This is a genomic window from Flagellimonas oceani (assembly GCF_011068285.1).
In the GTDB taxonomy this organism is placed as follows: domain Bacteria; phylum Bacteroidota; class Bacteroidia; order Flavobacteriales; family Flavobacteriaceae; genus Flagellimonas; species Flagellimonas oceani.
Genome location: NZ_CP049616.1, coordinates 662,501 through 720,171, shown reverse-complemented (window position 1 = coordinate 720,171; position 57,671 = coordinate 662,501). Strand labels below are relative to the sequence as shown.

The 57,671-nt window shown below is 42.9% G+C and carries 56 protein-coding genes (2 of these 56 running past the window's edge); 29 read left to right on the top strand and 27 right to left on the bottom strand.

What is annotated here, in order from left to right; genetic code table 11:
* Together lpdA and GVT53_RS03380 are read left to right on the top strand one after the other, a co-directional pair.
* Positions 1–323 carry the 3' end of a dihydrolipoyl dehydrogenase gene (gene lpdA / locus GVT53_RS03385; RefSeq protein WP_166247423.1) on the top strand. The gene continues 1,069 nt to the left of window position 1, outside the view, so 323 of the gene's 1,392 nt are visible here — the last part of the coding sequence; the start codon falls outside the window, past its left edge; its stop codon occupies positions 321–323.
* A 176-nt stretch (positions 324–499) separates the two neighbouring features.
* The gene (locus GVT53_RS03380; protein WP_108245000.1) at positions 500–781 is read left to right on the top strand and encodes a DUF3817 domain-containing protein; all 282 of its coding nucleotides are present in this window, start codon (positions 500–502) and stop codon (positions 779–781) included.
* On the opposite strand, the gene aroQ is transcribed toward GVT53_RS03380, so the two are convergent.
* From aroQ to GVT53_RS03360, 4 genes are all read right to left on the bottom strand, one after another.
* On the bottom strand, positions 773–1,189 hold the full coding sequence (gene aroQ, locus GVT53_RS03375) for a type II 3-dehydroquinate dehydratase (protein WP_166247422.1): 417 nt from the start codon (positions 1,187–1,189) through the stop codon (positions 773–775). The two genes, GVT53_RS03380 and aroQ, sit on opposite strands and share 9 nt — an antisense overlap.
* Positions 1,190–1,270: 81 nt before the next feature.
* On the bottom strand, positions 1,271–1,783 hold the full coding sequence (locus GVT53_RS03370; RefSeq protein ID WP_166247421.1) for an outer membrane beta-barrel protein: 513 nt from the start codon (positions 1,781–1,783) through the stop codon (positions 1,271–1,273).
* Between the two features lie 150 nt (positions 1,784–1,933).
* Complete coding sequence (locus GVT53_RS03365; protein ID WP_166247420.1) at positions 1,934–2,395, bottom strand: hypothetical protein; 462 nt, start codon at positions 2,393–2,395, stop codon at positions 1,934–1,936.
* Positions 2,396–2,469: 74 nt separating this feature from the next.
* On the bottom strand, positions 2,470–2,994 hold the full coding sequence (locus GVT53_RS03360) for a hypothetical protein (protein ID WP_166247419.1): 525 nt from the start codon (positions 2,992–2,994) through the stop codon (positions 2,470–2,472).
* 226 nt (positions 2,995–3,220) lie between these two features.
* Between GVT53_RS03360 and xerD the strand changes: the two genes are divergently transcribed.
* Positions 3,221–4,126 carry a site-specific tyrosine recombinase XerD gene (gene xerD, locus GVT53_RS03355; RefSeq protein ID WP_166247418.1) on the top strand — a complete coding sequence of 302 codons (906 nt, stop codon included), beginning with the start codon at positions 3,221–3,223 and terminating at the stop codon, positions 4,124–4,126.
* Here the strand turns inward: xerD and GVT53_RS03350 are convergent.
* Positions 4,123–5,430: an NAD(P)/FAD-dependent oxidoreductase gene (locus GVT53_RS03350; protein ID WP_166247417.1), complete on the bottom strand. Its 1,308-nt coding sequence runs from the start codon at positions 5,428–5,430 to the stop codon at positions 4,123–4,125. The two genes, xerD and GVT53_RS03350, sit on opposite strands and share 4 nt — an antisense overlap.
* 101 nt (positions 5,431–5,531) lie before the next feature.
* Between GVT53_RS03350 and GVT53_RS03345 the strand changes: the two genes are divergently transcribed.
* The 3 genes from GVT53_RS03345 to GVT53_RS03335 all read left to right on the top strand — a co-directional run bounded on the left by GVT53_RS03345 (position 5,532) and on the right by GVT53_RS03335 (position 8,173).
* Complete coding sequence (locus GVT53_RS03345; RefSeq protein ID WP_166247416.1) at positions 5,532–6,959, top strand: amidohydrolase; 1,428 nt, start codon at positions 5,532–5,534, stop codon at positions 6,957–6,959.
* Positions 6,960–7,031: 72 nt separating this feature from the next.
* Positions 7,032–7,526 carry an RNA polymerase sigma factor gene (locus tag GVT53_RS03340; protein WP_166247415.1) on the top strand — a complete coding sequence of 165 codons (495 nt, stop codon included), beginning with the start codon at positions 7,032–7,034 and terminating at the stop codon, positions 7,524–7,526.
* Between the two features lie 2 nt (positions 7,527–7,528).
* Complete coding sequence (locus GVT53_RS03335; protein WP_166247414.1) at positions 7,529–8,173, top strand: hypothetical protein; 645 nt, start codon at positions 7,529–7,531, stop codon at positions 8,171–8,173.
* On the opposite strand, the gene GVT53_RS03330 is transcribed toward GVT53_RS03335, so the two are convergent.
* Positions 8,170–8,991, bottom strand: coding sequence for a lysophospholipid acyltransferase family protein (locus GVT53_RS03330; RefSeq protein ID WP_166247413.1), 822 nt, complete (start codon positions 8,989–8,991; stop codon positions 8,170–8,172). The two genes, GVT53_RS03335 and GVT53_RS03330, sit on opposite strands and share 4 nt — an antisense overlap.
* A 41-nt stretch (positions 8,992–9,032) precedes the next feature.
* A complete protein-coding gene (locus GVT53_RS03325) occupies positions 9,033–9,674 on the bottom strand; it encodes an NUDIX hydrolase (protein ID WP_166247412.1) in 642 nt (213 codons plus the stop codon).
* A gap of 4 nt (positions 9,675–9,678) precedes the next feature.
* On the opposite strand from GVT53_RS03325, the gene GVT53_RS03320 reads away from it, so the two are divergent.
* Both GVT53_RS03320 and GVT53_RS03315 read left to right on the top strand, forming a co-directional pair.
* Positions 9,679–10,395, top strand: coding sequence for a peptidylprolyl isomerase (locus GVT53_RS03320; protein ID WP_417941813.1), 717 nt, complete (start codon positions 9,679–9,681; stop codon positions 10,393–10,395).
* Between the two features lie 54 nt (positions 10,396–10,449).
* Positions 10,450–11,169 carry a dienelactone hydrolase family protein gene (locus GVT53_RS03315; RefSeq protein WP_166247410.1) on the top strand — a complete coding sequence of 240 codons (720 nt, stop codon included), beginning with the start codon at positions 10,450–10,452 and terminating at the stop codon, positions 11,167–11,169.
* An 88-nt stretch (positions 11,170–11,257) separates the two neighbouring features.
* Here GVT53_RS03315 and GVT53_RS03310 read toward each other — a convergent pair whose 3' ends face one another.
* The 4 genes from GVT53_RS03310 to GVT53_RS03295 form a co-directional block, all read right to left on the bottom strand.
* Positions 11,258–13,909: a TonB-dependent receptor gene (locus tag GVT53_RS03310; protein ID WP_166247409.1), complete on the bottom strand. Its 2,652-nt coding sequence runs from the start codon at positions 13,907–13,909 to the stop codon at positions 11,258–11,260.
* A gap of 13 nt (positions 13,910–13,922) precedes the next feature.
* Positions 13,923–15,068, bottom strand: coding sequence for a hypothetical protein (locus GVT53_RS03305; RefSeq protein ID WP_166247408.1), 1,146 nt, complete (start codon positions 15,066–15,068; stop codon positions 13,923–13,925).
* A gap of 191 nt (positions 15,069–15,259) precedes the next feature.
* Positions 15,260–15,874 carry a trimeric intracellular cation channel family protein gene (locus tag GVT53_RS03300; RefSeq protein WP_166247407.1) on the bottom strand — a complete coding sequence of 205 codons (615 nt, stop codon included), beginning with the start codon at positions 15,872–15,874 and terminating at the stop codon, positions 15,260–15,262.
* Between the two features lie 2 nt (positions 15,875–15,876).
* On the bottom strand, positions 15,877–16,593 hold the full coding sequence (locus GVT53_RS03295; protein ID WP_166247406.1) for an RDD family protein: 717 nt from the start codon (positions 16,591–16,593) through the stop codon (positions 15,877–15,879).
* Between the two features lie 33 nt (positions 16,594–16,626).
* Between GVT53_RS03295 and GVT53_RS03290 the strand changes: the two genes are divergently transcribed.
* From GVT53_RS03290 to GVT53_RS03265, 6 genes are read left to right on the top strand one after another with little or no spacing between them, the layout of a single operon-like run.
* Entirely contained in the window at positions 16,627–17,598 is a 972-nt protein-coding gene (locus tag GVT53_RS03290) for a stage II sporulation protein M (protein ID WP_166247405.1), read from the top strand.
* Positions 17,582–18,472, top strand: coding sequence for a hypothetical protein (locus GVT53_RS03285; RefSeq protein ID WP_166247404.1), 891 nt, complete (start codon positions 17,582–17,584; stop codon positions 18,470–18,472). The genes GVT53_RS03290 and GVT53_RS03285 overlap by 17 nt, the downstream gene beginning before the upstream one ends.
* Entirely contained in the window at positions 18,473–19,204 is a 732-nt protein-coding gene (locus tag GVT53_RS03280) for a DUF4129 domain-containing protein (RefSeq protein WP_166247403.1), read from the top strand. It abuts the gene before it with no gap.
* A complete protein-coding gene (locus tag GVT53_RS03275) occupies positions 19,197–20,414 on the top strand; it encodes a DUF4350 domain-containing protein (RefSeq protein WP_166247402.1) in 1,218 nt (405 codons plus the stop codon). The genes GVT53_RS03280 and GVT53_RS03275 overlap by 8 nt, the downstream gene beginning before the upstream one ends.
* Complete coding sequence (locus GVT53_RS03270) at positions 20,404–21,387, top strand: AAA family ATPase (protein WP_166247401.1); 984 nt, start codon at positions 20,404–20,406, stop codon at positions 21,385–21,387. The genes GVT53_RS03275 and GVT53_RS03270 overlap by 11 nt, the downstream gene beginning before the upstream one ends.
* A 2-nt stretch (positions 21,388–21,389) precedes the next feature.
* Positions 21,390–22,721, top strand: a complete 1,332-nt coding sequence (locus GVT53_RS03265; protein WP_166247400.1) for a DUF58 domain-containing protein — start codon at positions 21,390–21,392, stop codon at positions 22,719–22,721.
* Here GVT53_RS03265 and GVT53_RS03260 read toward each other — a convergent pair.
* Genes GVT53_RS03260 through mnmA form a run of 3 tightly spaced genes read right to left on the bottom strand, consistent with a single transcriptional unit; the run spans position 22,714 to position 25,422 of the window.
* On the bottom strand, positions 22,714–23,187 hold the full coding sequence (locus GVT53_RS03260) for a YfiM family lipoprotein (RefSeq protein ID WP_166247399.1): 474 nt from the start codon (positions 23,185–23,187) through the stop codon (positions 22,714–22,716). The genes GVT53_RS03265 and GVT53_RS03260 overlap by 8 nt on opposite strands.
* A gap of 49 nt (positions 23,188–23,236) precedes the next feature.
* Complete coding sequence (locus GVT53_RS03255) at positions 23,237–24,178, bottom strand: NAD(P)H-dependent flavin oxidoreductase (protein WP_166247398.1); 942 nt, start codon at positions 24,176–24,178, stop codon at positions 23,237–23,239.
* A gap of 53 nt (positions 24,179–24,231) precedes the next feature.
* Positions 24,232–25,422 (bottom strand): tRNA 2-thiouridine(34) synthase MnmA, encoded by a 1,191-nt coding sequence (gene mnmA / locus GVT53_RS03250; RefSeq protein ID WP_166247397.1) that lies wholly within the window; start codon positions 25,420–25,422, stop codon positions 24,232–24,234.
* 203 nt (positions 25,423–25,625) lie between these two features.
* Between mnmA and GVT53_RS03245 the strand changes: the two genes are divergently transcribed.
* Positions 25,626–27,494: a fasciclin domain-containing protein gene (locus GVT53_RS03245; RefSeq protein ID WP_166250405.1), complete on the top strand. Its 1,869-nt coding sequence runs from the start codon at positions 25,626–25,628 to the stop codon at positions 27,492–27,494.
* Positions 27,495–27,767: 273 nt separating this feature from the next.
* On the opposite strand, the gene yidC is transcribed toward GVT53_RS03245, so the two are convergent.
* The 3 genes from yidC to GVT53_RS03230 form a co-directional block, all read right to left on the bottom strand.
* The gene (gene yidC / locus GVT53_RS03240) at positions 27,768–29,636 is read right to left on the bottom strand and encodes a membrane protein insertase YidC (RefSeq protein ID WP_166247396.1); all 1,869 of its coding nucleotides are present in this window, start codon (positions 29,634–29,636) and stop codon (positions 27,768–27,770) included.
* A 64-nt stretch (positions 29,637–29,700) separates the two neighbouring features.
* The gene (locus GVT53_RS03235) at positions 29,701–31,335 is read right to left on the bottom strand and encodes a CTP synthase (RefSeq protein ID WP_166247395.1); all 1,635 of its coding nucleotides are present in this window, start codon (positions 31,333–31,335) and stop codon (positions 29,701–29,703) included.
* A gap of 49 nt (positions 31,336–31,384) precedes the next feature.
* Positions 31,385–31,627 carry a DUF3820 family protein gene (locus tag GVT53_RS03230; RefSeq protein ID WP_166247394.1) on the bottom strand — a complete coding sequence of 81 codons (243 nt, stop codon included), beginning with the start codon at positions 31,625–31,627 and terminating at the stop codon, positions 31,385–31,387.
* A 43-nt stretch (positions 31,628–31,670) separates the two neighbouring features.
* Here GVT53_RS03230 and GVT53_RS03225 point away from each other — a divergent pair, with 43 nt between their 5' ends.
* Positions 31,671–32,534, top strand: coding sequence for a hydroxypyruvate isomerase family protein (locus GVT53_RS03225; RefSeq protein ID WP_166247393.1), 864 nt, complete (start codon positions 31,671–31,673; stop codon positions 32,532–32,534).
* A 149-nt stretch (positions 32,535–32,683) separates the two neighbouring features.
* On the top strand, positions 32,684–34,021 hold the full coding sequence (locus tag GVT53_RS03220) for a TrkH family potassium uptake protein (RefSeq protein ID WP_166247392.1): 1,338 nt from the start codon (positions 32,684–32,686) through the stop codon (positions 34,019–34,021).
* Between the two features lie 56 nt (positions 34,022–34,077).
* Here the strand turns inward: GVT53_RS03220 and GVT53_RS03215 are convergent, their stop codons facing one another.
* Positions 34,078–34,275, bottom strand: a complete 198-nt coding sequence (locus GVT53_RS03215; protein WP_166247391.1) for a hypothetical protein — start codon at positions 34,273–34,275, stop codon at positions 34,078–34,080.
* A gap of 56 nt (positions 34,276–34,331) precedes the next feature.
* On the opposite strand from GVT53_RS03215, the gene GVT53_RS03210 reads away from it, so the two are divergent.
* On the top strand, positions 34,332–34,556 hold the full coding sequence (locus GVT53_RS03210; RefSeq protein ID WP_166247390.1) for a helix-turn-helix domain-containing protein: 225 nt from the start codon (positions 34,332–34,334) through the stop codon (positions 34,554–34,556).
* Here the strand turns inward: GVT53_RS03210 and GVT53_RS03205 are convergent.
* From GVT53_RS03205 to guaA, 4 genes are read right to left on the bottom strand one after another with little or no spacing between them, the layout of a single operon-like run.
* Positions 34,534–35,073 (bottom strand): DUF922 domain-containing protein, encoded by a 540-nt coding sequence (locus tag GVT53_RS03205; RefSeq protein WP_166247389.1) that lies wholly within the window; start codon positions 35,071–35,073, stop codon positions 34,534–34,536. The genes GVT53_RS03210 and GVT53_RS03205 overlap by 23 nt on opposite strands.
* Entirely contained in the window at positions 35,061–35,465 is a 405-nt protein-coding gene (locus tag GVT53_RS03200) for an OsmC family protein (protein WP_166247388.1), read from the bottom strand. The genes GVT53_RS03205 and GVT53_RS03200 overlap by 13 nt, the downstream gene beginning before the upstream one ends.
* The gene (locus tag GVT53_RS03195; RefSeq protein ID WP_166247387.1) at positions 35,443–37,635 is read right to left on the bottom strand and encodes a LysM peptidoglycan-binding domain-containing protein; all 2,193 of its coding nucleotides are present in this window, start codon (positions 37,633–37,635) and stop codon (positions 35,443–35,445) included. Before GVT53_RS03195 ends, GVT53_RS03200 begins: the two co-directional genes overlap by 23 nt.
* Positions 37,632–39,164, bottom strand: coding sequence for a glutamine-hydrolyzing GMP synthase (gene guaA / locus GVT53_RS03190; RefSeq protein ID WP_166247386.1), 1,533 nt, complete (start codon positions 39,162–39,164; stop codon positions 37,632–37,634). The genes GVT53_RS03195 and guaA overlap by 4 nt, the downstream gene beginning before the upstream one ends.
* Before the next feature lie 206 nt (positions 39,165–39,370).
* On the opposite strand from guaA, the gene pgmB reads away from it, so the two are divergent.
* On the top strand, positions 39,371–40,030 hold the full coding sequence (gene pgmB / locus GVT53_RS03185; RefSeq protein WP_166247385.1) for a beta-phosphoglucomutase: 660 nt from the start codon (positions 39,371–39,373) through the stop codon (positions 40,028–40,030).
* Between the two features lie 206 nt (positions 40,031–40,236).
* On the opposite strand, the gene bshC is transcribed toward pgmB, so the two are convergent.
* Complete coding sequence (bshC, locus tag GVT53_RS03180; protein ID WP_166247384.1) at positions 40,237–41,841, bottom strand: bacillithiol biosynthesis cysteine-adding enzyme BshC; 1,605 nt, start codon at positions 41,839–41,841, stop codon at positions 40,237–40,239.
* Between the two features lie 159 nt (positions 41,842–42,000).
* On the opposite strand from bshC, the gene GVT53_RS03175 reads away from it, so the two are divergent.
* From GVT53_RS03175 to GVT53_RS03155, 5 genes are all read left to right on the top strand, one after another.
* Positions 42,001–44,451 carry a M14 family metallopeptidase gene (locus GVT53_RS03175; RefSeq protein WP_166247383.1) on the top strand — a complete coding sequence of 817 codons (2,451 nt, stop codon included), beginning with the start codon at positions 42,001–42,003 and terminating at the stop codon, positions 44,449–44,451.
* 112 nt (positions 44,452–44,563) lie between these two features.
* On the top strand, positions 44,564–45,883 hold the full coding sequence (locus GVT53_RS03170) for a carboxypeptidase-like regulatory domain-containing protein (RefSeq protein WP_166247382.1): 1,320 nt from the start codon (positions 44,564–44,566) through the stop codon (positions 45,881–45,883).
* A 61-nt stretch (positions 45,884–45,944) separates the two neighbouring features.
* Positions 45,945–46,994, top strand: a complete 1,050-nt coding sequence (locus tag GVT53_RS03165; RefSeq protein ID WP_166247381.1) for a S66 peptidase family protein — start codon at positions 45,945–45,947, stop codon at positions 46,992–46,994.
* Positions 46,995–47,162: 168 nt separating this feature from the next.
* The gene (locus GVT53_RS03160) at positions 47,163–48,338 is read left to right on the top strand and encodes a YbjN domain-containing protein (protein WP_166247380.1); all 1,176 of its coding nucleotides are present in this window, start codon (positions 47,163–47,165) and stop codon (positions 48,336–48,338) included.
* A gap of 15 nt (positions 48,339–48,353) precedes the next feature.
* On the top strand, positions 48,354–49,433 hold the full coding sequence (locus GVT53_RS03155) for a trypsin-like peptidase domain-containing protein (RefSeq protein WP_166247379.1): 1,080 nt from the start codon (positions 48,354–48,356) through the stop codon (positions 49,431–49,433).
* Between the two features lie 44 nt (positions 49,434–49,477).
* Here GVT53_RS03155 and rocD read toward each other — a convergent pair whose 3' ends face one another.
* On the bottom strand, positions 49,478–50,722 hold the full coding sequence (rocD, locus tag GVT53_RS03150; protein ID WP_166247378.1) for an ornithine--oxo-acid transaminase: 1,245 nt from the start codon (positions 50,720–50,722) through the stop codon (positions 49,478–49,480).
* A gap of 235 nt (positions 50,723–50,957) precedes the next feature.
* Here rocD and rlmD point away from each other — a divergent pair, with 235 nt between their 5' ends.
* Genes rlmD through GVT53_RS03130 form a run of 4 tightly spaced genes read left to right on the top strand, consistent with a single transcriptional unit; the run spans position 50,958 to position 53,997 of the window.
* Positions 50,958–52,370, top strand: coding sequence for a 23S rRNA (uracil(1939)-C(5))-methyltransferase RlmD (gene rlmD / locus GVT53_RS03145; protein ID WP_166247377.1), 1,413 nt, complete (start codon positions 50,958–50,960; stop codon positions 52,368–52,370).
* Positions 52,371–52,399: 29 nt separating this feature from the next.
* Positions 52,400–52,918, top strand: coding sequence for a DUF6452 family protein (locus GVT53_RS03140; protein ID WP_166247376.1), 519 nt, complete (start codon positions 52,400–52,402; stop codon positions 52,916–52,918).
* Positions 52,899–53,654 carry a DUF6048 family protein gene (locus GVT53_RS03135; protein ID WP_166247375.1) on the top strand — a complete coding sequence of 252 codons (756 nt, stop codon included), beginning with the start codon at positions 52,899–52,901 and terminating at the stop codon, positions 53,652–53,654. Before GVT53_RS03140 ends, GVT53_RS03135 begins: the two co-directional genes overlap by 20 nt.
* Position 53,655: 1 nt before the next feature.
* Positions 53,656–53,997, top strand: coding sequence for a VOC family protein (locus GVT53_RS03130; RefSeq protein ID WP_166247374.1), 342 nt, complete (start codon positions 53,656–53,658; stop codon positions 53,995–53,997).
* Positions 53,998–54,139: 142 nt separating this feature from the next.
* Here the strand turns inward: GVT53_RS03130 and GVT53_RS03125 are convergent, their stop codons facing one another.
* Positions 54,140–55,303 carry a THUMP domain-containing class I SAM-dependent RNA methyltransferase gene (locus GVT53_RS03125; RefSeq protein WP_166247373.1) on the bottom strand — a complete coding sequence of 388 codons (1,164 nt, stop codon included), beginning with the start codon at positions 55,301–55,303 and terminating at the stop codon, positions 54,140–54,142.
* A 56-nt stretch (positions 55,304–55,359) separates the two neighbouring features.
* On the opposite strand from GVT53_RS03125, the gene GVT53_RS03120 reads away from it, so the two are divergent.
* A complete protein-coding gene (locus GVT53_RS03120; RefSeq protein ID WP_166247372.1) occupies positions 55,360–56,046 on the top strand; it encodes a ZIP family metal transporter in 687 nt (228 codons plus the stop codon).
* Here the strand turns inward: GVT53_RS03120 and GVT53_RS03115 are convergent.
* Positions 56,034–57,608: an ArnT family glycosyltransferase gene (locus tag GVT53_RS03115; RefSeq protein WP_166247371.1), complete on the bottom strand. Its 1,575-nt coding sequence runs from the start codon at positions 57,606–57,608 to the stop codon at positions 56,034–56,036. The genes GVT53_RS03120 and GVT53_RS03115 overlap by 13 nt on opposite strands.
* 21 nt (positions 57,609–57,629) lie before the next feature.
* Positions 57,630–57,671 carry the final stretch of a phosphatase PAP2 family protein gene (locus GVT53_RS03110; protein ID WP_166247370.1) on the bottom strand. The gene runs 645 nt beyond the window's last position, so the window shows 42 of its 687 coding nt (coding positions 646–687); its start codon lies off the right edge, out of view — the gene reads right to left on this strand; its stop codon occupies positions 57,630–57,632.

The window sequence follows — 57,671 nt, the reverse complement described above, 5'->3', positions numbered from 1 at the left end:
TAGGATTGACCGAAAAAGCAGCCAAGGAAAAAGGATACGACCTTAAGATTGGTAAGTTTCCATTCTCCGCCAGTGGCAAGGCCAAAGCAGCCGGAACCCCAGATGGCTTTGTAAAAGTAATTTTTGATGCCAAATACGGTGAGTGGTTGGGTTGCCACATGATCGGTGTTGGTGTGACCGATATGATCGCCGAGGCCGTTGTTGCCAGAAAATTGGAAACCACAGGCCACGAAGTATTAAAATCTGTTCACCCGCACCCAACCATGAGCGAAGCCGTGATGGAAGCCGTTGCCGATGCATATGATGAAGTAATCCACCTATAATAATTGAGTCAACATTTTTGTCGGTTCGAGTGATTTTTCGAAAGAAAAATTGTATCGAGAACCAAAATGTCATGCCAAAAACAATTCTCGATATAAAATTCCCTAGGAATTTCACTCGAATTGACTGTTTTTAGCTGCATTCTTAAAAAACAAAACAGGTTAACACAAGTAAATTGATGCTTAAAATTTTTAGGGCCACTGCTATTTTAGAAGGTATTTCCTATCTACTCCTTTTCGGAATGACCATGCCGTTGAAGCATTGGGCAGATATTCCTGAACCGAACCAAGTTGTTGGTATGGCACATGGAATATTGTTTATTCTATATGTAGTAGTGGCCATAGTTTTTTGTTGGGAACGAAAATGGAAGCTCAAAAGGTTTATCATCCTTTTCATAGCATCCCTTCTCCCCTTTGGCACTTTTTATGCCGATAAAAAATACTTGAAAGATTTAGCCTAAAAAGCTCTGGATGGCCAAATCGTAGCTTTGGAGTCCAAATCCAAGAATAACTCCTTTTGCTGCAGGTGAAATAAAGGAAACGTGACGGTACTCTTCCCGTTGATGCGTATTGGAAATATGCACCTCGATTACCGGGGTTTCCACTGCTTTCACGGCATCACCTATTCCAACCGAAGTATGTGTGTAGGCCGCCGCATTTAGGATGATACCATCATAATCAAACCCAACTTCTTGTATTTTACCAATAAGCTCCCCTTCTATGTTGGATTGATAATATTCCAGTTCCACATCGGGAAACTTTTGTTGTAGCTTTTTAAAGTAGTCTTCAAAAGTGGTGCTCCCATACACTTCGGGCTCACGTTTTCCCAAGAGGTTAAGATTGGGTCCGTTGATGATGATAAGTTTCATACTGGTAAAAGTAGGATATTTTTCAAGCACAAAAAAAGCGGAAGATTACTTCCGCTTTTTATTTCATGTAATGGTATCGGTTTAATTGAACCTATACCCAGCACCAATGGTAAGGGTATTGATGTCCACAAAATCGCCAAAATCTCCACCTCTGGATACTTGGAAGCCATATCTTGCCTCCACAAACCAGTTGGAATCGATTTGGTAACCACCACCAATGGCGAGGTCAAGACCAAACTCACCATCAGGAAGATCTTCCAACAAGTAGTTGATCTGTGGTCCTCCTTGGATGTTGAACTTATCGGCAACCTTGTATTTGAACATCACAGGAATGTACAACGAGGTTAGGTCATCCACAAAGCTGAAGAGCAAAGAAGGTTCAATGTCAAAATCCTCCGAAAGCTCAAAGTTGTAGCCACCGCCCAGATAAAAGCCCAGTTCGCTATCGCTTGCTTCCCCAAAAAAATCATCGCCAGTGTCAACGCTGACAGATACATTGTTGAAACCTGCCTTGGCAGCAAATCCTTCCTGACCATATGTGCTTATGGTCAAAACAAATACAAAAAATACCGATAGAACAAATTGTTTTTTCACGATAAAATAGTTTTAGTTAATACGCAAATATAACAATGTACTTCTTTAACCTTTCGTAGGAAAATTAAAATGTTTTGCTATTGATCATTTCCCTAGACATAAAAAAAGCAGGTTTTCACCTGCTTGATATTGTTTTTGGAATGCCGTTCATCAATTAATGGCAAATTGGAGTCCAAAGCCAAAAGCTGCGACCTCGTTCTCGCCAACATCGCTCAATACAACCGATGGGCGCCAATCAAAATTAAGCACAAAAGGCACTCCATCAATCTTAAAGTCGAGCCCCAAATGCGGACGCAGTGCAAAAATATTGTCCGAGTTCTTAATAAAAATAATACTCGGCCCAACCCCGGCATACCAGCGCAAGCCCGGAGCCCTAAAAAATCCTTTGTGATAGGAATACAAAAACGTAGCGATGGTCGCATTGTCCTCAAAACCTAAATCCGCTTGGCCCACATGGTTGTCGGAGAAAAAGTATTTTCCCGTAGCTCCAAAAAAGGTGGCCTCATCATAAAGGTCAATGCCCAAGCCAAGGGCTGCCTTGTAACTGGTCTGCGCCTTTACGGCCAAATTGCCCAACATAACAAATGCAATAACTAAAAGTAATTTTTTCATTTTAAGTGTAATTAGTGGTTAATATTCATGTTTAAACTGTAAGGATTTGGGGTTATTTACTGTCGTTCTTTATTTTAAAATAAAAATAGAAGTCCCAATGCTGCCATTGAGAAATCGTAATCATCACTTATTTTCACGTAGGAAATATTCAGTTCGGTAGTACTGCTTATGTTTACTCCGACCATTGGTCTGATGTAAAGTCCTCCCGTATTTCCATCATTTATTCCAATTGCATAACCGACATCGGCGCCCAATTTAAAATCGTAGGTCGGGTAAATGCGAAATGCCCCGGCCACGGGAAGATATTGGATGTTGGGAAAGTCTCCTTGCGCTTCCACCGGTCCAAAATCCACCGTATCATTATTTATAAAGGCATTCATAAATCCTGTCGAAATACCTGCATCTATAAGTTCCGATACGCCCCAATGATACCCTAAATCGAGCCCGATTTCAAAGTTTGAGAAATCAGAAATATCCCCAAAGGGCACTCCAGCGTGAATTCCCGCTTTAAAATTTGTCCGGTCCACTCGTTGTGCCATGGACGAAAAACCAACGGTAACCAAGGCTATGATCACCAATACAAATGTTTTTTTCTTCATTGTTAAAATTTTACTTACAAGAGAACGTCATCATTATATAAAAAGTGCCTTTTTGAAATAAAATTCTTACAATATCGATTTTCGTGCATTTTCAACTCTTTTCTAAGTGGAAAATTATTGAAACCAATTGTATTTAACCCTACCCAATTGACCAAAGGGGCTTTTGAGTTGACCGATGGCCGTTTTTGAGCAATAGTGATGTAGTAATGTCACTATATTTGAACCCATGAACTGGCAACAAGCAATAAAAGATTATCAAAATTATTTGAAGATCGAGCGGGGACTTTCACCAAATTCCATCTCCAACTACACCATGGACCTTCAAAAACTTGCCAGTTATCTTGATGAACAGAGCATTCCTGAGAAACCCATTGGAATAGACAGGGAAACAGTGCAGCAGTTCATTTATAATATCGCCAAAACTGTCAACCCAAGAACACAGGCACGCATTATTTCCGGTTTAAAGGGGTTTTTTAATTATTTGGTCTTTGAGGATTACCGGGAGGACAACCCTATGGATTTGATAGAGAGCCCAAAAATTGGCAGAAAGTTGCCCGATACCCTTTCGGAAGAGGAAATCAACGACTTGATCGCCGCCATTGACCTATCCAAGCCCGAAGGCGAGCGAAATAGGGCCATTTTGGAAACCTTGTACGGTTGTGGACTCCGCGTCTCGGAACTCATCAACCTAAAACTATCCGACCTCTACTTTGATGAAGATTTTATCAAGGTTACGGGGAAGGGAAACAAACAACGCTTTGTGCCCATCAGTGAAGTGAACAAAAAGTACATCAACATTTATTGGAAAGAGATAAGAGCGCATTTGACCATAAAAAAAGAACATGAAGATTTCGTTTTTCTAAATCGCCGGGGAAAACAACTGACGCGCGCCATGATCTTTACCATTGTGAAACGATTAGCTGAGCAAATTGGATTGAAAAAGAATATTAGTCCACACACGTTCCGACATTCATTTGCTACCCATCTTTTGGAAAACGGGGCCGATTTACGGGCCATTCAACAAATGTTGGGCCATGAGAGCATAACCACCACCGAAGTGTACATGCATGTAAACCGCTCACATTTGGCCCAGATCCTGAAAGAGTTTCACCCACGGAAATCGGAGAGTTAATCCCTAGTCAACGTATACCGCTCCACTTTGTTCTGCTTTTTGAAAGGTCGGATGATCAGTCGTGCTTCGCGATCAAAACGGACATAATTGTACACCCAGTTGATGAACACCACGAGCCTGTTCCTAAAACCGATAAGAAAATACAGGTGCACGAACATCCAAACAAACCAGGCGAACACTCCCTGAAATTTAAACTTTGGCATATCCACCACGGCTTTGTTGCGCCCAACGGTGGCCATGCTCCCCTTATCCTTGTAAACAAAGGGCTTCATGGGTTTGTTTTCTATCATCCGGACCAAGTTTTCCCCTAAGCTCCTTCCTTGTTGCATGGCAGGCTGTGCCATCATCGGGTGCCCCTCTGGAAACGCTTCTGTTTCCATCTGTGCCACATCCCCAATGGCAAAAACACCTTCCAAACCTATAACTTCATGGAACTCGTTCACACGCAACCTATTGCCCCTGCAAAGCAGCTCTTGGGCATCCAAACCTTTCAGCGCAACGGCCTTTACACCTGCAGCCCAAACCAAGGTCTCGGCTTCAAAAATGGTTTTGGTGTCCGTAGTTGCCCGTTTGCCATCATAATCGGTAACGCGGATATTCTTCCAAACATTCACGCCAAGTTCCTCCAAAAATTTTTCCGCCTTTTCCGAAGCCTTATCGCTCATGGCCGGTAAAATCCTATCGCCGCTTTGCACCAAGTTTATTTGGGCCCTACGGGTGTCCAGATCAGGATAATCCTTGGGAAGGATGCCTTTTTTTATTTCGGCCAGGGCACCGGCAAGTTCCACTCCCGTTGGTCCGCCGCCCACGATCACAAAATTCATAAGGGCATCGCGTTCATGAAGGTCGTCCGTTAAAAGTGCCTGTTCAAAATTCTCGAGGATCAGGCTACGTAAGTTCAAGGATTGTGGAATGGTCTTCATGGCCATTCCTTTGGTCTCGATGCCCTTGTTTCCGAAGAAATTGGTCTCAGAACCGGTCGCGACCACTAAATAATCATAAAAAATCTCACCAATATTGGTCTTGATTCTTTTGGTATCCGTTTTCACTTCTTGGACCTGCGCCAACCGAAAAAAGAAATTGGGATATCCCTGAAGTACCTTTCTAATTGGATAGGCAATGGAATCAGGTTCCAAGCCACCGGTAGATACTTGATACAACAAGGGCTGAAAGTTATGGTAGTTATGCTTGTCCAACAAAACCACTTGGACTTCTTTTTTGCTTAATTTTTTTGCTAATGCAATGCCTCCAAAACCGCCGCCTATAATTACGACTCTTGGATTACTGGATTGAGGAATATTCATGCTCGACATACTTACAAATTTAAGTATTCCATGCTCAAGCAGATCACGTAGGGGTTGGTTTTTTTGTATCTTTAAGCGCTAACTCAAAAAAACCACAACCAATGAGAAAATTTCTCCCCTTGGGTGCATTTCTGCTATTGTGCACCGTGGGTCTACATGCCCAAAAAAAGAAAAACGATGTTATCAATGATCTAGAATCAAAATCAGAGAAATACAGCGAAATCGCCCATGAAATTTGGGATCTTGCCGAAATGGGCTATTTGGAAGAAAAAAGCTCTGCTCTTTTGCAAGAAACCTTGTCCGAAGCCGGCTTTACCATAGAAACAGGAATTGCCGGTATACCGACTGCATTTAAAGCAGAATATGGTTCCGGATACCCGGTTATAGGCATTTTGGGCGAATACGATGCCCTGCCCGGTCTGTCCCAAGAGGCCGTTCCCGAGAAAAAATCAGCCGGTGGAGAAGCAGGACATGCCTGTGGCCACCACTTGTTCGGAACCGCGTCCACAGCTGCGGCCATTTCCGTAAAGGATTGGATGGCAAAGAACAACATCAAAGGAACCATCCGATTTTATGGATGCCCTGCGGAAGAAGGCGGGTCGGGAAAAGTTTATATGGTCCGTGAAGGTGTTTTTGATGATGTCGATGTCGCTCTTCATTGGCACCCAAGCTCTGCAAATGCTGCAAGTGCAGGCGCTGCTTTGGCCAACAAATCGGCCAAATTCAGATTCCATGGGATTTCCGCCCACGCAGCGGCGGCACCACAAATGGGACGTTCCGCATTGGATGGTGTGGAGGCGATGAACGCCATGGTGAACATGATGCGAGAACATGTCCCAGAAGACGCTAGAATCCACTACGTGATCACCGATGGCGGCAAGGCCCCGAACGTAGTCCCCGATTTTGCCGAAGTGTACTATTACGCAAGGCACAATACCAGGGATGTGGTCGTGGACATCTTTGATAGGATCGTAAAAGCTGCCGAGGGAGCAGCCTTGGGCACGGGCACCACTATGGAATATGAAATGATCGGAGGGACCCATGAACTGCTTCCCAACCTTACCGTACAAAAAATCATGTACGACAATTTGGTCAAAGTTGGCGGTATCACCTATAATGAAGAGGAAAAGGCCTTCGCCGAGAAAATATCAAAAAGCTTGGGCAACGAAAGCTTGGACATGAAAATGGCCGAAACCGTTCAACCCTATAAAGAAACCGCCAAAGCATTTGGTTCCACCGATGTCGGTGATGTAAGCTACACCGTTCCGACCGCAGGTCTTGGTACTGCAACTTGGGTACCCGGAACACCAGCACACAGCTGGCAGGCCGTTGCAGCCGGTGGTATGAGCATAGGTTCCAAGGGAATGATGGTCGCTGCCAAAACCCTGGCACTTACCGCCATGGATATTTTTGAAAGCCCCAAAACCATAGAGGCCGCCAAAAAAGAACTGGAAGAAAGAAGGGGCAAGGACTTTAAATATGTTCCCATGTTGGGCAACAGACCACCTGCACTTGATTACCGCAAATAATTTTTATCCAAACATTGTAACAAAAGCAGCTTTATCGATACCAATAGATAAAGCAAACTTACCAACCGCTTAGTGAACAAAGAACTGGAACATCGTTTTGTGACGGAACTTGAGGACAATCAGAACATTGTCCATAAGGTATGTAGTCTATATACCAACGACAAGGACTCGCATAACGATCTGTTCCAAGAAATCACTATTCAGTTGTGGAAAGCATACCCAAAGTTTCGGGGAGATGCCAAGTTTAGCACATGGATGTACCGTGTTGCATTGAATACGGCCATAACGTTGTACAGAAAATCGAAGAAAAGGGTAAAGACCCAAGACTTTGATTCGGTCCTTTATAAAATCAAGGCCACTGACTATGATGATACGGAGGAACGACAATTAAAATTGATGTACGACGCAGTAAAACAACTTGGCGATATTGATAAGGCCTTGGTCTTCCTTTACCTGGAGGACAAGGATTACTCAGAAATAGCCGAAACTTTGGGAATTTCCGAAGTAAATGCACGAGTGAAGATGAGCAGGGTGAAAAATAAATTAAGAACTATATTAAATCCGTGATTATGCTGGATGAACTGGAACTCTTGAAGAAAGATTGGCAGAAGCGGGAAGCGGACCTACCCAAACTGTCCTACGGGCAAATCTATCCGATGACCAAGAAAAAGTCGTCGTCCATAGTAAAATGGATTTTTTACATCAGCATAATAGAATTTGTTTTCTGGGCGGGCATCAATATTATTTTTAGCGGCCCCGAAACCATGGACGAACTCAAGGCCATGCACATTTATAAGGTTGTAATGGTCCTGAATGCCGTTAACTACGCCATCATATTTTACTTTATCTATAAGTTCTACACCAATTACAGGAAAATCTCTTTCACCGATTCCTCCAAAAACTTGATGCGGACCATTCTAAAAGTAAAGCGGACAGTGACCCAGTATGTATGGTTCAACCTCATCATCTTTACCATTAGTGCAATCATTTATGCATATGGGGTCCTGCTATATACCCCCGAGGGCCAGGAATTGGTAGAGGCTGCGGCCCAAGATGGTGACAGCACGGAGTTTTGGGCATTGATCATCATTGTTTCGATTGCGGTCACCACGGCAGTACTGATCATTATTTGGCTATTCTACAAACTGCTCTATGGTATCTTGCTAAAAAAGCTGAGAAAAAATTATAACGACCTCAAACGGTTAGAGGTTTAAGCATCAAACTTGCCCTTATAACTGTAGCGCCTTTTTTGGTTTTCCTCTTCATAGGCAAGAAGTTCCTTCTCCGAAATTACTTTCAGGAATGATGGATGTTGCTCGATCGCATACTCCAATTTCTCCAAGATCGCATCTATGGATTCATTATCGTAGTCGATTTCCAAAGGCTCTTTTATTTGCATGGATTGGAGGATTCCCTTTTTCTTTACCCGAAGGCCCTTTTTATCAAAAGAACGTCGGAACCCATCAATAACAACGGGTACCACAACGGGCTTATATTTTTTGATGATGTGCGCAGTACCTTTTCGCAATGGTTTCCATGGGGTGGTCGTTCCCTGTGGAAAGGTAATTACCCAGCCATCGTCCAATGCTTTGCCTATATTGGAAATATCGCTGAACTTTACCTGTCGGTTCACATTCTGGCCATCGGCCCTCCAAGTTCTTTCAATACTTATGGAACCTGCGTAGGCCAAAACCTTTGTGAGCAAACTCTTCCCCATGGTCTCCTTGGCCGCCACATAATAGATGTTCAGCTTCGGGTTCCATAAATAGCCCAAGTTCTTAATATTGTCGTCCCGTCCCTTTAAACTGGCATTGAACACATGGAACATAGCCACCACATCGGCGAAATAAGTTTGATGGTTGCTTACAAAAAGAACATTGCTCTCGGGAAGGTCGCGGATTATCTGCGAGCCCTCGATCTCCAAAGTGTTAAACCCCTTGTAGCGTTGGTGCGTCATCATACCTGCGATACGAATCAGCCATCGTTTCAAAAACAAAATATGACCAAAGGGATTTTTTTTGAACAGACCCATGTAAAGTGTTAATTGTTGACGGTAAATTTACAAAATAGCAGTTAAAGGACTTGACGCAATAGCTCCTTGATTTCACTCAATACCATAGCCGTGGCGCCCCAAACCGTGTAACCATTTAATTTAAAGGCGGGTACATCTATGTTTTTTGCATAAGAAGTCGTCAAAATCTCTTTGATATGGTTGGAATCGTCCATAAAATCCTTGAGATGCACCTCCACAAGGCTTTCAACCTCGTAATCTTCTTTCACAAATGGGCGGGGATTGGGATAAAGTCCAATGAACGGTCTCATTAAAAAATTACTTGGCGGAATGTACACTTCGCTCAACTCCTTGACCACCTCGACCTCGTTCGGTAAAACGCCGACTTCCTCATGTGTTTCTCGCAGGGCGGTATCCATTAGATCCTTATCAATTTGTTCCACTTTACCGCCCGGAAACCCAATTTGGTTGGAATGCACGCCCTGATACACCTTTCGTAGGATCAAAAGCAGTCGGGTTTCGTGTTCCGCATCAGGGTAAAACAATGCCATTACCCCTGCCCTTTTGGGGTTGGCATCCTGAACCCTATTGTTCTTCAACCATTGGATTCGGAGCTGTGGGGACATTTTATTATGGGATTCCTCTCCTGGAAGTGGGAGATTTTTTAATTTTAAAGCGAGTTCGTAAAATTCATTAAAATCCATGCTGTTGAGACAATCGGCTTTAGCTACAACTATATTATTTCTATTAATCGTTTCCTGCGGAGAATCTCCTAAAAAGGAGAAAGACAAAGTTCAGGAAAATATCGCAAACCCGGACAGTGTTGCAAAAATACAAACGGACACCACTTCAATCGAAGAGGAAGAGGAAGAACCTTTTTTGTTGACCGAGGAAAATGCCATCGATTTCTTTTTTGACTATTCAAAAAAACTTAAAAAGGATAAGGTAAAGATCACCACGACCATGGGAAGCTTTACCGTGCAACTTTATGACGATGTCCCCTATCACAAAGCCAATTTTATCTATTTGGCAAGACAAAAATATTTTGACAGTACCCAGTTTCACCGGGTGGTGAAGGATTTCATTATTCAAGGAGGAAATTCGGACGACCGAAAAACAGCGCGCAAACGTGGCGATATTGGAAGGTATCTGCTCCCACCGGATGCCAACAAAGGGCACAAACACCATCGGGGAACCATTTCCATGCCCAGCAGCGAACGGGACAACCCCCATAAACTGGCCTCCCCTTACGAATTCTTTATTGTGGTCACAAATCCCGGTTCTTATCACTTGGATGGCTCGTACACCCCTTTTGGGCGCGTGGTAGAAGGGATGGACGTAGTGGATGCCATCAATAATGTACCGGTCGGAGATGGCGATTGGCCTTGGCAAAATATATACATACTTAAAGCTGAAGTTTTGTAATAGAATCAAAAAATAATATAATTTAATGGCTCTCAATACATAACTAAACTCAGCATGATTCAAACCAACAATTTTAGCTATGCGGACGATGGGCAATCTTATTTGGGAATTGTCGCCCATGATGATAGCATTCAAGGAAAACGCCCCGTGGTATTGGTCGCCCATACATGGGCAGGACAATCACAATTTGAAACGGATAAGGCCATTGAGCTGGCCAAACTTGGTTATCTGGCATTGGCCATTGATGTTTATGGCGAGGGAAAAAGAGCCAAAAATGCAGGTGAGGCCGAAGAGCTCATGAACGAAGTGGTGGCCGATCGCCAAAAATTGCTCGACCGAATAATTCTCGCATTCAACAGTATAAAGGAACATGATTTAGCAGACCCAGAAAATGTAGGGATCATTGGATTCTGTTTTGGAGGAAAATGTGCATTGGACCTCGCCCGTTCCGGAGCCGACTTTAAGGGCGCTGTTTCCTTTCATGGACTTTTGGATCCCAATGGATTGGAACAGGAAGAGGAAATCAAAGCAAAAGTATTGGTCCTGCACGGTTGGGAAGACCCCATGGCATTTCCCAAAGATGTGGTTTCCTTAGGGTATGAACTGACCGATAGAAATGCCGTATGGGAAATGGATGTTTTTGGCGGAACGGGACATGCCTTTACCAACCCCAACGCCAATGCTCCAGATGATGGCATGATGTACAACCCACTGGCCAGCGACCGTTCCTGGTTGAGGATGGCCAACTTTTTCCAAGAAGTCTTCGCAGGTTGAGGAATAAAATAAGATTTGTAGCCAATTTTAAAAATAACGGTTCGGGATAAATCAATTTCCCGAACCGTAAAAATCAAGACCCCCAGATTTAAATCTTCATATTGATTCCAAAAATAATCTGTCTGAAACCGCCTCCGAACAATCCCGAAGTGGCCCTGTTCAAACGTGAAGCCCTATATATATTATCCGTAATGTTCTTTCCGTTTACAAATATGGTGGCATCGATTTTTTTACCAATGGTCAAATCGTAGTTCACGAATGCATCTATGGTAGTATAGGAAGGTAACTGACCGATGGCGCCATCAGGAGACTCATTTACAAAATTGTGAAATTCCGTGTACTGTTTGCCCACATGGTGCACATTAAAACCACTGGATAATTCTTTCCAATCGTAATTTAGGCCCAAGCTCATATTAATATTGGGCGTATAGGGAGCCTCTGTATTTGACAATCCTCCATCACCAAAAGTGACTACGCTACGGGTAATACTACCAAATTGCGAAGCATCGATGGTCTGTTCGGTCAGCAAGTTTTCCCCTCCCCCGTTGTCCACGTATATCTCGTAGGCATCTCTATTGGAATTTACCATGGACACATACTCGTTCTGTGTATCTGTACCATGTATAACCTGAGAAAAAAGGTCCCTATCCTCCAACTTGCCCGATTTCACTTTTGATCGCATATAGGTAACATTGCCCATAAAATGCAATTGATGACCTTTTGTGTTTAAAAGCTCTACATTGATCCCCATTTCGATACCTTGGACATCAATTTTCCCCAACTCAGTGAACACCTCGTTGCGCCCCCCGGCATAAAAATTTCTGCCCGCATTGTGAAAATAGGTCAATTGTCCTTGGATAAAATTGTTCCATAGGCTGCCTCGCCAACCAATTTCCTTGTTCCAGCTCAATTCCGGTTCAATATTAATGCTCTGGCCCGCCAAAGGATTGGTAACAACACCATTTTGTTCCACTAAAAACCCGAAAACTTTGGATGGAGCGATCATACCTTGGTACAAACTACCGTAAAATTCACCCTCCCCATAGTCATAATCCACCGTAATTCCAGGCAAAAATTGATTGTACACATTGGGTTCCCTGCCTTCTATGGTACTTTCCAAATCTGGGTTTTGAGCTAATCCCAAAAGGTCTTGCCGAAACATATCCACATGTTCAAAACGGAGAATGGGAGTCACCCCAACTTTTCCAAAATTGAACTCATTGCGAACATAACCATTGGCAGACCACAACCTGTACCACAAATCTTTGGTGGCGGTTCCATACCTGGCCCATCTCGAGTTGTCCGCTTCCAAGAAAACGTCCTTAAATGTTTCGTGGTGCAGATTGATGCTTCCTTCGAAAGCACTTGGAGCCCCAAAGGCTTCCCATGATACATCAACGGTCTCTTTGATACCCGAAACACGATAGATCCAACGACTGTCCGTGGTGCTTTCCTGCCCGCTGGTCACCCGACCAACAATAACATAGTCTTCATCATCAAATGTTCTTCCTGATAGATATCCATATCTAGCATTAAAAATTTCATCGCCTACATAATCCTGGACTTCCGATGCCCTGACCTTGGCAGTGACCTGACGCCACCAATCACGTTCAAAATCCGAAGCATATACTTTTGTAGTGAAGCTCAAATCATCATTGGGCAACCATTTATGGATAATGTCGACACCATAGCGTCTCATGGTAAATTGGTCAGCATCCAATGGATTTTGGGTCGGGTCGGTTTCAAATGTGAACGGTGTCTGCGAGCTCAAAGAGGCCTGATTATCCTCGAACTGCCCGCTCACCTTAAAATAAAGTGATTGGCTGTCGGACAGTTTGGCGAATATTTTTGCGTTCAGATTCAAAATCTCTACCGAGGAGTTATCAGTAAATCCATCAAACTTTTTGTAAACACCTTCTACCAAACCTCCGATATCGTTCCAAGTTCCGCCATAGGAAAACAGCCCTGAGGTATAGTTTCGCTGGCCACCTGTCAATTTAAGCCGTAAAGTGGGCTTTTGAGGCGGTAGCGCGGTAATGTAGTTAACGGCACCGTACATATTGTTGGGTCCGTACCGTAGCAGATCTGCCCCCTTATACACTTCGATGGAGGTGATACGATCGCTCACCGGATTATAGTAGGCGCCAGGAGCTATGTACGGTGCCGGGGCCGCCGGTGTACCATCTTCCATTAAAAGAACCTTTTTGGAACGGCGTCCCCAAGAACCCCGAATACTGATGTTCGGTCGGTTGGACAAGCCCATGTCCCCAACTATATTTACCCCGGGAATCGTCCGGAGCACCTCCTCGGTACTCAACGGATTTATATTTTTTAATGAAACGGGATTGATTCTGAAATTGCTTCCCTTAAAATCATTTTTAAAATTTTTTGGGGACGCACTTACGATTACCTCGCTCAATGTGGTGTTGGACCTTTTTAATGCCAGAGTACCCAAATCATTGTTGTTTGATATGGAAACCTCCTGGCCCTCATACCCCAAATACCTTACACTAAGAGAATTATCATCTCTACCCGTATCTATTTGGAAGTAACCAAACTCATCGGTCAGGGTTCCCTTTTGACTTGGGCTGAGCACTATTTGTGCACCGGCCAAGGGTTGGCCATCTGTGGCATCGACTACTTTGCCCTTGATACTTTCCTGACTCTTTCCTTGAAGACCAAGGAGTAAAATACATAAGAATGATAATTTTTGAATTTGTTGGGCAATCTTAAAGTTCATTTATATTGATAGCTTAATTATTGAACTCATCCATAAGTTCGGGGTCGACCTTTACTTTATTGTTCGCAAAACGGTAGGATACGCCCACATTGATCAAATAATCGGCAAAAGCTGCATCCCCCATTCTGGGCTCACCCGTCGCTTGTTCCGTCTGCAAATCGGTGACACTCTGGGGACGCTCCCTTCTTACTGCGAAGGGCACGTTAAGGTTCAAAGAAAAATTATCTTTTATGAATGCGATTCCCGGATCAATGGAAAGTACATTTCCTGGTCTCCGAAAACCTTCATTACCTCCGATGAGGTCTTTAACAGGAACTCCTTCATACCTAGCGCCCAAGGAAGCAGAAATAGTATTGCCCAAACTATGGCTTACCCCTGCCCTGACCGAAAATTGATCGGGAACGGCCATAATGGCCTCGTTCTGAAGAATGGGACTCAAAGTTTCCCTAAAGGTTCTCGTTCCATTGACCTCCCTTGGGTTGATCAAGTAAAAGCCACCTCCGTAAGCAAAAAAGCGTTCCGCAATTTTTTGGTAGAACTGAAAATCCACCGTAATTCCAAAACCTCCGTCGCCCGGCTGTATACTCTGGTCCACTGGCCTGACCTCCGGTCCGCCCTCTGGGCCGACATTATAAAAAATATCCGAAGCGTTATAACTGCCCGTTGGTATTTTTACCCCAAGGCCCAATGCCACGTTTCCGTTCTGGTGCTTTTCCAAATCAAACAACCAGTAACCTACGCCTGCCCTAATATCGGCCAGGCCTCGGGAAAAGGTGGTGTTCCGCTCATCGCGCCCATGCTCATAAAGCGAGGAGCGTGTGTTGATCACTGTGGGAATGGTGATGCTGGCATACCACCTCTCCGAAATCCCGTAGGTCAAAAAGAAATCCCAAGAATGTGAATGGTTGATTACCTCTGTTTCGTTGGACACTCTATCGGGCTCCTCGTGCGTTCCCCTAAAATGACGAAAGGATTTAAAATATCTATAATTACTTCCGATTTGAATGTCCCCCGGTCCCAAGAGATTGTTTTCCAACGTGTTTCCCACACAAGACGAAAAATGCCTTATGGCTACGCATCCCTGTGCATTTGCCCTGTCGATTCCAATAAATGAAATCAAACCCAAAAATGTAATGATCAATGATTGTGATGTTCTCATACCTGATTAAATGATGGTTTGAGGAGGTTGGCGATACCAATCAACTCCTTGAAAAGTTAATTTTATGATTAGGGAGCAATGTAGATGTATGGCCGAGCGATTTCGACTAAGGAAAGAGTAAAATTTATTAACAATAGGTTAATGGCACTAAACAACAATTAACCGGTATTGAAAGATAGCGGGGATATCAATTAAGAGGCTTGTTTCCCGTAAATACTGGGGAGACTTATCTTGAAGCGAACGGCCAACAACCTCAGCAAGATCACCACAAAAATAGCCGCGATGTAGGCATATTCATCCTTTACGGGGAACTGTATGATCAAAAAATAGCTCAGGGCTCCCAAAATACAGGCTGTGGCATAAATCTCTTTGCGAAATATCACTGGAATTTCATTACAGAGTATATCTCGTATAACACCTCCAAAACAGGCCGTCATAGTGCCCAAAAATATGCAGATTACAGGTAAAAGTTCAGCTTCGAGCCCCTTTTCCACGCCTACCATGGTATACAGTCCTATTCCGATCGTATCGAACAAAAACAAAGATTTTCTCAGGTATTTGAGTTTGTTCACAAAAATGATGGCAAAAACCACAGAGACAAATATCGTGACCACATAGGTCAGGTCGTGCATCCAACCTACCGGTGTATTCCCGATCAATAGATCGCGCAATGTACCACCCCCGATAGCGGTGACAAAAGCAATGATGAATACGCCGAATAAATCCAATCGCTTTTCCATGGCGACCAAAACCCCGGAAATGGCAAAGGCGATGGTACCCAAAATATCAATGGTCTGGTAAAGCATGTTTACATCTTTTGGGTGTAATAGTTGTAATCGTTTATGATCACATCCACAAATTCGAGGGGCTTCAATACGGTCTGTACGCCCAACACTTCCTTAATGCGCTTGTCCAAAGAAACAATAACGTTGTGGTTTCCATTGAGTCTGGCCTTATCGTACAGCTCTTTTATGGTACGCATTTCCTGATCCTTAAAAACAGTGACCTGCGGAAATGTCGGTCTGTAATCTTCGGGCAGTTCCCTGAGCAAGGTATCTTTTAAGGATACCCGCTTTTTTTCACTAATGACCGTGGTTCCTGCGGCAATATCACCTATCCGTTGCCCTTTGCCGCGAACCAAGATGGTAAGTACGGCCGCACCACCTGAGGTGATTCCCACATCGATGATCCGAAGTGCCCATCGAACAAAATAATTGCCAAAGTTGGGTTTGGAACCGTCCAATTTCACCACCCGAAGGTTCATGGCGCCCTTTCCTATGGTTCTCCCATCCATTAAGGTCTCGAAAAGTAGATAATACAAAAACGCCGGAAGGGAAAGTATCAGGTAGAATGCCCATTGATCCCCCATATCGATGTCGAGGGATGCCAAAAAAACAAAAACCAGGATAGTGTAGACCACAATGATAAAGCTATCAATAATATAGGCCAACATCCGCTCTCCAAGGTGAGAGGTATTTTGATTGATGGTTATATTTTGGGCCGTTTCTATTTGAAATTGTTCCATATTTTAGTTTCTTTACTACAAACCATTAATTGCATGCGCGAGGCCGCTTTTGTAAGGCAAAATAAGGATAAATGGGCCGCTTTTGAAAATGCCCTGATCAATAAGGGCCAACTTCATCCTGATGAGCTTTCGGATCTGTATATCGAGATTACCGACCACCTAAGTTACGCAAAGACCTTTTACCCCGGCAGCAACACCCAAATTTACTTGAATACGCTCGCTTCGCAAGCGCATCAAAAAATATATAAGACCAAACGGGAATCCAGAAACCGTATTGTACATTTTTGGAAAACGGAGTTCCCCACCATGTTTAAACAGCATCACCGGGAATTGCTCATTTCTTTTTTGGTATTTGCATTTTTTGTGATCGTGGGTGCGTTCTCCTCGGCCAACGAGGGTGACTTTGTGCGCTCCATTCTGGGCAACGGCTATGTAAACATGACCTTGGAGAATATTGAAAAAGGAGACCCGATGGCCGTTTACAAGGAGCAGGGAGCCTTTAATATGTTCTTGGGAATTACCATAAACAATATAAAAGTGGCCATTTACGCCTTTGCCTTCGGTATTTTTTTGGGTGTGGGCACACTGTACATCATGCTGCAGAACGGCATTATGTTAGGGAGTTTTCAGTACTTTTTTTACGAGAAGGGACTGCTGTGGGAATCCGCCAGAACCATTTGGATCCATGGTACCATAGAAATCTCTGTGATCATTATTGCCGGCTGTGCCGGACTGGTGTTGGCCAACGGTATTCTTTTCCCCGGAACCTATACCCGTTTGGAATCCTTTAAACAAGGAGTCAAAAACGGGCTCAAAATTATGGTAAGTACCGTGCCTTTTTTTATTATTGCCGGTTTTTTGGAAGGCTTTGTCACACGACATACCGAAATGCCGGACTGGTTGGCCATTTTCATTATCTTGGCATCGTTGTTCCTGATTATTTTTTACTACATCATATATCCATACCAAATCCATAGAAAAACCACTTATGCAGAGACCCAATAACTATATCGAGTTTAAAAAACAGCGGGAACTGGGAGAAATTCTCTCCGATTCCTTCGTTTTTATCCGAAATGAGTTCAAACCATTTTTGGGAACCATCTTAAAAATTGTAGGACCTTATATCTTGGTGATGTTGATTTCCGTGGGGTTCTATATGTACACCATTGGTGATATTTTTAACCTGAGCGTTATTGGGAACACCTCCACTCCCACATATTCCCCTTTTATTATGGTATTGGCCGTAGCAGCGCTCCTGTTAAGTTCCATAGCCGCTTATGTTTTGGCGCAGGGCACTGTGCTGCACTACATAAAATCGTACATTGAGCACAAGGGCACTACAAATTATGACGAAATCCGACAGGGTGTTTACGGTTCGTTTTGGTCCTTGATCGGTTTGGGGATCATAGTGGGAATATCCGTATTTATCGGAGCCATGTTCTGTTTAATACCTGGTATTTATTTAGCTGTGCCGCTTTCCATTTCCTTTGCCATTCTTGTGTTCCTTAATAAGGATACCATAGAATCCTACCAGTACAGTTTTACGCTGATCAAAGAAAATTGGTGGATTACCTTCGCCACACTGTTCGTCATTTATATTATTGTTGTCATAGCTTCGTATGCCTTTAGTTTGCCAACGATCATATACAGTTGGATAAAAATGGGCGTTTTCTCCGGGGAAATGGACGCGGAGAACTTCAATGTCTTCAACGACCCCATCTATCTGCTTCTGAACCTCTTGAGCACCTTGGTGCAATTTCTGATGAACCTCATATTTTTAGTGGCCACCTCGTTGATTTTCTTCAATCTTAACGAGAAGAAAAATTTTACCGGTACTTTTGAACGGATTGAAGGTCTCGGAAAATCCACGGAGGAATAAATGCTCAAAAAACTGATTTTATCATACCTATTGTTATCGTGGACAATCATTTTTGCCCAAAACGATTCCATTGTCAAGTATGATGAATCGGACCTACAACCTATTGAACTGAATTCGGAAGATCTGGACACTTACAAAAACGATAGTGACTTCAACTACGAAGAAGTAAAAACCGAAAATAGCTGGTGGACGGATATCGTAAATTGGTTCTACAACATTTTACGTCGTTTTTTTGAATGGATATTCGGTGTGGGCAATGCGGAGGGCTATTTAGCCGCCTTTTTAAAGATATTGCCCTATCTCTTACTCGCACTGTTCCTTTATCTGGTGATACGGTTTTTTGTGAAATCCAACATTATGGGAATTGGGCAGAACAAGAAAAACCCGAATGTGGTCACACTTTCGGAGGACGAGCACATCATCAAGAACGAGGACATTCAGGAATTGATCAAAAAAGCGCTGACCGACCAAAATTACAGACTGGCCATCCGATATTATTACCTCTACATCCTTCAATTGCTATCGGAACGGGATTTGATCGATTGGCAACAACAAAAGACCAACGACGACTACATGGCCGAACTGTCCGAAAGTTCGTTTAAAAATGGTTTCGGAAAAGCCACCCTGCTCTACGATTATGTTTGGTACGGAGAATTTGAGCTGGACCAAGAGCGTTATCAAAAGGCCGAACAGGTATTTTCATCCTTAAAAAAATCGATAACAGATGTCTAGAAAAGGTTGGATATACATAACAATAGGTATTTTGACCTTGGCGGCCTTGTTCGCTTTGGAGTACAACAAACCAAAAAAAATCAATTGGTTCCCCTCTTATGTTTCCCATCATAAAATACCCTACGGAACTTATGTGCTGAACGATTTGATGGAAAAATATTTCCCAGATGCCGTCCAACAAATCCAAAAACCTCCTTTTGAATTTCTCAGTCGAACCGACTCCGTCAAAGGCACCTATTTTTTCGTAAACGAGACAGTATCTTTTGAAAAAGCAGAGCTTAATACCATTTTGGAATGGGTAGATCAAGGGAACCAACTATTTGTAGCCTCAAGTTCCTTCGAGACAAAATTATTGGACACCCTAAATTTAAAACAGCGATTTGTTTACAATGATGGCCAGTTGGAACCCATTTTTTATTTTGAATTGGTCAATCCTGCCTTTAAAAACAAAAAGGTAAAGTTTACCAAAGATTATTACACCCCCAGTTTCGACCAGTTGGATACCTTACGCACCACGGTTCTCGGTCAGGTATACACCACTGCCGATAGTACGGGTACCTTGACCAAACATGCCAACACCATAAAACAACCGTTCGGCAAAGGGGAAATCGTGTTGTCCAGCTTCCCAAAGGCCTTCACCAATTATTTTATACTCAAGGACGATAATAGCGAATATACAGCGGGACTGCTATCCTATTTGGACCGAAGCGAAACCATCTATATGGACAACTTCCATAAATCGGGAAAATCATTTTACACTTCGCCCATGTACCTGTTCCTGAACACCGAGGAGTTTAAATGGGCCTATTACCTCATCCTGATCGGAGCCATCGTTTACATTATTTTTGAAGGAAAACGTAAACAACGTGCCATTCCCGTAGTGTCCCCGGTAAAAAACCAAACCTTGGCCTTTACCCGCACCATTGCCGATATGTATTTTGAAAAAAAGGAGCTACATCTGATCACCAAACATAAAATTGATTACTTTTTGGAATATCTCAGGTCCAGATTGTATGTGACGACCCAAGACCTGGAAGATGAAACATTTTTGAGAAACTTGGCCCTGCGGAGCAACTCAACATTGGAAGAGGTGAAAAATTTACTGGGGATGATTACCAAACTCAGGGCAAAACAACATATTACCGAAGAAGAACTGAAGAATCTCAATAAAAAAATAGAAGCATTTAAAGCAAACGTTGATGGAAAATAACGACTTGAACTTTGACAGCAGAGTTCCCTTGGAAGAGTTGAGGGACACCGTGGAACAGGTTAAAAAAGAACTGTCCACCATAATCGTGGGACAAAAGGATTTTATAGAACTTTTGATCATTTCCATTTTGGCCGATGGACATGCCCTGATAGAAGGAGTGCCCGGAATTGCCAAAACGGTGACCGCCAAGCTTTTTGCCAAAACGCTTAAAACGGAGTTCAACCGTATCCAATTTACGCCCGACCTTATGCCGAGCGATATTTTGGGAACCTCCGTGTTCAATTCCAAAACAACCGAGTTTGAATTTAAAAAAGGGCCCATATTTTCCAATATCATTTTGATAGACGAAATCAACCGTGCCCCAGCCAAAACACAGTCCGCGCTTTTTGAGACCATGGAAGAACGGCAAGCCACCGTTGACGGAACCACATACCCAATGGGGAATCCATTTATGGTATTGGCAACACAAAACCCCATTGAACAAGAAGGCACCTACGCCCTGCCGGAAGCACAATTAGATCGCTTTCTGTTCAAGATCAAGGTGGATTATCCCTCTGTTGAGGAAGAAGTGATCATTCTTCAGAACCATCATGAACGCAAGGGCGAAAAACCACAAGATCAAATAAAAGCGGTGTTGACACCCAAAAAACTGGCCGAGTTCAAAAAGAACATTCATGAAGTGGTGGTGGAACAAAAAATACTGGACTACATTGCCAATATTATCACGCAGACCCGAAATCATCCGCATCTATATTTGGGGGCATCGCCTAGGGCATCCATTGCTACTTTGACCGCTGCCAAAGCCTTTGCTGCGATTTCCGGCCGGGATTTTGTTATTCCGGAAGATGTAAAAAAAGCATTGGTCCCAGTACTGAACCACAGGGTCATTTTAACTCCCGAACGGGAAATGGAAGGCATGACCACCGAAAATGTCGTCACCATGATTATGGAATCCGTTGAAATTCCACGTTAAGCATGGCATTCCTCCGGTCGCTGTACATACACAATAGTTTCTTTCGGTATATCGCCGTACTATCCGCCTGTTTTGTGATTTCCTATTGGGTACCGGCCCTATACCCCATTGCGTGGTTCTTGGTCTATCTGTTATTGGCGCTTTTCTTTTTTGACCTTTATTTGATGTATGCCACGAAAAATGGCATACAGGCCCATCGAAACCTTCCACAAAAACTGTCCAATAGTGATGAAAATATCTTATCCGTGCACTTTAGCTCCAAATATCCGTTTAAAACGGAAGCATTTGTAATTGATGAATTGCCCGTACAGTTCCAAAAAAGGGATTTTGAGCATAGGACCCGTATTCACAAAGGTGAGCCCTATTTTTTTGAATACTCGGTGCGTCCCGTGGAACGTGGAGAATATGTTTTTGGCAACCTGATTGTTTTTGCTTCCTCCCCGCTTCGTATCATCAAAAGAAAATATACGTTTCAAAAGGATCAGATGGTACCTGTGTATCCCTCCATCATTCAAATGCAACAGTATGATTTTTTGGCCACGAGCAATCGGTTAACCGAATTTGGGCTGAAAAAAATTAGAAGGATCGGGCATACCCAAGAGTTTGAACAGATCAAGGAATATATAAAGGGTGATGATGTGCGGACCATTAACTGGAAAGCTACCGCAAAAAGGAGCCAATTGATGGTAAACCAATACCAGGACGAAAAATCCCAGCCCATTTATTCGATCATTGATACGGGCAGGGTGATGAAAATGCCTTTCAACGAATTGAGCCTATTGGATTACGCCATCAACTCGGCCTTGGCATTCTCCAATGTCGCCCTCAAAAGAAACGATAAAACGGGATTGCTGACCTTCTCCAAAAAGATAGAGACTTTTGTGCCCGCCGTTCAAAAAATCACGCACCTCAACACCATTATGGAGAGTCTGTACAATATATCCACTGACTATTCCGATTCGGATTTTGGGTTATTGTATGCCCATGTAAAGCGCAAGGTGAACCAACGTAGCCTTTTGTTGCTCTATACCAATTTTGAACATATCTCAGGGTTAAAACGACAATTGCCCTACATCTTGGCCATGGCCAAAAAACATGTATTGGTGGTCATATTCTTTGAGAACACGGAATTGGAATCCTTGATCTCAACGGATGCCGAAGATCTGCAATCCATTTATCACAAGACTATTGCGGAGAAGTTTTCCTTGGAAAAGAGATTGATGCAAAAAGAACTCCAAAAGTATGGCATCCAAACCATCCTCACCAAACCAGAGGAACTTACGGTAAACACCATCAACAAATATTTGGAAATAAAAGCCAGGGGAATTATTTAGCGGTAAGCTCGTAGTTGGATAGTCCCAACGTATTCAAGGAAGGTAATTTGTCCTTCAATACAATAAATTCGATTTGCTGTCGGGGAAAACGTTGACCCCTTTTTAAATCAATGTTAGAATAACGCCCCCTCAGCCTTCCGTTATCATCTTTTTTGGAAACCAAATCGATTGTAATCCCGACCGTAACACCGCCCAAGATCGTAGCGACCAGATCATCGTTGTCCCAACCGTTCTCGCGTTGTCCGGCATCTACAGTTTCCTTGGCCAGACCAATCAGTGTACTACCTGCCACAGAGCCCACAAATGTCCAAATTCGATTGCCTTCCGTGGCCTGCTTGGCAATTCCAGCCCCTGCCAGGCCAAATAGGCTACCTCCCAAAAAATGGAGTGCTTTGTCCCGCTCCACTTGCCCATGGCAATGCGAGGCGAGCACAAAAAAGAGTAGTGTGGGGATTAGTGTTCTCATTGCGCGGACTAAATATATTAAAAGTTTCCATGACTTACTGTGCGAGGCCTCAATAGTTCCGCATTTCAGTTTTTGCCCGGTGAAACTCTTCCATAAGTTCACGGACGATTTCTGCCGCCGGTGTTATGTTATGGATCAAACCGGAAACTTGACCGATTTCCAGTTCACCTTCCTCCATATCGCCTTCGAACATCCCTTTTTTGGCCCGTGCCCTACCCAATAATGCTTTTAGCTCTTCCTTGGTGGCGCCTTTTGCATAGGCAGCCTGGACATCGTTAAAAAACTTGTTCTTGAGCAGCCGCACAGGGGCAAGTTCCTTCAATGTCAATTGGGTATCGCCCTCTTTGGCATCCACTACATATTTTTTGAACAGTTCGTGCGAGGAGGCTTCTGGCGAGGCTACGAACCTGCTGCCGACCTGAACACCATCCGCACCCAAAACCATGGCGGCCAACATAGCCCTTCCCGTAGCGATACCTCCCGCGGCAATGACCGGAATATGTATCTTTTCCTTTACGGATGGAATCAGTACCATGGTCGTGGTCTCGTCACGTCCGTTATGACCGCCAGCTTCAAAACCTTCGGCCACCACTGCATCCACTCCAGCTTCTTGTGCCTTTAAGGCAAACTTTACACTGCTTACCACATGCACAACGGTTATTCCTTTTTCTTGGAGGAATGTTGTCCAGGTTTTAGGGTTGCCAGCCGATGTGAACACAATCTTCACCTCATGCTTTACTATAATATCCATCAACTTTTCAATATCGGGATAGAGCATCGGAACATTCACGCCAAAAGGTTTGTCGGTCGCCTTTTTACATTTGATGATATGCTCCTCCAATATCTCGGGATACATGCTGCCCGCCCCCAACAGTCCCAATCCACCTGCATTGGAAACCGCAGACGCCAAACGCCAACCGCTGGCCCATACCATCCCTGCTTGAATGATGGGATATTCGATTCCGAAAAGTTGTGTGATTTTATTTTGCATGAAAATTTTGTTCAAGTTTCCACCAAAATAATCAAAATAAATAAGGTATGCGTTTAGGAGATTACCCCGGAACCTATCAATTCATCGTTAAGGTACCATGCCGCAAATTGTCCTTCGGTAATGGCTGATTGTTTTTCCTTAAAATCAACAAAAAGACCGTTTTCTACTTTGTAGAGCGTTGCAGCTTGCAAGGGTTGACGATATCGGATGCGCGCCATAACTTTCATGGTACCATCCACCTCCAATGACAAATCGGGGCGTACCCAATGGAGCTCATCATCTTTTATGAACAAGGTGTTTCTGAGCAGTCCGGGATGTGCTTTTCCCTGTCCCGTATAAATAATGTTCTTATCCACATCGGTATCGATAACGAACAATGGTTCCTTGGTTCCGCCAACATTTAGGCCTTTGCGTTGACCAATGGTAAAATAGTGGGCACCTTGATGCTCTCCAACAACCTTTCCGTCCGATTCGTTGTAAACAGGTTTCTCCGCACGAAAGGTAAGTTTCTCCCTTTCATTTTGAAATTCGGGAACCATGGTGGAAAATTGGGCCGCATCACTTGGCACTTCCACGATCACCCCTTTCTTGGGCTTCAATTTTTGCTGTAAGAACTCGGGCAAATGCACTTTCCCAATAAAGCAAAGTCCTTGGGAATCCTTTTTATCCGCAGTGATCAAATTATTTTCGGCGGCTATCTTCCTTACTTCCGGCTTTAACAACGCTCCAATAGGAAATAAAGTCTTTGACAATTGCTCTTGCGATAGTTGACAAAGAAAATAGGATTGGTCTTTATTGGGGTCTTTGCCCGACAGTAATTGATACGTTTCGGTCCCGTCCTCGTTCAGGATGGTTCCCTTTCTACAATAATGGCCCGTAGCCACATAATCGGCGCCCAGTTGTAGGGCTATTTTCATAAAGACATCGAACTTGATCTCGCGATTGCACAGCACATCGGGATTTGGCGTTCTTCCCCTTTCGTATTCATTGAACATATAGTCCACGATACGTTCCTTGTATTCAACACTTAAATCAACGGTCTGGAAAGGAATTCCCAATTTTTCGGCTACGATCAAAGCATCGTTGCTGTCCTCCAACCAAGGGCACTCCTCGGATATGGTCACAGAATCATCGTGCCAGTTCTTCATGAAAAGTCCAATGACATCGTATCCCTGCTCTTTGAGCAAATAAGCAGCTACGCTTGAATCCACCCCTCCCGAAAGTCCAACAACAACCTTTTTCATTGCAATGATTTAAGAGCACAAAAATACAAATTGGTGTTCATTTAAATTATAAATCTCTCTTAAAGCATTTTTTTCGAGCAAATAACTATCAAAGAAACAGAAACTTAATTTTTGTTAAAGTTTTCATTATAAATGTTAAACATTATTGTTTTTATTTTGTTTAACGTTACTTTTAAATTGTTAAACAAACATCTATGAACAACATGAAAACTTTAAAACATTTAACCCGACTGACGTGCTTACTCCTATTTGTGGGATTTACTTCTTGCTCCAATGATGATAACGGCCCTACGCCACCACCTGAGGAAGAGAACAATATAGTAGAGGCAGCACAGGCAACATCTGAACTTAGTACCTTGGTTGCCGCTCTTCAAAAAGCAGACGAGAGCGCAAACAATGATTTGATAACTGCCCTTAGCGGTGAAGGACCATTTACCGTATTTGCCCCGACCAACGAAGCATTTGATGATTTACTGGCCCAATTGGACGGTTTTGATTCCTTAGACGATTTTAGCTCACAACAGCTTCAAGATTTACTTGCTGTGATTTTAACATATCACGTGGTGGCAGATGCCGCTTTTTCCACGGATTTGAGTGATGGCATGAGCCTTACCACCCTGCAAGGTTCATCACTTGAAGTTGTTATCGATGGTGATGTGTTTATACAAGATGCCACAGATGTTCCGGCACAAGTGGTGGATGCTGATATCGAGGTTTCCAATGGGGTCGTTCACATAATTGACAAAGTTCTTTTGCCCCAAGCCATTTTGGATGAATTGGCCGATATTATTTTGATGCCCATCACAGATTTAGCCATCGGAAACGAAAATCTAGAAAACTTGGTCGCTGCACTGACTGCTGCCAACGGCGATTTGCCAACCGTACTTAGGGGAGATGGACCATTTACCGTATTGGCCCCGACCGATGAGGCCTTTGAAACGTTCCTAGACGGAGCAGCCTTGGAAGATGTTCCTGTTGATGTATTGACCAACGTATTGCTCAACCACGTAATCAGTGGCGAAGTGACTTCCGAAGATTTGACCGGACTTGGTTCTGGATACACCAGCACAATGGCAACGGGAGCAGGAGACCAAATGGTAAGCTTGTTCTTCGATACCTCTGATGGTGTAACGTTCAACGGGGTATCAAACGTAGTAACAGCGGATGTAAAAGCCATCAATGGTATAGTGCACGTAGTTGATGCCGTAATCGATATTCCAAATATTGTGGATCATGCTATTGCCAATCCCGGGCTTTCGTCCTTGGTAGGTGCTTTGACTGATGGTGGAAACACAACTTTCACCGATTTGTTATCCAACGAAGAAGAACTTTTCACCGTATTTGCTCCAGGAAACGACGCATTCAGCGCATTCACAAATCCAAATTCAAATGATATCAATGCCATTTTGGCCAATCATGTGGTGATGGGCGCCGCTGCCTTCCGCTCGGATTTGACCAATACCTATTACACAACTGAGGCAGAATTCGCAACAGACGAAAACTTAAGCCTCTACGTAAATATCGATGATGGTGTTACATTGAACGGAACCAGTAGTGTGGTAATGGCGGATATCGTAGCCAGCAACGGAGTAATCCATACAGTGGATGCCGTAATCGACTTGCCGACCGTAGTGACTTTTGCTACTGCCGATCCTACCTTCTCTACTTTGGTACAAGCGTTGACCGAGTTGACACCAGGTACAGATTTTGTTAGTGTGCTGTCCGCCCAAGATGGTAACGGAAGTGATCCATTTACCGTGTTTGCTCCTACCAACGATGCTTTTGCCGCTTTGACCAGTATTCCTGAAGAAGCTGCCTTAACGCCAATTCTTCAACACCACGTAGTGGCAGGTGCCAATGTACGTTCGGGCGACTTGAGCGACGGTGCCACCGCTACAACATTGGAAGGTGATATGATTACCATTAACCTACCGGGTACTGGAGATAACATTGCTGACATTACCGACGGTGCAGGAAATATGGGAATTGGAATAGATTACGTGGACGTTCAAGCCATAAATGGTGTTATCCATGTGGTGGACACAGTTCTTATCCCTGATACAATGAACTAGTCTTAATTACTTGAATAATATTTGAAAAAGCCCATTCAATAAAATTTGGAGGGGCTTTTTATCTCTTAATATTTACCGTTAATCGATGAGACATCAATAAAGGATTACCTGCCCACAAAAAAGGAGCATTTTACAACTTTTAGTTTTTTGGATGTGGTCAATGACGCATCTTTGGAGTCCCAAATCTTTCCAAACTATACCTGTAAATGGAAACTCCCCCAAGGCAATCTTGAGGGAGTTTTTTATTGTACCAAAAAGTTTACTTATACCGGATTATCTTTTTCCTGATTTCTTTTGCTCTTCGGCCTGTTCCATCATTTCGCGCATTTTACGCTGGAACTTGTTCTCTTTTTTCGGTTTCTTCTTGTTTTCCTGTATCTGGGCATGAATCTTTTCCTCGTCCAGAATGTAGTTCTTGATCGCCAACATAATAAAGATGGTAATCAAGTTGGAAACGAAATAGTACAAACTCAATCCACTCGCATAGTTGTTAAAGAAGAACAACATCATAATGGGCGATAGGTACATAATAAATTTCATGTTCGGCATACCCGGTTGCTGCTGCATCTGCATGCTCTGTCCGGTAGTCATCTGCATATAAAAGAAGATGGCAACGGATGCCAAGATCGGGAACAAGGATACGTGGTCACCGTAAAAAGGTATGGTGAACGGCAACTCAAAAATGGTATCGTAGGATGATAGATCCTCTGCCCACAAAAATGGTTTCTGACGTAATGCAAAAGATGTTGGAAAAAACATGAACAGTGAATAGAAAATGGGCAACTGCAACAAGGCCGGTACACAACCGCTCATGGGGCTCACCCCTGCCTTGTTGTAGACCTTCATGGTTTCCTGTTGCTTTTTCATGGCGTTGTCCTTGTACTTTTCGTTGATCTCTGAAATCTCCGGCTTCAACACCTTCATCTTGGCCTGCGACAAATAGGATTTATAGGTCACCGGCGAAAGTGCCAATCGTACCAAAATCGTCATGATCACAATGGCTATACCATACGGCAAGAACGAACTTAAGAACGTATAGAACGGGGTAAATACGTATCGGTTGATCCAACCGAAGATTCCCCAACCAAATGGAATGGAATCCGCCAATCCCAAATCTGTATAGTTATCCAGCACCTTTACATCGGTAGGCCCATAATACCAATACATGTTCTGCGATATTTCCCCACCCTGATATTCCAAAGGTGCCCTGGTACTATATTCTTTGGTAAAACGGAGTTCCTTGCTTTCTTCCTCGACCAAATTGGTGGAGGTGAGGTCTGCCGTCTTAAAGTGATCGTCCGTTGCCAAAATGGAGCTGAAAAAGTGCTGACGGTACGACAGCCACTTCACATCCACTTCGGTTTCCTCGTCAAAATCACTGCTTTCCGAAAGTTTACTGATGTCCCCATCATCATGATTGTACGTTAAACGGGTGTACCTATTTTCGTACTGCACACTCTTGTTGTGCCGGATTCCTTTCAAATCCCACTCTAAAGTAAGCGGTTTGCTGGTGTTAAAAACCCCGTTCAAGCCTTGGGAACGAACGGTAAAATCAACCAAATAATCATTGGGCTTCATTTCGTAGCGGTACTCCAAAAATTGGTTGTTCGCCACTTTGGCTTTCATGGAAAGCACCTTATTGTCCCCACTTTGCGATAGTGATGGTTCAAAATAAAGGTCGGCCGTGCTGAGCACCCTGTTGTCCGTTGTGGTAAAGTTCAGGGCAAAATTGGCGTTTCCGTCCTTCACCAAGTATACAGGAATCGAATCGAAGGTTACAAATTCCTTCATTTTTGCCTCCACGATCTGTCCTCCTTTATTGGAAATTTCCAGTTTAAGCACTTCATTCTCGAGTAGCGTGGTTCCGTCCGAAGTTTGGGTAAATCCAAAGGCCCCAACAGTGCTCTTGTAATTGGCCACGGCCGTGGAATCATTAAGGTCTACGGTCTTGGTTTCCTTTACGGGAGCGGTCTTGGTCTCTTGCTCTGCTTTGGCGGCCTCTGCCTCGACACGTGCTTGCTCTGCTTTTTGTGCCTCAAGCTCTTCTGGCGTTGGCTGATTTTGGTAAAACATAAAAATGAGTATCCCAAAAATCAGTACAAATCCAATAATGGATTTAATATCCAGCTTCTTTTCTTCCATGAATAGTATTTAGAGAAATATTTATTGCTATTTCAGGTGGCAAATATATGTCCAAAAGCCTGTTTTATGCCAAACTGGCATTGTTTTGTTTCTGTTTTTGGGTCAATACCGCCTTTACGAACCCCACAAACAAGGGATGTGGATTAGCTACCGTGCTCTTGTACTCCGGGTGGTACTGCACCCCAACAAACCAAGGGTGCGATGGAATTTCCACGACTTCCACAAGACCGGTCTTCGGATTTACTCCAGATGCGACCAGGCCAGCTTCCTCCAATTGGTCCTTATATGTATTGTTGAACTCGTATCTGTGCCTATGGCGTTCCTCTATATCCGAAGTGGCATATACGCCATGGACCAGACTTCCCTCTTTAAGGTGACAGTCCCAACTTCCCAAACGCATGGTACCGCCCTTATCGGTAACATTTTTCTGTTCCTCCATTAAGCTGATTACCGGGTCCGGCGTTTCACTGTTCATTTCGGTGGAGTTGGCCTTGGTCAGGCCAAGAACCGTTCTCGCAAATTCGATTACGGCCATTTGCATGCCCAAACAGATGCCCAAGAAAGGAATATTGTTCTCACGCGCGTAGGTAACGGCATTTACCTTGCCCTCGATTCCCCTTTCACCAAAACCAGGAGCGACCAAAATACCGTCCAGCCCCTGTAATTTCTTTTCAATATTTTTTGCGGACAGGTGTTCGGAATGAATGGATTTCACCTCTATCTCCACTTCGTTTGCCGCCCCGGCATGGATAAATGCCTCTTGTATGGATTTATAGGAATCGGGAAGTTCCACATATTTGCCTATCAACCCGATCACTACCTTATCCTTTGGATTTTTATGACGTTGTAAGAACTCTTTCCATTGGTCCAGATTGGGCTCGGTTGTATTTGGCAGCGCCAATTTTTCCAAGGCCACCGTGTCCAGCCCCTCCTCTTGCATCAACAAGGGAACATCATATATGGTGGATGCATCTATGGATTGAATAACGGCTTCTTTTCTAACATTACAGAATAGAGCCAGCTTTTCTTTGATGTCCTCAGAAATATGGTGCTCGGTCCTGCACACCAAAATATCGGCCTTTATTCCACTTTCCATCAAGGTTTTTACGGAGTGCTGGGTGGGCTTCGTCTTCAATTCGCCCGCTGCGGATAAAAATGGCACCAAGGTCAAATGGATTACAATGCCATTGTGCTCGCCCAATTCCCAAAGCAACTGGCGAACCGATTCTATATAAGGAAGCGATTCAATATCACCCACGGTTCCCCCTATTTCGGTAATAATGATGTCGTAATCACCGCTCTTGCCCAAAATTTGGATACGCTCCTTGATCTCATTGGTAATATGTGGCACAACTTGAACGGTCTTTCCCAAAAACTCACCGCGGCGTTCCTTTTCAATAACACTTTGATAGATCCTACCTGTAGTAACGTTATTGGCCTGTGAGGTACGTACGTTCAAAAAACGTTCGTAGTGGCCAAGATCCAAGTCGGTTTCGGCTCCATCATCGGTCACATAACATTCGCCATGCTCGTATGGGTTAAGTGTTCCCGGGTCAACATTGATGTATGGATCCAGCTTTTGGATGGTGGTTCGGTATCCCCTGGCCTGTAGTAGTTTAGCCAAGGATGCGGCGATAATTCCTTTACCCAACGATGAAGTAACGCCTCCCGTAACGAAAATGTACTTGGTATCTGACATATTGATCATTCTATTACGGGGCGTAAAGTTACTAATTGCGGGGCAAAAATCAGGTAGATTGGCGAGGAAAATCTTTTTGTAACTTTCTAATGATGGGTTCCAGGTTGTTATCCTTAATGGTCAACATGGTATTTAGGTAATCGCCCAGTTTTCCATCCGGGAAGCCTTTTTGGCGAAACCATACCAAATATGGCAAGGGCAGGTCTACAAGATACCGCCCTTTAAATTTACCGAACGGCATCTTATAATGTGCCAGTTCCAACAATTGTTTTGAATCGGGGCGTATTTCCATATCTAGGTCTAAAATACTATCTTTCCGAGAACAAATCCGTAAAATGAAACGTAGAAATTTTATAGCCACGGCCGCTGTTGGGTCTGCAGGTCTGGCTTCAGCCTCTGCCATGACTGCTGCTCAAGGGCAAACCAAAGAATTCAAACTCAAGGGCAACATCAACCACAGTGTTTGTGAATGGTGCTTTAACGATATTCCCTTCGAAGATTTTTTAAAGACCCTCAACGAGCTCGGCGTTAAGGCCATTGATTTGGTGGGACCGGATAGATGGCACATCTTGAAAAAATACGACATCCATTGTTCCATGTGCAATGGGGCCGAAATTAGTTTGACCGAAGGCTGGAACAATCCCAAATACCACGAGCAGCTTATAAAAAACTATACGGAAATGATTCCGAAGGTGGCCGAAGCCGGTTACACCAACCTTATCTGTTTTAGCGGCAACCGTAATGGCATGAACGATTATGTAGGGCTGCAAAATTGCGTTGACGGACTTTCGCAGATCATGCCCTTGGCGGAAAAACATGGTGTGGTCATCCAAATGGAACTGTTCAACCAAGTGAACCATCCGGATTATATGTGCGACAATTCTTTGTGGGGTGTGGAACTGTGCAAGCATTTGGGCAGCGATAATTTTAAATTGTTGTTCGATATCTACCACATGCAGATCCAAGAAGGCGACATTATCCGAAGTATTCAAAACTACCATCCCTATTTTGGGCACTACCACACGGCGGGCGTTCCCGGTAGGCATGAGATTGATGAAACACAGGAACTTTATTACCCTGCCATCATAAAAGCGATACATGCTACGGGTTTTAAGGGCTACGTGGCCCAAGAGTTTATCGTTACCTGGGAGGATAAGATCGCGGCATTAAAGGATGGGTTTATGCGGTGTGATGTTTAGTTTTCGTCATTAAATTCTGATATGTGGCTACTGCTATTGCCACGTTTATAAAATCTATCGCACATGCGCTGGTTGAATTTAACGAAGCCGTGATGCGTTATTCAAAATTCGGTCTTAGATTTGTTTGAATATTTGAAATCAAAACCACGATGTTCAGTACAATTCAATCCAGATACAAAAGGTTCCAGATAAGTAAATCTCCCCAACTAAATTTAGTCTGGGGCTTTTTTTTGTACACCCTGGTAGGGTTTCTATTGTTATCGATCCCGCTTTTTCATAAAACCGATGTCGCCTTTCTGGACAACCTATTCATTTCAACTTCGGCCATTTCAACCACCGGACTTGTAACGATAAGCATATTTGACTCTTACAATTTTTTTGGGCAGTTCATCATTATGATACTTATTCAGCTCGGCGGGATTGGTTATATGACCCTGACCACGTATTACCTGCTCTTCACGACCAAACGCATTACCAGATGGCACCAAAAAATTATTGGCGCGGAATTCACCATGCCCGCCACCATTCAAATCAAGGATTTTATAAAAAGTGTTGTTTATTTTACATTGGTCATGGAGTTTTTGGGCACCATTTCCTTTTACATAGCTTTTCACAATGAGGGAATTACGGGCCTAAAAGGCGTATGGTTTTCACTATTCCATAGCGTTTCTTCCTTTTGTACGGCCGGTTTCAGCCTATTTAATGATAGTTTTGAGAGCTTTTCCGAAAATACCCTCATCAATTGGACCATTTCCGTCTTAGCGATTGCAGGGTCCCTTGGTTTTATTGTGATTACCGATGTTTGGTACAGAATCATGGGAAAGTCAAATGCGATTACCTTTACTTCTAAGATTATAATATATGGATTTATAATTCTACTGGGGATCGGCACGTTGCTGTTTTATTTTACGGAACCCCTTGTAAAAGCATCCGAACACCGGTTGATGGAAGCCTTTTTCCAATCGATGACCTCCATGACCACTGTTGGGTTCAACACGGTGCCGATCGGTTCGCTCTCATTGCCACTCCTCCTTTTGACCATTTTTTTGATGTACATCGGGGCGTCGCCATCCGGTACCGCCGGTGGGATGAAGATAACTACATTGACCGCTATGGTCGCCATTTTAAAAAGTCGGTTGCTCGGTCAGAAAAAAATAACTTTTTTGAAAAGGACCATTCCCTTGGAACGCCTTTTTGTGGCGACATCCACCTTTATTCTCTATACATCGATGATTTTTCTTTTCAGCTTTTTGCTTTCCTTTACCGAACAATCCAATTTTGATAAAATCCTTTTTGAGGTGGCCTCTGCGCTTGGAACCGTAGGTTTAAGCACAGGAATCACCGCCGACCTATCAGGGGTAGGTAAATCGCTTATCATCCTATTGATGTTCCTGGGGCGTGTTGGGGTACTTACCTTTGGCTTTGCTTTATTGATGCGAATGAAAAAGCAAGATTTAAAATTGAAAAGTGAAGATTTGGCCGTGTAGATTGCAGCAGAGTTGATGCTAAAAAGATAGATGTTCAAGGTTTGTTTTGCTATAAATCACGCTGACCTCAAAACCCTGACCACTCCCCTGATTGCCGTGGCCACTTCCTGTAACTCGTCTCTGGAAAAAGTGTCTTCTTCCACATAGAACAACATTTCCACGGCTAGATCCAACCAATTTGCCAAAGTTTCAGGGGTACCATAACGATTCTCGATTATTTGGGACAACTCGTCCAATTGATTAGTGTTCATCATAATATAGTACGATATATAGGTCTACAAATCTAAACAAAATATGAGACTTTAGACCCATGACTAAAATTAGAGATGAAAAATACCTGAAAGCCCTTGGTAAAAGAATCAAGGAAATCAGAAAACAAAAAGGCATCTCTACCTATGATCTCTCCTACGAGTCAAACATATCTCGTAGTCAAATAAACTCTATTGAAAAAGGGGACATCAACACTTCAATTTGCACTCTTAAAGCTTTGGCCGATGCTATGGAATTAAAAGTTAGGGATTTGATTGATTTTTAAGGGCTTCAGCAATCTTTTGGTTCCACTCTGCCTGTTTTTCACGGTTTCTGGAAAAGTTGGTTTCCCAATCGTAACGCTCTTGGTACTCTTGCAGTTCTTTGAGAATGTCTTTATAAATCTTACGTACCTCAGCTTTTACATCATCGGAAAAGGATGTTCTATGTAGCTTGTTGCGCATTTTACGTGCAAAAATTTCGGTAATGTCAAAATGAAGTTGTTCGTGGGCCAAGGTGTTCTCGTTGCACAATTGGGGCTTGTACCATGATTCGTTCGGATAGAAATAAGCGTTCACCTCAAAATCCAGTTTAACCTCGTGGTGCAGCAAATTGGCCGAATAGGAATAACTGATACCGCTTGCGGTGGTTGCTGCCGTTGGTTCGCCCGGGGGCACTTTTCCCTTAAAATCGGCCCAAGTAAGCCTTATATCTTCGCTCCATGGAACTCCCTGCTCGATTTCTTGTGCGATTCCAAAAAAAACAAGTAGAAAAATACATCCTATGGAGATTATTTTGTCCAATTGAATTCGATTACCTTTTCAATATCGGGATGAAGGCTATAATGCACCGGACAGGTGTTGGCGGTATGCATCAAAATTTTTCTTTGCTTTTCGGACAAGGCCGCAGGCATTTCAAATGTGACCTCAATCTTGGAAATCCGTCTTGGGTCGGCCGCCATGTGCTTGGTCACCTCAGCGGTGGACCCTGTTAAATCCACGTCCATATCGCGGGCCTTAATGCCCATCATGGTCATCATACAATTGGCAAGGCCCGTGGCCACGGTATCGGTGGGCGAAAACGCTTCACCTTTTCCGTTGTTGTCCACAGGGGCATCGGTAATGTATTCGCTGCCGGAACGTATGTGCACGCAGGTTGTACGAAGATTTCCGTTATAAGTTACTTTTGACGTCATTTTTTGGCTCTACTTCCTTGATCGTTAAGTTATTGTACTCCATAATATAACATGCCCTGTTAAAATATCCAGAGGTCCAATCATTCAAATAATCAAAACCATTTCCGGAATATTCCGTTAGCCCGATATATTTGGAGGTCTCAAAAAGATTTTTCTTGTACGCGAGCTTTAATAGCACATCCATGGTCACATCAAACCCTCGCACAGCGTATCTATCCGGCAAAAGACCATCGTATTTTTTGGTATATGCGCTTACGAAAGTATCGTTACCGCTTTCTTTATAGAAGGATGGATAGGTGAACCTAAGGTTGGACAAATGCGCTTTTGATACTGCATCATCCTCAAAGGCCCCATTATAACTGGTAGTGAACATGCGAACCTTGATCTGTTTTCCGGTATCGGTTTCTCCAATCCGGGTATTGGCGGAGTTCAAGATGGAGGTGACACTGGCCACCATATTGGGCTGGTCGGTTTCCAAGAAAACCCAGTTTTCCTTTTCGTTGGAAAGTTTGACGAGGAAACGATCTAAATGCAATGATTTATTATCGATAACCTTTGCAATCTGTGCCGCCGGAAATTTGCTCAAAATGGAGTCGTGTGCTACTTGATGGGTAGAATCGGCAATGATGATCACATTCTCGTTCTTATGGATTTTTTCCATATAGGACAGTAACTTTTCCCGGAGCACGGCATCCCTTGGCACTGAAAAGAACACATTGTTGTGGCTCAATTTACTGTCCGACGAAATTGGGGCGATCACCGGGATTCTTTTTGAGGCCGCTTGTACGGCAACCTCATCCAAAGGCCCAGCTGCCAATGGCCCTATAATGGCATCCACACCACTCAAGTTTTCCCTGAAAAGAATTTCCTTGACCTTGGCTTGGTCCAGTTGGGTATCGTAGGTCTTTACGTCCACGGAGACCCCTAACTTTTTAATGGAATCCAAAGCCACCATGGCACCGGTATAAAATCCGAGGCTCAGCGCCAAGTCCCTACGGTTTTTGATGAGCTCTTCAGTTTTTTCGGTATCGGCCACATTGACCTTGTCCAGCCTAAAAGGAAGCATAAAAACAAGTTTGGGCCTGTTCTTTACATCGATGCTGTCCACCAAATTGATTTTATCCAGAACCAAGGCATTTTTCACCTCAAGTTCTTCGGCTTTTTCCTTTGGTAGTTTTAGCACCATTCCAGCTTTCAGGCCATTTTCGAGCGCTGGGTTCAATCGGAACAATTCTTCCCTTGTGATTTTAAGGTTTTGTGTAATCCTAAAGATATTTTGCTTGGGCTTTACCTCGTAAAAAATAAAATTCTCGGTATTTACCTCTCCTTCACGGTCCCTCTTTTTGGGAAGCCTTACCACCATACCTTCTTTTAGACCACCCTGCTTCATGATCTCTGGGTTGAGCCTAACAATGGAGTCGGTCGGAATACCGTATTCCCTTCCCAAACTGTAAAGTGTCATTTTGGGAGGTACGGTATACGAAGTGAAAAGTTCGGTTTTTTGCTCCTTCAAACTGTCGCCCTTGGGCCTTGGCAATTTCAATTCTTGGCCGGCAGCCAAATAATTGGTGTTTTTGTCCAGTTCAGGGTTCAATATCAAAAGGCTGTCCACACTTATTCCGTATTTATGGGCAACGCTCCATCGTGTTTCCTTGGGCTGTACGGTATAGGTCTCAAAATCCAGTTCTTTTTCCTCATTGGGGTCAACCTCGGGGAATACTGGAATCTGAAGTATCATTTTACGATCAAGGGTCTCCGAATACAGATTGGTATTGTATCTTTTGAGTTGATCTTGGGTAATGTTATATTTTTTTGTGATACCAAATATGGTCTCCTTTCGCTTTACCCTATGCCGTATAAAACGGATTGGCTTTACCTCTTCCTCCTCCTGCTCTTCGGCTTTGTTCACAGGTTTCTGCTCAGGTTTGGTTTCCGTAACCTTACCTGTCAAAGGAATTATAAGGATAGTATTTTCCTTGACATCGGAAGCATTTTTAATTTCCTTGTTGGCCTGCAATATGCTGTAGGGCGTAACCCTGTATTTTTGTGAAATACTCTTCAGGGTTTCCCCTTTCTTTACAGCATGCGTTGCATAGTTTTGCGCAGAAACCGGCACCAAGGCCAAAAAAAAGACCATGGTAAAAACCAGTTGTAACATATATTTTTTCATTCCCATTCTATAGTTGCCGGTGGTTTTGAACTAATGTCGTACACCACTCTATTAACGCCTTTAACCTTGTTTATTATATCGTTCGAGGTTTTTTGCAGGAATTCGTAGGGCAAATTCACCCAATCCGCGGTCATACCATCCGTACTTTCAACCGCTCTGAGCGCTACACATTTTTCATACGTACGCTCATCTCCCATAACTCCCACACTATCTACGGGCAAAAGCATGGCTCCGGCCTGCCAAACCTTGTCATAAAGTCCCCATTTTTTCAATCCATCAATAAAAATGGCGTCCACTTCCTGTAAGATCGCCACCTTTTCCGCAGTTATATCTCCCAAGATACGAATTCCGAGACCAGGACCGGGAAATGGATGTCTTCCCAAAATTTCTGGGGGCATGTCCATACTTGCACCTACCCGTCTTACCTCATCCTTGAACAACATTTTCAAGGGCTCCACTATTTTCAACTTCATGTAATCGGGCAAACCACCAACGTTATGATGACTTTTGATTACTGCTGATGGTCCTCCGCTCGCAGAAACGGATTCAATCCTATCTGGATAAATGGTGCCTTGGGCGAGCCACTTCGCATTTTCCACTTGGTGGGACTCATCATCAAAAACCTCGATAAAGACCCTTCCGATGATCTTTCTTTTTCCTTCGGGGTCGGATTCTCCTTTCAGGGCATCCAAAAAGCGTGCCGAAGCATCCACTCCCTTTACGTTAAGGCCCATGTGTTTGTATTGGTCCAAAACACTTTCGAACTCATTTTTGCGCAAAAGTCCGTTATTTACAAAAATACAGTACAGGTGGTCACCAATGGCCTTGTGCAATAACATGGCCGCAACACTGGAATCCACACCGCCGGACAGTCCTAAAATTACCTTTTCATCACCTATCTCTCTGCGCAATTCCTCAACAGTGGTTTCCACAAAGGCATCCGGGGTCCAATCCTGCTCCAAACCGGCAATGTTCACCAAAAAGTTTTTCAACAGTTGTTTTCCGTCCGAAGTATGGTAAACTTCGGGATGAAACTGAATCCCGTAGGTAATCTCCCCATCAATTTTATATGCGGCATTCTCCACATCGTGCGTACTTGCCAACCGGACAGCTCCTTCGGGAAGTTCCTTAATGGTATCGCTATGGCTCATCCATACTTGGCTACCTTCCCCGATACCCTCAAGGAAATCCTCACCATCCTTTACATAGGAAAGATTGGCACGACCATATTCCCGGGTTGCGGAAGGCGCTACATTGCCCCCATGAAAATGGGACAGATATTGCGCACCGTAGCATATACCCAACAAAGGTTTTTTCCCTTTTATTTGAGATAAATCCGGATGGGGCGCCTGTTCGGAACGTACCGATGACGGCGAACCTGAAAGAATTACAGCCTTGTAATCCGATAGGTTTTCGGGCAGCTTGTTGTACGGCTTGATTTCTGAATAAATGTTGAGTTCCCTAACGCGTCTCGCGATCAATTGTGTGTACTGGGAACCAAAGTCTAGGATGAGTACGTTGTTATGCATGGGCAAAAATAGCAATTTGCTTTAGTTGCAAAAGTATCTTTTAAAGGATATTTATGACAAGTTTTTACATGAAGTAATTCCAACGGGTTATCAACAATCCATTATTTTGGGGCATGCCCCATTTTCTTTTTAAAAAGAACCCGCTCTTATATAGTTTTTTTCTTAATGGATTTCATTATTTCTTTGCGTTTTAAATTGAACCGACCATGATTAAGGGATTCATTTTTGATTTGGATGGTGTGATAACGGACACCGCCGAACTGCACTATGATGCGTGGAAAAAATTGTCAGACGAAATGAACTGGAAGTTTGACCGTGAACTCAATGAAAAATTGAGGGGTATTTCAAGGATGGATTCCATAAAAGTAATCATGGACCACAACGGGGTTTCCTTGGACGAAGCTACCGTGGTTGAACTGGCCACGAAAAAAAATGACATTTATGTAGAGAGCCTCGACGACATGACGCCGGATGATTATCTCCCAGGTGCCAGGGAACTCTTGACCCATTTACGTTCGGAAGGATTCAGCGTTGCGCTGGGAAGTGCAAGTAAAAATGCCAACAAGGTCCTTAAGCAGCTCAATGCTGTTCACTTTTTTGATGTAATTGGCGATGGCAACAGTGTTTCCAAAAGTAAACCTGCACCTGATATTTTTCTATATGCTTCGGAAAAATTGGGATTGCGACCCGAAAACTGTATCGTTTTTGAAGATGCGGAAAAAGGAATCGATGCGGCCAAAGCAGGAAAGTTCCATAGTGTGGGAATTGGCCCGGAAGAGCGTGTGGGGCATGCCGATATAAGATTTGAAACCATGAAGCAGGCGACACTTTTCGAGGTAAAATCGCATTTCAAGGAGTTGTTTTAAATGCTTTCGCCTTAAAAGCAAAAAACTCCGGGAACCACTCCGGAGCTTTTCAATAAAATCAAAACCAACCTAAACATATGAGTTAACCAACTCAAAATTTAAATTTTCATAGCTATTTACACCTATGGAACAATCCAAAATGTAAATACCCTACCCAGGATTTAATATTTTTTTGATTTTTTTGTTGAAGCCAAGTAAACTTCGGATTATGTGTGCCTTATAATGGTAAAGTCCTTGGAAAATGGGTCCAGCTTATCCAACAACAATGGAATTAAATCCTCCCCCATTTCCAAATAGATCTCCGAGAAATTGAGTTGTCTTTCTTGCAAGGACTGATTGGGAAACAGTTCATTTTGTAGGTCTGTCAACCTAACTACATGATCTTTCAGCTTGCGCTTTTGGGCTTTGAGCAAACGTTTTTCAAGAGCGTCCAATCCTTTTTTCTGCTTTACTTCCTGCGCTTTTACGGCACCCAAAAAACTTTTATCGGTCTGCTCGGCCAGGTCGTACATGTGTTGGAATTGTTCTTCCAACAACTTTTTCTGGGGTGAAAAATCAATATCTATATTGGAAATGTCCCGTATCTTTTTATTGATGAGCGAATGTTGCTTCTTAAACAAGTGGGGGATCTTCAAACCCATTTTTTCCACTTTTTCCGACTGCTTCTCCGATATCAGCAAAGCTGAGTTCCGCAGCATCAGCATGGGGAATGTCACCCCTACCTCATCAAAATAGGATTTGAGTTCCAGCCAATAGGCCAGCTCCCCTCCCCCGCCAATATAGCAAAGGTTCGGCAAGATCACTTCTTGGTAGAGTGGACGTGCCACCACGTTGGGCGAAAACCGTTCCGGATAAGTATTCAACTCCTGTATGAGTTCTTCTCTGGAAAATTGGATTTGGGTACCAACGACACCATATTTTCCATTTTTCTCAACGATTCTTTCCCGTAAACCGTCCTTTAGATAGAAATAATTGATTTCCCTAGGGTTTACCTGTATGTTGTACTCCGAAGACACTTTTCCCAAAGCATCAATGGTTTCCGAAATTTTATGGAATGGAGTGTGTTCAAGAATATCCTTTTTGGCATAGGGTACCAGCAATTGCTTCAAACCCTTGTCATCACCATCAACGATTACGAGTCCATGTTCCCCAAAAAGGGCGTTGGCAAGATATCTGGTCGCCTCTGTGAGCGTTTCATGCTCCAAATATGCCTTCTTAAAAAGTTCCTTCAGATTATAGGTCAACCCTAAATTTCCAAGTTCTGAAGCAAATATTTCAAAAACGTCCTCCAAGCCATCGGTCGACAATCTACCTACCGCTCCGGAAGCTTTTTTGTTCCAAAGTACCTTTTTTCCATGTAGATTGAAGTAATTGATCTCATCGAAATCGTGATCCTCAGTTGCCATCCAATATACCGGGACAAAATGATTTTCGGGATACTCCCTATTTAACTTTTTGGCCAAATTGATGGTGGAAACAATTTTGTAAAGAAAATACAATGGCCCGGTAAAAAGATTCAACTGGTGCCCTGTCACCACGGTAAAGGTATTCTCGTCACGGAGCGAATCAATATTATTTTGGGTTACCTGTGAGGTTTTGACGTTTTTATATTGAGCCTTTAAAGAATTGACCAAAACAGACCTGTTCGCCTTTGGATAGTTGGAGGCTTTTTCTTTGATCTGTCCATCAAAATTCTCGAGCAAGGGAAATCTGTTGTAAAAGGACGACAACTCTTTTTTCTGATCTAAATAGTCGCAAATTAATTGGGAAAAATAACCGGTCTCCTTAAAGCGTATACATTCTACTTCCATTAAAACTGTAATGAGGTGTTCAAAGATAAGTCTCTTCTTTATTTCTCATCCCAAAAATACGTTAATTGAATTTTATGCAATTTTAGCGGTCCCACCCCTATAAAATTAGGTTTCTGGTTCAATTTATTAGTAGATTTGATTGAACCAATTAAACCAAGCATGACCAGATTTTTATTTTCCCTCATTCTTTTAGTATCCATCTCCTTATCGGCACAACAGTTAAAATCCCCTTCCGAATTTCTGGGGTACGAACTCGGAACACAATTTACCCGGCATCACGAAGTGGTGGATTATTACGAATATTTGGCAGAAACTGCCGCAGATAAGGTAAAACTTACCGTGTATGGAGAGACCAACGAACGTAGGCCCTTGATATTGGCCTATGTATCCTCAGCAGAAAATTTGGCCAATCTGGAGACCATAAGACAAAATCATTTAAAAGATATAGAAGGAACCGGAGATGCTTCCAAAGCTATAGTTTGGTTAAGCTATAATGTTCACGGGAACGAAAGTGTGAGCACCGAGGCCTCCATGAAGACCATTTATGAACTTTTGACCCAAAAAAGCAATTACCTGGAAAACACCGTGGTGATCATGGACCCATGTGTGAATCCCGATGGTCGAGATCGCTATGTAAATTGGTACAATCAATTTAAAAATACGCCAAATCAAGTAGACCCCAACAGCAAGGAGCACCACGAAGGCTGGTTGAGCGGTAGAAGCAACCACTATATGTTCGATTTGAACCGAGATTGGGCCTGGTTGACACAGATAGAAAGCCAACAGCGCTTAAAAGTGTTCAACCAATGGTTGCCCCATGTGCATGTGGATTTCCATGAACAAGGTGTAAACAGTCCTTACTATTTTGCCCCAGCTGCGGAGCCGTACCACGAAGTGATTACGGATTTCCAACGTGATTTTCAGGTGACTTTGGGTAGAAACCATGCCAAATATTTTGATGCCAACGGTTGGTTCTATTTTACCAAAGAAGTATTTGACCTATTGTACCCAAGTTATGGCGACACCTACCCTATTTATAACGGTGCCATTGGCATGACCTATGAGCAAGGGGGCAGCGGACAAGCTGGCCTTGGAATTAAAACTGCAATCGGCGATACGTTAACCCTGACAGATAGAATTGACCATCATTTTACCACTGGACTATCCACCGTGGAGGTATCCTCCCAGAATGCAGGAAAATTGAACGAGGAATTCAGGAAGTTCCACCAAAACAAAGACTTTAAGTACAAAAGTTATGTACTAAAAGGAGATAAGGACAAATTGGATGCCCTCAAATCTCTTTTGGAAAAGCACGATATTGCCTACGGAGATCTATCAAGCGGTTCGTACAAAGGCCATAGCTATGGTTCCGGAAGCAATGGAAATCTTTCCATCAATAAAGATGGGATGGTGGTATCCACCGACCAGCCCAAAGGAACATTGGTAAAAGTTCTTTTTGAACCCAATGCAAAACTTTCCGATTCATTAACGTATGACATTACCGCATGGTCGCTGCCCTACGCTTACGGCTTGGACGCGGTTGCCACAAGTTCTTCCGTCGCTTCCGAAAATGAACGGGAAAACATATCTTCCTCCAATATTGAAAGTGGTAGCTATGCTTATTTGACCGATTGGAACAGCATGGAAGATGCCCGGTTTTTGGCAGCACTGCTCAACGAGGGAGTCAGGGTTCGTAAAGCGGACCACCCCTTCACCATTGAAGGAAAGTCTTTTGAAAGAGGCACATTGATCATTACCAAAGGGGATAACGAAAACAAGGAGGACTTTATCCGAACGCTACAAAACATTGCCACAAAATTCAATAAGAATATTACGTCCACTACAACCGGATTTGTGGATTCAGGTAAGGATTTTGGTTCTTCGTCCATTCAAATGATCACCAAACCTAAAGTTGCCGTATTGTCCGGCGGGCCGACCTCTACCCTTCGATTTGGTGAAATTTGGCACTTTTTTGAGCAACAATTACACTACCCCCTTACCGTGATAGACGAAGAATATGCCGACCGAGTGGACCTGAACGAATATGACGTTCTTGTACTGCCAGATGGACGCTACGGCAACTATTTTAATGAGGACGAGCTTACCGAACTTAAAAATTGGGTAAGAAGAGGAGGAAAGATCATTGCCATGGGCGGCTCCATCGATGCACTTGATGGCGAAAAGGGATTTGGTATCCAAAAAAAGAAGTTAGAGGAAGAAGAGGGCGAGGAAAATTCGCCTCAACCCTATAAGGATTGGGAGCGGGAACGTATCAAAGGAGCCATAACAGGAGCTATTTTCAAAACCAAAGTAGACAATACCAACCCATTGGCCTACGGCTACGGTTCCGATTATTTCTCCTTAAAACTGGGCAGCAGTGCCTATGAATATTTGAACAACGGAAATGCCGTGTACCTAGAGCAAAATACCAAGCCATTTTCGGGTTTCGCCGGAGTCGATGCCCAAGAGAGAATTTCCGAGTCCCTGGTCTACGGAGTCGAAAATCACGGTCGCGGACAAATCATCTATATGGTGGACAATCCATTGTTCCGAGGTTTTTGGGAAAACGGAAAACTGTTCTTCGCCAACGCCCTTTTTATGGTGGATTAAGTTTTTTAGCTGGTTTTGAATGGATTGTTCGGCTTTTTTAACGTAAAAAGCATTGATACATACCTCCTTTTTTTTGTACATTTAGTAAAAGTAACAAGGAAAAATTGCTGATATGTTATCGAGAACCCCATCATTAATTTCAACCATACAATTTAGGACGCCATTTCTGTGTATCATTTGCATCTTGGCCATGTTGGTCCCGAAGGAAACCTTTGCATTTCAGCAAAATGACACTGTTGCTGACTACAATGAGTACAGTGGAGAGGTAAAGGAGGCATCTAGCAATAAATCCTTGGTCTTTGCCACCCTTACCGTGGAAGGAACAAACATCAGCACCATTACCAACACCGAAGGCAATTTTCTTTTAAAGGTGCCCAAAGAGCATATCGGTAAAAATTTGGTCGTCTCCTTCTTGGGCTATAAGACCAAAACGGTGCCCATTTCCAGTTTGGCACGTGAGGACAACGAAATCTCTTTGGAAGTTTCGGTGACACAACTTTCGGAAATAAACATCAATGCGCCCAAGGATGCGTTGGCACTGGTAAAGGAGACATTAAAGAACAGGGACGAAAACTACTTTCAAGATCCCTCCCTAATGACCGCATTTTATAGGGAAACCATAAAAAGGCGCAGAAAGAACGTCTCCTTGGCCGAAGCAGTGGTGAACGTATACAAAACGCCCTACAATATTGTCAGGGAAGATGCCGTTGAGCTCTACAAGGCCAGAAAAAGCACGGACTACAGTAAGTTGGACACCGTAGCGCTGAAACTGCAAGGAGGGCCGTACAATACCCTTTATGTGGATATGATGAAATATCCCGAGTACATCTTTTCCGAAGAATCCCTTACCAATTACAAGTTTACCTTCGACCGTTCCACAAGGACCAACGACAGATTGATATATGTTATCAGATTCAACCAGTATGAAGGGATTTTGGAGCCATTGTACCAGGGCGAGCTTTATATTGATGTTGAGAACAAAATACTTACAGGCGCCATTTTTTCATTGAACATTACCGACAGGGACCAGGCCGCACAGCTCTTTGTACGTAGAAAACCTGCCAAAGTGGATGTCTGGCCCACCGAAGTATCCTATCGGGTAGATTACCGCGAAAAAAATGGCAAATGGCATTACGGCTACAGCAGTGTTTTTATGGAATTCAAAGTGGATTGGGCCGATAAATGGTTCAACTCACAATACAGCATGACGGCTGAAATGGCCATCACCGATTGGGAGACCGTCGGCAAGGACGAAAGACCAAAGTATCGACAACGCATCCGAAAATCGATTATTCTGAGCGATGAGGCTTCGGGATTTTCCGACCCTGACTTTTGGGGCGAGTACAACATTATCGAACCCGAAAAGTCCATTGAATCCGCCATAAGAAAAATCCAACGACAATTAAGGCGAGACGAAAGAAACAGCGAATAGTTTATGTTTTTCTTCCAAATTTTGTGCATTTTTATCCTTGTGTTGCTTAATCCAGATTTAAATGTCCAAAAGAAGAAGTTTTTTAAAGTCTGCCACCGCCCTTGGTGCCGCAGCCCTTTTGCATCAAACTAGTTGGGGCAACGAGTCATATGCCAAAACCAAGGTAAAACCTAAAAAATTGAATCCGGGCGATACTATTGGCCTTGTGGCACCGGGTTTTGCCATCAAATTGGAAGAACTCTACCTAGCCGTGGATACTTTACAAAAAATGGGCTTTAAGACCCATTACACCGACCGTATTAAAGGTAACTACGGTTATTTTAGCAACACCGACGAGGAACGGGCAAACGATGTGAACGAAATGTTCGCCAACCCCGATATCGATGCCATACTCTGTGCCCGTGGCGGATATGGATGTACCCGGATTTTGGGCATGCTGGACTACGACGCTATTGAGAAAAACCCAAAAGCACTGATAGGCTTCAGCGACATTACCGCACTGATCAACACTATTTATAAAAAAACCGGTCTTGTGGGATTCCATGGCCCAGTGGGCAAAACGCTGGACGATGAGTACAGCCAACTCTATTTTAAAAAGGTTTTGATGGAGCCACAAGAGACCCTGCCCATTAAAAATGCCATTTTAAAGGACCCAAAACAATACCGCAATAGCGAATACTACCGCTACACCATTACCCCCGGCGTTGCACAAGGAGAGCTCATTGGAGGTAGTTTGACCTTGGTGACCGCCATGATCGGCACCCCTTACGAACTTGATTTTACGGATAAACTTGTTTTTCTGGAAGATGTGGAAGAAGCTCCCTATCGGATGGACCGCATGTTGACACAACTTTCCGAAGTGGATAGTTTTCCAAAGGCCAAAGGGATCATCTTTGGGGTGTGCAAAGGGTGCGACCGTAAACGAACCACCGAAAACTTTACGTTGAGGGAAGTAATCATGGACAGAATTTCACCTTTGAACATACCTGCGGTATATGGGATGAGCTTTGGACATATTCCCCAAAACTCAACCCTTCCAATAGGCATAAATGCCAGTTTTAACGCCTATAAAAAACAGCTTCGTTTACTCGAGGCCGCTGTAAGTCAATAACATTTAGTCAATTGATTTACTTCATCTTACCATTCAAAATAATTTTTCCAACTGTCGGTTTTTTCAAAAAAAAGACGATATTAGCCTTTGTATTATAATACAACCTCACCAAAAAGTACAAATCAACCCCGCCCAAATCTGACTTGTAATTTCTTAACCTAATATATAATGAAACATGTACTTCCTAGGTTCGCAAGACCTATTAAAAGTGAGAACGCCCCGCTTATGGACGTTTCTTACTGGAGCAAGGCTATTGATGCCTACGATGCCAAAGAACATCGAACGGCATTGATTGAGACCATCAACTACATCAATTCAAATGTACTTAAAGGCCATTCTTCCGATAAGGATATTGAGGTCGCTCAAGGACAAGGTTCGGCGGAGATCCGCATTTCCATAACCAAGGACATCTTATCCATTAAAGTCCCTTTTGTAAAAACAACCGAAAAGACCAATAAGATTGCTTTGTTCAGAAGAGTGGCAGAAATCAATTTCAATCCTTTGACATTGGCACAGATTCATCTAAGGAACAATGCGCTTTGGTTTGAATATGAAACACCTATAGAGCTTTGCCAACCCTATAAAGTTTATGACTTGTTAAGGGAAATAAGCGTTTATGCCGATAATTACGATGATGAATTCATAGAAAAATACAACGCTGAGTTCTACAAAGAACCAAGAACGACCCCATTATCCGAAGAGGAGAAAGAAGCTGTTTGGCAGCAAATCAGTGACATTTTGGAGGATTATAACAATTACAGCCTTCTTTTTAAAGAGAAAAGATGGAACGATTTTCAATGGGACATTATCGTGATTTCCTTGCTAAAAATCGTCAATATTCCCTGTGTTCATGGAACACTAAGAACCAAATTGGAAGAATATGTGAACAACCTGTTCAATGGGCAAATCGATTTTAACCATAGGATCGATAAAGGAGTGAACTTTATGCAAAAGCTCCTTACCAAACCCAAAGAGGAGTTTATGGAGGATATATACCATGCCGAAGCATTGATATCCCTCAAATGGCGAAGTTCCACCGAAATTTTGCAGGACTATGCCAAGAACTTGGAGCAATATGTCAATTCTTATGTAAAAGAAAACAACAATTTGATGCTCTGCTATTATCTGCAATATTCCTTTTTAAAAATGATATACAATTACAATTTGGAGGAACGTCACCAAAATGTCATATACGATACCTTGGAAAAAATTTCCGGTAAGGAGCTGCATGATGCCAGGCCAATCTTACTCAATACATTCAATGCCTTTTTGAACGGTACGGCGGGCAATACCGGTGAAAAGAAAAAAGAAAAAAGGGGCCTCTTCTCAAAATTATTCAGCTAACCAAAACAAAATAAAGTGGAAAACATAAGAAAATCGGTTTTTAAAATAGTAACGGCTTCTGGAACTGGAAGTGGTTTTACAGTAAGCGGCCATGATCACATCATTACCAATTACCACGTAATCAAAGGAGAAAAAATAGTCGCCGTTGAAGATTATAAAAAAGATAGGCATGTCGCAAAGGTTGTTATGGTAAACCCTGAAGTTGACCTTGCCTTTTTGAGCATTGATGGGTTCAAGAACGTAAACACAGATATTTCGCTGCAAGAAGAAATTGTAATTGCAAACACGCAAAGAATCTTTATAAACGGTTATCCGTTCGGCATGCCCTATACCATTACGGAGGGGATTGTATCAGCGACAAGTCAACCTATGGGCAGTAGAAGTTATATCCAGACCGATGCAGCGGTCAACCCTGGAAATTCTGGTGGGCCCATGCTCAACGAAGCTGGTGTACTGGTCGGTGTGACCACATCAAAATTCAATAATGCCGATAACGTGGGGTTTGGAATCAAACATGTGGATTTGATAAAAGAGATGAGCGACTTTGGCTTACTTCAAAACAAAACCACCTACAACGTAAAATGTAATTCCTGCGATAACTATACCGATCAAGAATCTGAGTTTTGTATCCATTGTGGAAACAATATGGATATCTCCATTTGGGAAGAATTTGAAAAAAGTCATTTCGCTCAATTTGTAGAAAGTGCGTTGACAGATTTGGGCATTAACCCGGTTCTGGGACGTGCAGGCAGGGATTTTTGGGAATTCCATCAAGGAAGTGCGCTAATCAGGATTTTTGTTTTTAAAAGAGATTACTTGGTGGCAACTTCACCCATGAACAATCTCCCCAAACAGAATATTCAAGAATTGCTGACACATTTGTTGGAAGCCAACGTAGCACCCTATTATTTGGGCATTCATCAAAACCAAATTTATATTTCGTACAGGGTACATCTTTCCGATATATTTACGGATCATGCAGATACCGTAAAGGAAAATCTAAAGAATCTGGCCTTGAAAGCTGATGACCTAGATAACTTTTTTGCTGATGAATATGGTTGCGAAATGTCCATTGAATCTAAGGAAGATTTCTAATAAAAAGGGCGGTGATATCACCGCCCTTTTTTTATGCTCAAATTCTACTTAGAAAATTCATCCAGGGTTTTAATAATAATGGACGCGCAATCCATCAGTTGCTCCCGGTTCATCACCAAAGGTGGTGCAAAACGGATAATATTTCCATGTGTTGGTTTGGCAAGAAGTCCATTCTCCTTTAGCGCCATACAAATGTCCCACGCCGTGGAACTATCTTCTGTATCGTTGATCACAATAGCATTCAACAATCCTTTGCCCCTCACCTTGACTACCAAATCGCAGGAAGGGATAAACTTGTTCAGCTCCTCGCGGAACAGTTCGCCCAATTCCTCTGCATTCTGTGCCAAATTTTCTTCTTTGATAACCTCCAAAGCGGCAGTGCTTACTGCAGCAGCTACCGGATTGCCCCCAAAAGTACTTCCATGGCTTCCCGGCGTAATTACTTCCATAATATGATCATTGGCCAAAACTCCGGAAACTGGATAAACCCCGCCTGAAAGCGCCTTGCCCAAAATTAAAATATCAGGTTTTACATTTTCATGGTCAACGGCCAGCATCTTACCGGTTCTTGCTATACCAGTTTGTACTTCATCAGCAATAAAAAGCACATTATATTTTTCACAAAGGGCCTTTGCCTCTTTTAAGTATCCATCTGAAGGCACATAAACGCCCGCTTCCCCTTGAATGGGTTCCACCAAGAACCCTGCAACGTGCGGATTACTTTTTAGTGCATTCTCCAAACTTGTCAAATTATCATACTCGATTTTTACAAATCCTTCGGTATACGGACCATAATTCTCACGAGCCACTTCATCATTCGAAAAAGAAATAATGGTGGTGGTCCTTCCATGAAAATTATTTTCACATACGATTATTTTCGCTTGGTTCTCGGGGATACCTTTCTTTTGGTAGGCCCATCTTCTACAGATTTTCAAGGCGGTCTCTACAGCTTCTGCCCCAGTGTTCATGGGCAACAACTTATCAAAACCAAAAGTTTCCGCCGCATATTTCTCATATTTGCCCAACATATCGTTGTAAAATGCGCGGGAAGTCAACGTCAATGTTCTTGCCTGCTCCACCATGGCCCCCACAATTTTTGGGTGACAATGTCCCTGATTCACGGCAGAATACGCGGAAAGAAAATCGTAGTATTTTTTTCCTTCCACATCCCACACATACACGCCCTCGCCCCTGCTCAAAACCACGGGTAACGGGTGATAGTTGTGCGCTCCGTACTTGTTTTCCAAATCTATCGCTTGCTGCGATGTTAAATGCTCTAAAACAGCCATTTCATTAAATGATTAAAATTGATAAAATAACCATTCCTACTGTACCTTTATTCTTTCGAAGTCTCGAAAAAGCAGCGTGGGAGAGAAATCATCCCTTGGAGTGCCCGCAAATTACAAATTAATTGATGAAAACGTAATTTTTCCATACCCGATTCCCTTGCTTTTCACCTAAAGTTTACATGCAATTTAAGAAGCTACGTTCCGTGAAATACCAAAAAGAACTTACTTTTGCGGCATGCGTAAAAACAGAAGGAGAAAAACGTTCGAGAACGTAGAGGTTATCGATGCCGGAGCAAAGGGAAAATCCGTGGGCAAGGCCCCTGACGGACGTGTTATTTTTTTGACCAACGCCGTGCCCGGTGATGTGGTGGACGTAATGACCACCAAAAAAAGAAAAGCCTATTTTGAGGGCGTTGCCACCAATTTCCACACCCTTTCCGATAGAAGAACCGAGCCCGTCTGTCAACATTTTGGGACCTGCGGCGGTTGCAAATGGCAACATATGGGCTACGAACACCAACTCTATTTTAAACAAAAAGAGGTGGAAAACAACCTAAAGCGTATTGGCAACCTAGAGCTGCCTGAGACCACTCCTATCCTCGGGTCCAAAGAGCAATATTTTTATAGGAACAAAATGGAATTCTCATTTTCAGATAGCCGCTGGTTGACTCAAAAAGAAATCAATTCGGATGTGGACATAGAGGATAGAAATGCTCTGGGCTTCCATATTCCGGGAATGTGGGACAAGATTTTGGACATTAAAAAATGCCACCTACAGCAAGACCCATCCAACGCAATACGACTGGAAACCAAAAACTTTGCGAACAAAAACGGGCTTCCCTTTTTTAATCCAAGAAAACAGGAAGGACTTTTACGGACCTTGATGATACGCACATCATCGACCGGGGAAATTATGGTACTTATTCAATTCTTTGAAGAGGATACCGAAAAAAGGGAATTGCTCCTAAATCATTTAAAAGAAACTTTTCCGGAGATAACCGCGCTGCTCTATGTCATCAATTCAAAAGGAAACGATACCATTTATGATCAAGAGGTCATCTGCTTTGCAGGTCGAGACCATATTTTTGAAGAAATGGAGGGGCTTCAGTTTAAAATCAATGCAAAATCCTTCTATCAGACCAACTCCGCTCAGGCGTATGAACTTTATAAGGTAGCTAGGGATTTTGCAGGTTTGAAGGGAGACGAACTCGTATACGATTTATACACCGGAACGGGAACCATTGCACAATTTGTCTCGAAAAACGCTAAAAAAGTGGTCGGAGTGGAATCCGTTCCAGAAGCCATTGAAGATGCCAAGGCCAATGCGTTGCACAACAACATCTCCAATGTGGATTTCTATGTGGGTGACATGAAAAATGTGTTCAACGATGATTTTATCGCTACGCATGGCCAACCCGATGTAATCATTACCGACCCTCCGCGGGACGGGATGCACAAACAGGTGGTAGAACAATTGCTCCAAGTGGCACCTCCAAAAATTGTTTACGTAAGTTGTAACAGCGCAACCCAAGCCAGGGATTTGGCACTTATGAAAGAACAATACAAAGTCACCAAAGTGCAGCCCGTGGATATGTTCCCGCAGACACATCACGTTGAAAATGTTGTACTTTTGGAAAAACGGGTATAATTTTTGACATAAAACCCATATTTATCCTAATGAAGAAAATCATCCCCATCCTACTAATAGCTTCGGTGCTCTTTTATGTGTCATCTTGCGAAAAGGACGATATATGTGTTGACGGAGATACACCGCTCATGATCATCGGTTTTTATGATATTGAAGATACCACGGCTTTTAAAGCCGTTCAATCCATACGCATCAGGAGTATCGATATAGACAGTATTTTGTCCAACCAATCCTTTAATGACAGGTCCAACATCCCGGATTCTTTGCAGGTACCATTAAGAAGCACTGCCACGACCACTATGTATCAAATTATTTCAGAATCTGCCGATGATGAGGAAACGGAACTGGAAACCGGTAACATTGACACATTGACCATTTCTTATGAACTTGGAGAAGCCTTTATATCAAGGGCCTGCGGATTTGTGACCAATTACAACAACATATCCGTTGCCGTTACGGCAGGTGCAGAAAACTGGATTCAAGATATCAAGGTTGTCCAACCGAATGTACAAAACACCGATAGCATCCATGTCAAAATATTTCATTAGCATTTTAATCGGACTGCTTCCGATTTTGGTAAAGGCACAAACCGAACCCATAGATTTAACGCAAAAAGATACCGTAGTCTACAAAGATTCTTATGGACTTCGCGTAGGGGCGGACATTAGCAAATTGGTGCTATCCTTTGCGGATGAGGATTATACCGGACTGGAATTAGTGGGAGACTATCGATTGACCCGAAAATTGTATCTGGCCGCAGAAATTGGCAACGAGACCAAAAAACAGGACGAAAGCCTAAACAATACCATTTTATACGACTACGAAACATCCGGAAGTTATATAAAAGCCGGTGTGGATATGAATACCTACACCAATTGGTACGGTATGAACAATGCCATTACCATTGGAGGCCGATATGCCGTGGCAAGTTTTAGCCAGACGCTTAACAACTATAGCCTCTATGAGACCAATCAATTTTTTAACCCTGTGTTTTTGCCGGGTGAAAATCCCAATAGGGAATTTAGCGGGCTATCGGCCTCTTGGCTCGAATTTGTGGTGGGTACAAAAGTGGAACTGTTTGCCAATATTTTTGTGGGCATGAGCGCTCGGCTTGGCTTTCTCGTGACCAATTCGGAAGATGAACAATTTCCAAACCTATGGATTCCAGGTTTCAACAAGGTAACGGACGGAAGCAATTTTGGAGTGAACTACAACTACTCCATCAGCTATTTTATCCCTCTTTACAAAAAGGACAAAAAGAAAAAGGAAGAAAACGATCAGTAGCATGAAAACCACCCCAATCGATTATATCGAGTTCAAGTCCACCGATATAAAAAGCACCAAAGTATTTTACTCCAGCATATTTGGTTGGGCCTTTACCGATTATGGCCCAAACTATACCGCATTTTCCGAAAGTGGGGTTGCAGGTGGTTTTGAACTGACCACTGCCCCGATCGTGAATGGAGCACTTGTTGTACTATATCACGACAATTTGGAAGAAATTCTCGAAAAAGTAATCAAAGCCGGGGGAATAATCACCAAAGAAATTTTTGGATTTCCAGGAGGAAAGAGGTTTCATTTTACCGACCCATCCGGCAACGAGCTTGCCATTTGGTCAGAAAAGTAAAAGGAGCCACTTGGACTCCTTTCACAAAATTTGGTTGAGTTAGTTAGTCGTGTTTTAAACACATCTTCAAATCTAAACAATTCTTTTGCATTATGCCAAATGTATTTTTTGCAAAAACAAGCTTTTTTTGTTGCATGCACAACTAATTATCCTCGCTATACTTGGCTTTTTTGCTCCCCTCATAAATATCATACTTCACCAATCGGGCCTCGAGCTTACCATTAAAAGTCTTTATTTTTTTTGATGTTTTTAGGCCAATATGCTTTAGGGCCTCCAAATTGGATGTGATGAGCCAAGCGTCGGTACCCGGATAAATCTGTTTAAACGTATCCCCGATTTTACCATAAAAAATTTCCATATCAATAGGCAATCGTTCCCCATATGGCGGGTTGAACAACATATGCAGCTTCCCTTCGAGGGGCTTATCCACCCTAAAAAAGTCTTTGCGCTCAATTGTAATGTAATCGGATAGGTTGGCATGGTCCACATTTTCTTGGGCTTTCCTCACAGCGGAAGGTGCCTTATCGTAGCCAATGATCTTATGGTGGAACTCGCGGACCTTTTTTAAGCTCGCTTCTACAATTTTCTGGTAAAGGTCGGCATCGTAATCCTTCCAATTCATAAATGCATAGGACTCCCTATTAATGTTCGCCGGAATATTGCAGGCAATCATCGCTGCTTCTATGAGAAAGGTTCCGCTTCCGCACATGGGATCAAAAAAATTGGATTGTCCATCCCATCCGGTTTTAAGCAACAAACCTGCGGCCAAAACCTCGTTGATCGGGGCTATATTCGTTAAAATACGGTATCCCCGCTGATGAAGAGAATTTCCCGAACTGTCCAAAGATACGGTGCAGGTATTGTTATAAATATGGATATTGATCCGGATATCCGGGTCTTGCGTCTTTACATTCGGGCGATCCCGCACTACCTCCCTAAACTTGTCCACAATGGCATCTTTGGCCTTTAGGGAAACAAACATGGTATTATCAAAAACCTTGGTATTGGCAATACTGTCAATGGCAAAAGTTTTGTCAACATCAAAAATACTTGGCCAATCCATATCGTAAATATGCCGGTAAAGGTCTTTTTCATTAAATACCCGAAACGTATTGATTGGTTTAAAAACTTTTAAAGCTGTCCTAAGGCACAAGTTTGCCTTGTACATAAAACCTGTATCGCCCTCAAAGGACACATTCCGAACACCTTCTTCCACATAGCCGGCACCCAAATTACGAAGCTCTTTTGCCAAAATTGGTTCGAATCCGTACAGGGTCTTGGCCATCATCTTAAAATTTCCCTCCATGTTCTTGTAATTTCTTTCGGCAAAAATAGACTATTTTTGCTCCTTTAATTCCCACTATGGATTTTCCTTCCGCTATCATCTATATCGTCCCCATTTTGGCTGTTTGGGCAGGTTTTGGGTTTGTTTGGTTTACCAAGCCGGAGAACACGGACAATATAAAGCTCTTACTTGCTTTTAGCGGGGCATTTTTATTGTCGCTCACTTTTTATCATTTATTGCCCAGTGTTTATAGTGGGAACAATCCTAAAATTATCGCTCTTTATATTCTGGGAGGAATATTTTTGCAGGTTTTCCTTGAGTTTTTTTCAAAGGGGGCCGAACATGGGCACATGCATATTCATTTACAGGAAAACAAATTCCCTGTATTGTTGTTTGCCAGTCTCTCCATACACGCACTGGTCGAAGGTGTTCCAATACATGGGAACGATTCCATCCTCTACGGTATTATTATTCACAAGATTCCGATAGCCATTATCCTGAGCATCTTTTTGATCAACTCCAAAATGAAGATGTCCACTACCCTTTTGTTCATTGGCGCTTTTTCCTTGATGACACCATTGGGAAGTTATCTTTCCACATCGACCTGGGTGGCGGATTACGGCGATTTGCTCACCGCATTGGCCATTGGGGTATTTTTTCACATATCCACCATTATTTTGTTTGAAAGTTCGCAGGGACACGCCTTTAACCTTCGAAAATTAATGGTAATCGTTCTGGGAATTGGGAGCGCCTATTTGGTATAAACCCGAGTCTCATGATTTTCAAACAAAGCTTTTTGCCTTAAGATGAGATGAAATACACCTTCTAATGCCTCAATATCTTTTTGTTCCCTAGTATTTGTTATGATGTAGGTCTCGGGGTGGGCTTGAATATGCCGCTGAAGCTCCTGTATATTATCAAAAACAGGTAGTGTCCGTTCTAAATTTATGGGGAATGCACTATCAAACCTTTTAAATGCTACAAATTGTGCATCTGTTGGAACCGTGTTCATTACCATGGAGACCGGACTCTGCGAAGTAAGGACAGGGTAAATAATCCCAAATAGGGAAAATGCCAGTAAAATCCACCCACAAGCTATACTCATAAAAGCAGTTTTAAGTCTATCCGTATGATAAAAATAAAACCCGAGAATCGCTGATGCCGGGGCAAATAAAAGAAATAGACTTACGTGTCTCTGAACCGTCAATTGTTTTTCAATAGTCAATCCAATCCATCCACCAATAGGAAGTACGATACCGATCACCAATAAAAAAATGAGGCTGACCGTCATTGATTTTGCCTTTTTTCCCAATAAAAACATCTTGTATATATAAAAACCTATCAAAATGCCCACAAAAGAATAGGATGGCATAGGATAGTTGGGAAGTTTGGTACTGGAAATGCTAAAAAATATGATGGTAATTGCAGAGACAACAAAAGAAAACAATATAAAATCGTTCTCTTTTCTAGCCTTCCAAGCGGCTACAAATCCCTGAACAATAAACACGGAGAACGGAAGCAACCCTAGAATTACATACAAAGGGGTTAGGATAAACAAACCTCCATGGCCCTCCTTTTCGGAACCGAACCTGGACAAATTGTGATCAATGAAAAAACCGCGGGTCCATTCCCCATTGGTGTGCTGATGTACCAAAACATACCACGGTCCCGCTATTAAAAGAATCAACAATATTCCCAAAAATGGTCGAAGCCCAAGGATAGTACCAATATTGAATTCATTTCTGAAAATTAAAAATATAGGGACGATAAGTCCCGGCAATACTAATGCAATAGGCCCTTTGGTCAAAACCCCCAAGGCGATTGCCCCATAAAATACCAATAACCAACTCCTTTGTTTTGTCCTATAATAACTGTAAAACGAAAACAGTGACAGCGTTATAAAAAATATCAGATAAGGGTCGGGTACCGCCAGATGAAATTCCTGTACAAAAAATAATGCCGACAGCAACACCATGGCAACAATTAGGGCCAACGTCCTGTTTTGGTGCTCTTTTAAATGCCAGTAAGTCGTAAAAATGGTTAAGGCTCCAAAAACTCCAGAAAAAAATCGGGCTCCGAATGCATTTACCCCGAATAGTTTATAGCCAAAAATCATAAAATAATAATGGAGCGGCGGTTTATCTGTTCTGATCTGGCCGTTAAAAAAAGGAACTATAAAATTTCCTGTTTCCAACATTTCGCGTGCAGCTTCGGCGTTTCTGGCTTCATCCAAAATATAGATGGGGTACAGACCAATAAAGGATGTACAGATCAATACTCCTAAAAGGAAAATAATCCAACCATCATATTTCTGCCAAAACTTCATTGGGAATACAATTGTCTCAAATTATTCATTAAAAAGTTGTTTTAATGCGTTTTGGGTTGTCCG

Excerpts from the sequence above, each read along its gene's own strand:
- GVT53_RS03200 (WP_166247388.1), bottom strand. The coding sequence starts at position 35,465 with ATGACGTCAAAAGTAACTTATAACGGAAATCTTCGTACAACCTGCGTG.
- aroQ (WP_166247422.1), bottom strand. The coding sequence starts at position 1,189 with ATGAAACTTATCATCATCAACGGACCCAATCTTAACCTCTTGGGAAAA.
- pgmB (WP_166247385.1), top strand. The coding sequence starts at position 39,371 with ATGATTAAGGGATTCATTTTTGATTTGGATGGTGTGATAACGGACACC.
- GVT53_RS03195 (WP_166247387.1), bottom strand. The coding sequence starts at position 37,635 with ATGAAAAAATATATGTTACAACTGGTTTTTACCATGGTCTTTTTTTTG.
- GVT53_RS03330 (WP_166247413.1), bottom strand. The coding sequence starts at position 8,991 with ATGGGTCTGTTCAAAAAAAATCCCTTTGGTCATATTTTGTTTTTGAAA.
- GVT53_RS03350 (WP_166247417.1), bottom strand. The coding sequence starts at position 5,430 with ATGAATATTCCTCAATCCAGTAATCCAAGAGTCGTAATTATAGGCGGC.
- GVT53_RS03260 (WP_166247399.1), bottom strand. The coding sequence starts at position 23,187 with ATGAGAACACTAATCCCCACACTACTCTTTTTTGTGCTCGCCTCGCAT.
- bshC (WP_166247384.1), bottom strand. The coding sequence starts at position 41,841 with ATGGAAGTAGAATGTATACGCTTTAAGGAGACCGGTTATTTTTCCCAA.
- GVT53_RS03380 (WP_108245000.1), top strand. The coding sequence starts at position 500 with ATGCTTAAAATTTTTAGGGCCACTGCTATTTTAGAAGGTATTTCCTAT.
- GVT53_RS03295 (WP_166247406.1), bottom strand. The coding sequence starts at position 16,593 with ATGGAACAATTTCAAATAGAAACGGCCCAAAATATAACCATCAATCAA.
- GVT53_RS03325 (WP_166247412.1), bottom strand. The coding sequence starts at position 9,674 with ATGGATTTTAATGAATTTTACGAACTCGCTTTAAAATTAAAAAATCTC.
- GVT53_RS03170 (WP_166247382.1), top strand. The coding sequence starts at position 44,564 with ATGTTATCGAGAACCCCATCATTAATTTCAACCATACAATTTAGGACG.
- GVT53_RS03310 (WP_166247409.1), bottom strand. The coding sequence starts at position 13,909 with ATGAACTTTAAGATTGCCCAACAAATTCAAAAATTATCATTCTTATGT.
- yidC (WP_166247396.1), bottom strand. The coding sequence starts at position 29,636 with ATGGAAGAAAAGAAGCTGGATATTAAATCCATTATTGGATTTGTACTG.
- GVT53_RS03300 (WP_166247407.1), bottom strand. The coding sequence starts at position 15,874 with ATGCTTTACCAGACCATTGATATTTTGGGTACCATCGCCTTTGCCATT.
- GVT53_RS03315 (WP_166247410.1), top strand. The coding sequence starts at position 10,450 with ATGATTCAAACCAACAATTTTAGCTATGCGGACGATGGGCAATCTTAT.
- xerD (WP_166247418.1), top strand. The coding sequence starts at position 3,221 with ATGAACTGGCAACAAGCAATAAAAGATTATCAAAATTATTTGAAGATC.
- GVT53_RS03115 (WP_166247371.1), bottom strand. The coding sequence starts at position 57,608 with ATGAAGTTTTGGCAGAAATATGATGGTTGGATTATTTTCCTTTTAGGA.
- GVT53_RS03135 (WP_166247375.1), top strand. The coding sequence starts at position 52,899 with ATGTCAAAATATTTCATTAGCATTTTAATCGGACTGCTTCCGATTTTG.
- GVT53_RS03265 (WP_166247400.1), top strand. The coding sequence starts at position 21,390 with ATGGCATTCCTCCGGTCGCTGTACATACACAATAGTTTCTTTCGGTAT.
- GVT53_RS03140 (WP_166247376.1), top strand. The coding sequence starts at position 52,400 with ATGAAGAAAATCATCCCCATCCTACTAATAGCTTCGGTGCTCTTTTAT.
- GVT53_RS03225 (WP_166247393.1), top strand. The coding sequence starts at position 31,671 with ATGAAACGTAGAAATTTTATAGCCACGGCCGCTGTTGGGTCTGCAGGT.
- GVT53_RS03165 (WP_166247381.1), top strand. The coding sequence starts at position 45,945 with ATGTCCAAAAGAAGAAGTTTTTTAAAGTCTGCCACCGCCCTTGGTGCC.
- guaA (WP_166247386.1), bottom strand. The coding sequence starts at position 39,164 with ATGCATAACAACGTACTCATCCTAGACTTTGGTTCCCAGTACACACAA.
- GVT53_RS03360 (WP_166247419.1), bottom strand. The coding sequence starts at position 2,994 with ATGAAGAAAAAAACATTTGTATTGGTGATCATAGCCTTGGTTACCGTT.
- mnmA (WP_166247397.1), bottom strand. The coding sequence starts at position 25,422 with ATGAAAAAGGTTGTTGTTGGACTTTCGGGAGGGGTGGATTCAAGCGTA.
- GVT53_RS03160 (WP_166247380.1), top strand. The coding sequence starts at position 47,163 with ATGAAACATGTACTTCCTAGGTTCGCAAGACCTATTAAAAGTGAGAAC.
- GVT53_RS03365 (WP_166247420.1), bottom strand. The coding sequence starts at position 2,395 with ATGAAAAAATTACTTTTAGTTATTGCATTTGTTATGTTGGGCAATTTG.
- GVT53_RS03125 (WP_166247373.1), bottom strand. The coding sequence starts at position 55,303 with ATGGAGGGAAATTTTAAGATGATGGCCAAGACCCTGTACGGATTCGAA.
- GVT53_RS03305 (WP_166247408.1), bottom strand. The coding sequence starts at position 15,068 with ATGAGAACATCACAATCATTGATCATTACATTTTTGGGTTTGATTTCA.
- GVT53_RS03210 (WP_166247390.1), top strand. The coding sequence starts at position 34,332 with ATGACTAAAATTAGAGATGAAAAATACCTGAAAGCCCTTGGTAAAAGA.
- GVT53_RS03235 (WP_166247395.1), bottom strand. The coding sequence starts at position 31,335 with ATGTCAGATACCAAGTACATTTTCGTTACGGGAGGCGTTACTTCATCG.
- GVT53_RS03255 (WP_166247398.1), bottom strand. The coding sequence starts at position 24,178 with ATGCAAAATAAAATCACACAACTTTTCGGAATCGAATATCCCATCATT.
- GVT53_RS03220 (WP_166247392.1), top strand. The coding sequence starts at position 32,684 with ATGTTCAGTACAATTCAATCCAGATACAAAAGGTTCCAGATAAGTAAA.
- GVT53_RS03275 (WP_166247402.1), top strand. The coding sequence starts at position 19,197 with ATGTCTAGAAAAGGTTGGATATACATAACAATAGGTATTTTGACCTTG.
- GVT53_RS03245 (WP_166250405.1), top strand. The coding sequence starts at position 25,626 with ATGAAAACTTTAAAACATTTAACCCGACTGACGTGCTTACTCCTATTT.
- GVT53_RS03270 (WP_166247401.1), top strand. The coding sequence starts at position 20,404 with ATGGAAAATAACGACTTGAACTTTGACAGCAGAGTTCCCTTGGAAGAG.
- GVT53_RS03215 (WP_166247391.1), bottom strand. The coding sequence starts at position 34,275 with ATGATGAACACTAATCAATTGGACGAGTTGTCCCAAATAATCGAGAAT.
- GVT53_RS03290 (WP_166247405.1), top strand. The coding sequence starts at position 16,627 with ATGCGCGAGGCCGCTTTTGTAAGGCAAAATAAGGATAAATGGGCCGCT.
- GVT53_RS03345 (WP_166247416.1), top strand. The coding sequence starts at position 5,532 with ATGAGAAAATTTCTCCCCTTGGGTGCATTTCTGCTATTGTGCACCGTG.
- GVT53_RS03230 (WP_166247394.1), bottom strand. The coding sequence starts at position 31,627 with ATGGAAATACGCCCCGATTCAAAACAATTGTTGGAACTGGCACATTAT.
- GVT53_RS03130 (WP_166247374.1), top strand. The coding sequence starts at position 53,656 with ATGAAAACCACCCCAATCGATTATATCGAGTTCAAGTCCACCGATATA.
- GVT53_RS03120 (WP_166247372.1), top strand. The coding sequence starts at position 55,360 with ATGGATTTTCCTTCCGCTATCATCTATATCGTCCCCATTTTGGCTGTT.
- GVT53_RS03280 (WP_166247403.1), top strand. The coding sequence starts at position 18,473 with ATGCTCAAAAAACTGATTTTATCATACCTATTGTTATCGTGGACAATC.
- GVT53_RS03175 (WP_166247383.1), top strand. The coding sequence starts at position 42,001 with ATGACCAGATTTTTATTTTCCCTCATTCTTTTAGTATCCATCTCCTTA.
- rocD (WP_166247378.1), bottom strand. The coding sequence starts at position 50,722 with ATGGCTGTTTTAGAGCATTTAACATCGCAGCAAGCGATAGATTTGGAA.
- GVT53_RS03335 (WP_166247414.1), top strand. The coding sequence starts at position 7,529 with ATGCTGGATGAACTGGAACTCTTGAAGAAAGATTGGCAGAAGCGGGAA.
- GVT53_RS03285 (WP_166247404.1), top strand. The coding sequence starts at position 17,582 with ATGCAGAGACCCAATAACTATATCGAGTTTAAAAAACAGCGGGAACTG.
- rlmD (WP_166247377.1), top strand. The coding sequence starts at position 50,958 with ATGCGTAAAAACAGAAGGAGAAAAACGTTCGAGAACGTAGAGGTTATC.